The organism is Mesocryomonas lacus, assembly GCF_055730135.2.
The window spans coordinates 112,597-168,819 of the sequence record NZ_JBUZWE020000013.1; the positions used below are offsets into that span (position 1 = coordinate 112,597).

Consider the following 56,223-nt stretch of genomic DNA (forward strand, 5'->3'; position numbering starts at 1 on the left):
GCAGCATCCAGCACGTCGCGTCGGCGGCCGGTGATCACCAACGTCCAGCCGGCTTCCATCAGCGCCTTGGTCATCGCCTTGCCGACGCCGGTGCCACCGCCGGTGACGAGGCCAATTCGGGATGAGGAGGGGGCTTGGCTCATGCGGGTCTCGCTCATGGCATCAGCTCGAGGGCGTCGTGGAAGAAGTCCACGCCGCCGAAATTGCCGGATTTCAGGGCCAGCCGCATGTCGGGGCCGGCAATGCTCTTCAGCACCGGAACGCCCGGCGCGATCTCGGGGCCGAGCTCGAAGGCGGTGAGGCCGAGCCGGTCGACCACCGCGCCCGAGGTCTCGCCCCCCGCGACGACGAGCCGGTGCACGCCGGCGGCGACGAGGCCGGCGGCGATTTCGGCGAAGGCCTCTTCGATCGCCCGCCCGACTGCCATGCCGCCATGGCTCTTCTGCAGCGAGGTGACGGCCTCGGGCGCCGCCGTCGAGGCGATAAGCACCGGGCCGTCGGAAAGCCTCGCCTCGGCCCAGGCGAGCGCCTCGGCCACCGCTTCGGGGCCGGCCAGCACCGCCTCGGTGTCGAGCCGCAGCACCGGCATGATCGCGTCCGCCGCCGCCACCTGGCGCAGCGTCTGAGCCGAGCAGCTGCCGGAAAGGCAAGCGGAGAACCCACCGAGCGCGGCGAAGGGTTTTGCGCCGGCCCGCTCGCCTTCGGGCGCCAGCGCCCGGGCAAGGCCGAGGCCGAGGCCGGAGGCGCCGACGGAAAGTTTCTGGAAAAGAGCCGCCCGGCCGATGGTCTCGAGATCCGCCTCGAACACGGCATCGACGATCGCCGCGCCCTCGCCACGCGCCGACGCCGCCGCCAGCGCTGCCGCCACCGCCTCGGGGCCCTCGGCCACGGTTGCAAGACTGACGAGGCCGACAGCCTGGGTGGACTGACGCGCCAAGACCCGGCGCAGGTCGCTGTCGCGCATCGGGTTGAGCGGATGGTCCTTCATCGGGCTCTCGGCTAGCGGAACGCCCAGCACGAAGAGGTTGCCGGCATAGACGGTGCGGCCGGTCTCCGGAAAAGCGGGGGTAACCAGCACCGCCGCGTCCCCCGTCCGCTCGCGCAGCGCATCCATCACCTGGCCGATATTGCCGGCATCGGTGGAATCGAAGGTCGAGCAGACCTTGAAGAGAACATGCCCGGCCCCATGCGCCGTGATCCAGTCCTGCGCGGCCCGCGACAGCGCGACAGCCTCGGCGGCGGGGATCGAGCGGCTCTTCAGCGACACCACCACGGCGTCGACGTCCGGCAGCACGAGGCCGGCTGCCGGCACGCCGATCGTCTGGACCGTGCGCAGGCCGTTCTTCGCCAGCGTATTGGCAAGGTCGGAGGCGCCGGTATAGTCGTCGGCGATGGCGCCGAGGCGGAGCGTCATGCCGTCGCCCCGCTGGCTTGCCGGGCGATGTCCAGCCAGCCGAGGCCGTCGAGCGTTGCGCCCGCGGGGCGGTATTCGCAGCCGACGAAGCCGGTATAGCCGAGCCGGTCGATCTCGGCGAAGACAGCGAGATCGTTCAGCTCCCCGGTCATCGGCTCGTGCCGCGCCGGAACGCTCGCGACCTGCACATGGCCGATGATCGGCATCAGGTCCCGCAAGGCCACGGTGACGTCGCCGTGCAGGATCTGGCAGTGGTAGATGTCGAACTGCAGTTTGAGGTTCGGAAGGTCGAGGTCGTGGATCAGTGCCGCGGCGGCGCCGAAATCGTTGAGAAAATAGCCGGGCATGTCGCGGCCGTTGATCGGCTCGAGCACGAGGTCGATCCCGGCCTCGCCGAGCCGCGCGGCGGTCCAGGCGACGGCGTCGCGGTAGGCATCGACGGCCTGGGGATCCCGGGGATCGCCGAGCCCCGCCATCAGGTGCAGGCGCTTGACGCCGGTCGCCTCGGCATAGGCGAGTGCCGCCTCGACGCCCTCGCGCAGCTCGCCGGCCCGCTCCGGCAGGCAGGCGATCCCGCGTTCGCCAGAAGCCCAATGGCCAGGCGGCAGGTTGAACAGCGCCTGCGTCAGGCCGTTGTCGGCGAGCTGGCGCCCGATCTCCTCGGCCGGGTGGTCGTAGGGAAACAGGAACTCGACGGCGTCGAAGCCCGCATCCGCCGCCGCCGCGAAACGGTCGAGGAACGGCACCTCGTTGAACATCATGGTGAGATTGGCGGCAAAGCGCGGCATCAGGCGGGCTTTCCGGGTTCAGCGGAGGAAGCGGTCGCCTGTGCGGTACCGGGCACCTGCGAGGTACCGAGCCCCTCTGAAGCGCCGGGCAAATCGACGCCGGCGAGCGCGGCGTAGACGCGCGCGACCGACGCATCGTCCTCGCGGCCCATGCCGGAGCCGGAAGCGGCAAGAAACATCTGCAACGCTGCGGCCGAGATCGGCACCGGAAACCGCGCCGTCCGCGCCATGTCCTGGACGATGCCAAGATCCTTCACGAAGATGTCGACCGCGCTCTTCGGCCGGTAGTCGCCGTCGAGGACGTGCGGGATGCGGTCGGCAAACATCCAGGAATTGCCGGCCGAGGCAGTGATGACCTCGTAGACCCTGCCGAGATCGAGGCCTTGCTTGGCGGCAAACGCGATCGCCTCGCAGGCGGCGGCGATGTGGACGCCGGCGAGCAGCTGGTTGATTATCTTGAACGCGGCCCCGGCGCCCGCGGCATCACCAAGTTCGTAGACCTTGGCCGCCACGGCATCGAGGCCGGGCCGGGCCTTCTCGAAGGCAGCAGTGGAGCCCGAGGCCATCATCGTCAGCTCGCCCTTGGCCGCGCGCACCGGCCCGCCCGACATGGGGGCATCGAGGTAGAGCCGGCCGGCCGCCTCGAGCTTTGCGGCAAGACGGCGGGCGATGTCGGGATCCATGGTGGCGGAGGAGACGAAGACCGCGCCCGGTTCCATCGCGTCGGCGATCCCGCTTTCGCCAAACAGCAGCGCCTCGGTCTGGGCGGCGTTGACGACGACGCTGAACACCACGTCCGCGCCGCGCACGGCCTCCATGGCACTGGCGGCGGCGGTGCCGCCGGCATCGGCAAAGGCGTCGAGGGCAGCGGGGGTGACGTCGAAGCCGGCGACCTGGTGGCCGGCGCGCAGCAGCGAGCTGGCCATGCCAATGCCCATCGAGCCCAGCCCGATGACGGCAGAGCGTCTGCTGTGAACGGAAGGGTCCGTCGCCATGTTTCCTCCCCCGCGGGGGGAAAAATCCTCCCGCTCCCGATGGCCGTGACGGCTCTTGCGGGTGCTGCCTTTTGCAAGCTTGCCTGACGCTAGCCGACCTTGGCAGCGCTGCCAACCCAAAACTGGCAGCGCTGCCAAATATCCGAGACGCCGCCTCGAAACTGTGCAAGATCGGGCCGGGCATGCTCGCCCGGCGGGCGAACCTGCCGGCAAACCTGAACAGGCAGCACCGTGCAGTCAGAAGAGATGCGGAATCGCAAGGCACGCGGCGGGGCGTCGGTGACCATCAGCGAGGTGGCGCGGCTCGCCGGCGTCAGCGAGAGCACGGTGTCGCGGGTGCTGCGCGAGCAAGGCGCTTCCTCGCAAAAGGTGCGGGCGCGGGTGCGCGAGGCGGTGGAGACGCTCGGCTACGTCCCGAACCGGCTGGCCGGCACGCTCGCCTCGGCCGGCTCGACGCTCGTCGGCGTCGTCATCGCCTCGCTCGGCAATGTGGTGTTCCCCGATCTCCTGCGCGGCATCAGCCGGGTGCTCGACACCGCCGGCTACCAGCCGGTGATCGGCGTCACCGACTACGACATCGACCGTGAGGAAAAGCTTGTCGCCGCTATGCTCGCCTGGCGGCCGGCCGCGCTTGTCGTCACCGGCCTCGACCACACGCCGCGAACATCCGCCATGCTGCGCGGCGCGGGCGTCCGGATTGCCGAGGTGCTGGACGTCGACGGCGAGGGCATCGACATCGTGGTCGGCTATTCCAACCGGGCCGCCGGCGAGGCGAGCGCGGCGCTGCTGCTGCGCCGCGGCCACCGGCGCATCGGCTATGTCGGCCACGACCTGTCGCACGACCACCGCGCGGAGAAGCGCCGAGACAGTTTCCTGGCCACGTTGGCGAGGGAGGGCGTCCCGCTGGTCGCGGAGACGATCATGCGCACGCCCTCCTCGATCGAATCCGGCCGCGATGGCCTCGCGCTGCTGCTTGGCCAGACCCCGGATCTCGACGCGGTCTATTTCTCCAACGACGACATGGCGCTGGGCGGGCTGTTCCACTGCCTGTCGCACGGCATCGCCATTCCGGGCGACCTTGCCGTCATGGGCTACAACGGACTGGACATCACCCGCCTCGCACCACAGCCGCTGACGACGATCCTGACGCCGCGCACCCGCGTCGGCGAGGTCGCGGCCGAGCTGCTGTTTGCCGGCGGACCGGCCGAGACGGTCGATCTCGGCTTCGAACTGATCGAGGGCGCCACCGTATGAAAGGGATGAGATGACCGACGAAGCGCAGCTGCGGGACGAGATCGTGCGCACCGGGGCGCTGCTCTACGAACGCCGGCTGGCGCATGCCAGCGCCGGCAATCTCTCGGTGCGGCTGGCGGACGGATCGATCCTCGTCACCCCCACCAACTCCTCGCTCGGCCGGCTCGACGCGAGCCGCATCTCGAAGGTCTCGCCGGACGGCACGCTGTTGGCCGGCGACCCGCCGTCGAAGGAGGCCTTCTTCCACCTTGCGGTCTACGCCGTACGGCCGACGGCGCAGGCGATCGTGCATCTCCACTCCACTGCTTCGGTCGCCGTCTCCTGCCTCTGCCACGCCGATCCCTCGAACGTCCTGCCGCCGCTCACCGCCTATCACGTGATGAAGGTCGGCAAGCTGCCGCTGGTACCGTATTTCCGGCCGGGCGACCGGGCGCTGGCGTCAGCGGTCGAGACCGCCGCCCGCGACCACCACGCGATGCTGCTGGCCAATCATGGCCCGATCGTCGCGGGAAAATCGCTGGAAGACGCGGTGCTGATCATGGAGGAACTGGAGGAGACAGCGAAGATCTTCTTCCTCCTCGGCGACCGCAAGACTTCGCCGCTGACCTGCGAGGCCGTCGAGGACCTGGCAAGGGCCTTCCCGAGCTAGACAGCGGCCGCCGACGGGCCGCGGGGGTGGCGCCGGAACAGCTGTCCGTCAGCCGCGTGTGCCGCAGGCGCGCTCCGGCGCTTGCCCGGCGCTTTCGCCGCCCTTGACGCCGAAACCGTCGAGCATGACGGCGGTGAAGGTCGCGTTGGCGGGGCGGGCGAAGAAATAGCCCTGGCCGAGCGGGCAGCCGAGCCCGCGCAGATGCTCGGCCTCGGCCAGACCCTCGATGCCCTCCGCGATGACGTCGAGCCGCAGCTTGCGGGCGAGGTCGATCAGCGCCTCGACGATCGGTCCGCTTGCCCGGTCCGTCAGCATGCCGTGGACGAAGGACTTGTCGATCTTGATGACGTCGACCGGCAGGCTGCGCAGATGCGTCAGCGAGGCGTAGCCGGTGCCGAAATCGTCGAGCGCGACGCGCAGGCCGTCGCGGCGGAGATCGTCGACGGTCTGCACGACGGCGGCGTGCTTGTCGTCGAGGAAGATCGTCTCGGTCACCTCCAGTAGCACCTTGCCCAGCGGCACGTCGTGCTGGCCGAAGGCGTCCATCAGCCGGTTCCGCAGGTCACCGACCTGAAAATCGGTGGCGGCGATGTTGACGCCGACATGGTCGATGGTCAGCCCGGCATCGAACCAGCGCCGGATGTCGGCCGCCACCTGCGGCAGCATGGCGCTGGTGAGGTCGTGGCCGATGCGCGGGTCGGCCAGCGCTTCATGGAAGTCGACGGCCGATACCACCGTGCCATCCCGCCCGATCATCCTTGCGAGGGCCTCGACCCCGGTGAGCCGGCAGGTGTCGAGCCGCACGATCGGCTGGTAGAACGGCACGATCCGCCCCTCGGCCAGCGCCTCGTCCACCTTCCGCATGGTGGCGGTGCGGCGAACGATCGCCGCCCGCATGTCGTCGCGGAACTCGGCATAGCCGCCGCGGCCCCGCCGCTTGCTCTCGTAGAGCGCAAGGTCCGCCTTCTGACGCAGCGTTTCCGGCGTGTCGCTGACGCTGGCGCTGGCGCCGCCGATCGACACCTGAGGCGTGATCATCTGGTCCTCGAACCTCAGCTTCTCCTGCATCGCGGCGTGGATCGCCTGGCTGGTGGCCTCCAGCCGGCGCGGTGATACCGGTCGTTCGAACATCACCTTGAACTCGTCGCCGCCGATCCGTGCCACCAGGCAGTCCTCGCCGACCGCGCCGGTGATCCGGGTCGCCACGGTCCGCAACAGCACGTCGCCGGCATCATGGCCCAGCGTGTCGTTGACCTCCTTCAACCGGTCGACATCGATCATCAGCATGCCGATCGCCTCGCCGCTTTCGATCGCGGCGGCCGATACCGCATCGCGCCGGCTGAAGATCCGGGTCAGGTTGAGCGCCGCATAGGCACGGTTGGCAAGGCCGGTCAGGGCATCATGGTGCGCGGTGTGCCAGAGCGCCTGTTCGGAGGCGTGCTGTTGTGAAATATCCTGGAGAATGCCGAACAGGTGGACGGGCACGCCGTCGACGCCATCGACGTCGCCGGCAATCCGCACCCATTTATGCGCCCCTGCCGCGGTGGCGATCTCGATCTCCTGGTTGAAGCTGCCGCCTTGCCGGATCGCCCGTTCGACCAGCGCGCTGAACAGGGCCCGGCTCGTTTCAGGAAAGATCGACAGTGCCCGGGCCCGCGTCATCGGCGTGCCGACCGGGATTTCGCAGATCCGGTAGAGTTCATCCGACCAGGTCACAGCTTCGGACGCGAGGTCGAAGGCCCATCCGCCGACATGGGCAAGTTCCTCGCTGCGTTCGAACTGGCGGCTGCTCGCCAGAAGTTTTAGGCGCTCGGCTTCGGAGAAGCGGCGCTGGCTCTCGGCGTCGGAGGAGCCTCGCAGGATTTCGTGGGCAGCCCGGTCGTCCTCGATCAAAGCCAGCGCCACGACCGCCAGTTCGCGCAGCATGTCGACGTCTTCGGGCGACAGCTGCCGCGGTTCGGGGTCGAGCAGGCAGAGCGTGCCCAGCGCCAGGCCGGCTCCGGAGGTCAGCGGCACGCCGGCATAGAAGCGGATGCCGAGCGCGCCGGCGACGAGGCTCGACCGGTCGAAGCGAGGATCGTTTCGCGCATCCTCGACCAGCATCACCCCGTCCTGCCGGATCGCTTCGGTGCAGAAAGCCTGGCCCAGCGGGAAGCTTCCGGCGGAGATGCCACTGACGGCGGCGAAGCGAACCTCGTGCTTTTCGACCAGCGTCACCCCGCAGATGGCCACGCCGAAACGGAGGCGCGTCGTATCGACCAAGGCCTGAAGTGCCTGTGTCGGCGCCTTTGAAGGACCGGTGGCTCCGTGCGCCTCGGCCAGCGGGTCCATATCGTCTTGGAATTGGGATGACACGGACGTTGCCTCGCCGATCGGAGATCCGCCCATAATATAGCTGGCTACCGAATAAGAAAACGTGAAATGTGGGGGAGTTGCATCCTCAGCTTGAAATGTCTCGACCCAAAACCGCCGCAAGGGAAGGTGGGCTTTGGAGAGGTCCTCACTTGTCTGGAGCCTTCGGCGAGCGTCCGAACTGACGACGGTCGATATAAGCTTTAAATTATAAGTCAGGGTGACCTTGTGCGCCCATCGAGACGCACAAGGTTTTCCGCACATGGTCTAGAGACGCTGCTGGGCAACCAAGATGTTTTCCAGACAAGACTCCGCGGCAACTTGCAAAGCATGAGCGTCCATCAGGCGGGCCCAGGGTATTAAAACCCTCTAGTAGGTCGCCCGTCCGCCGGAAATGTCGAAGACAGCGCCGGTGGTGAAGGAGCACTCTCCGCTCGCAAGCCAGCAGACGAGGCTCGTGACCTCGTCGACCGTGCCGAAACGCCCGATCGGGATCTTCGACAGCATGAAGGCGATGTGCGCCTCGCTCATCTGGTCGAAGATCGCGGTCTTCACCGCCGCGGGTGTGACGGCGTTGACGGTGACGCCGGATGCGGCGAGCTCCTTGCCGAGCGACTTTGTGAGGCCGATCACCGCGGCCTTGGAGGCGGAATAGGCCGAGGCGTTGGGATTGCCCTCCTTGCCGGCGACCGAGGCGATGTTGACGATCCGCCCGTAGCCCGCGGCCTTCATCACCGCCGCCACCGCCTTGTTGCAGTGGAAGAGGCCGTGGACGTTGACGTCGAACACCTGGCGCCACGCGTCGACGGGATAGTCGATGAGCGTGGCGTTCGGGCCGGTGATGCCGGCCGAGGCGACGAGGATGTCGATGCCCCCGAGCTGCGCTACGGTATCGGCGGCGGCCCGCTCGACCGCCGGCCAGTCGGTGATGTCGAGGCCGATGGCGATGCCGCCGATATCGGCGGCGGCAGCGGTCGCACGCGCCGCATCGCGGTCCCAGATCGCCACCCGCGCGCCCTCGTTGGTCAGCCGCGCTGCGACGGCGCGGCCGATGCCGGAGGCCCCGCCGGTGACGACCGCCCGGCGGCCCTCGAAGCGGGCGCTCATTCGGCGGCCGGGGCGTAGACGCTCTCGAACGAGACGACGTCCTGGCGCTGCTCGCCGAGCCTGTCGATGCCGAGCGTTACGACGTCACCGGCCTTGAGGTAGCGCGGCGGCTTCTGGCCCATGCCGACGCCGGGCGGCGTGCCGGTGGTGATGACGTCGCCGGGCTCGAGCGTCAGGAAGCGACTGACATAGGCGACGATGTGGGCGACGGTGAAGATCATCGTGGCGGTGGTGCCGGTCTGCTGGCGCACGCCGTTGACGTCGAGCCACATCGACAGCGACTGCGGATTGCCGACCTCGTCGGAGGTCACCAGCCAGGGCCCGATCGGGCCGAACGTGTCGCAGCCCTTGCCCTTGTCCCAGGTGCCGCCGCGCTCGATTTGGAACTCCCGCTCGGAGACGTCGTGGATCAGGGCATAGCCGGCGACGTGCTTCAGCGCGTCGGCCTCGGCGACGTAGCGGGCGGTGGTGCCGATGACGACGCCGAGCTCGACCTCCCAGTCGGTCTTCACCGAGCCTTGCGGCAGCATGACGTCGTCGTTCGGACCGACGATGCAGCTTGTCGCCTTGGTGAACACCACCGGCTCGCTTGGTACCGGCAGCCCGGATTCGGCGGCATGGTCGGAGAAGTTGAGGCCGATGGCGATGAACTTGCGCACCCGCGCGACCGGGCAGCCGAGACGCGTGCCTGCGGCGACCTCGGGCAAGGTCGCGGGGTCGATCGCCGTCAGCCGGGCCAGGCCCTCGGGCGACAGCGCGGCATCGTCGATATCGGCGATCACCCCCGACAGATCCCGGAGGGTCCCGTCGGCAGCGAGTAGGCCCGGACGTTCAGAGCCGAAAGGCCCGTGGCGCAGCAGTTTCATGCAGTATCTCCCAAACCCCCAACGGCCCTTTGGGCGCACTCTCCCCGGACCCTAGCGTTTTGAGTGATCGAATTCGCCGGCACGGTCAATGCGTCGGCGGTCAACTTCTGGACTAGTAGCCCAGTTTTTTCGAGAAAGCGCTGGCGGCTTTGGAAACGCGGGTCCAACAGGGGGCGCACGGCCCATGGGCCGCGCCCCCATCGGGCTGATACGGGAGCCCTACATGTTTACCGGGACGGTCAGCGACAGCGTCTTGCCGCCGACGCCGTCGGGCGGCGCGGGGATCGGGCTCGCGCGTCGCACCAGAGCGACCGCTTCGTCATCGAACTCGGCATTGCCGGAGGACGAGGCGAGCCTTGCCGACAGCACCCTTCCGCCGCGGTCGATGGTGACGGCGACCCGCGCAACGCCGCGGGTGCGCACCGACACCTGGCGCCGGAATTTGCGGAAATGGCTGACCGCCTGGCGCTGCCAGGACGCCGGGGACACGCGCGGCGCCGCAGCGCTGTTGCTGGCCGCGGGGGCCCGCGAGGCCGGTGCAGCAGCGGCCGCCCGCGACACGGCGCGCTTTGGCGGCGGCGCGGCGGCCTTGCGCGGCCTTGGCTTTTCCGGTGCCTTCTCCGCCACCGCGGGTCGCGGCCGCGGCGGCGTCGGGCGCGCCATCGGGATGGGGGCGTTGAGGACCGCGTCCGCCGTCGTCTCCGCTGCCGGCAGCTCCGGCACGACCTCTTCCTCGACCGGCTCAGGCTCAGGCGGCGGCGCTGGCTCGGGTGGCGGCTCGACGACAGGCGGTTCCGGCGGCGGGGGCTCGGCAATCGGCGGCTCGACCGGAGGAGGCGGCTCCACGGGCGGCGACTCCACCACCGGGGGCTCCGGCTCCGGCGGGGCGGGTTCGGGCGGCGGCGGAGCCACCTTCGGCTCCGGCGGCGGCGGTTCGACGACGGGGGGCGGCGCGACGGGCTCGGGCGGGGCCTCGGCGATCTCGGCTTCAGGCTCCGGCTCGGGCGCCGGCGGCGGCGCCTCGACCTCGGCGACCAAGGGCTCGAGCTCGATCATCACGGCCTCGTTGACCGCGCCCTCGACGCCCTCCGGCTGCGGCATGGCGAGCGCCAGCCAGACGGCGCCGGCATAGGCGCCGGCGACGAAGGTGGCGGCAAGACCCCAGCGCCAGAAGCCGTTGCCGGACGCCTCGATGGCGCGCGGGTCTCTGCCTCGGTTCATGGTGCCGTTGGACCGCTGGCGGCGTCAGTCGGCACGGCCGGCGCGCTCTGCAGCGGCGCGCCCGTCGCAGTTGGCGTGGCAGCGGCGGCCTGGCCGGTGTCCTCGAGACCGACGAGGCCGATCTTCAGGTAGCCGGCGCCGCGAAGTCCGTTCATCACCTCCATCAGGTCGGCATAGGCGACCTTGCCGTCGGCCCGGAGGTAGATGCGCTGCTCGCGGTCGCCTTCGGTGCGCGCATCGAGCGTCGCCTGCAGCGCTTCGCGCGGCACCGTGTCGTTGCCGACCGACAGCGACAGGTCGTCCTTCACCGTCAGGAACAGCGGCTCCTCCGGCCGGGGCTGCGGCGCGGCGTTGGAGACCGGCAGGTCGACGGGAATGTCGACGGTCGAAAGCGGCGCGGCAACCATGAAGATGATCAGGAGCACCAGCACGACGTCGATGAAGGGGGTGACGTTGATGTCGGAGACTTCGCCGATGTCGTCGTCGCCGCTGTCCTTGAGGCTGATCCCCATGGCGCTACTCCGCCGCGTGCAGGCGGCCGGCGCCGGCCTTGACGTGGCTGTGCGCGCGCCGGTCGAGGTCGCGGCTGAGATGGCGCAACACCTCCGCCGAGGCATCGGCGAGGACGGCCCGGTAGCCGGCGATGGCGCGGGCGAAGACGTTGTAGATGATGACCGCCGGGATCGCCGCGACGAGGCCGATCGCGGTGGCGAGCAGCGCCTCGGCAATGCCCGGCGCCACGACGGCGAGGTTGGTGGTGTTGGCCTTCGAGATGCCGATGAAGGCGTTCATGATGCCCCAGACCGTGCCGAACAGGCCGACGAAGGGCGCGGTCGAGCCGATGGTGGCGAGAAGGCCGGTGCCGCGCTGCATGGCGCGGCCGGCGCGGGCCTCGATCCGGTGGAGGGCGATCTGCGTCCGCTCCTTGATGCCGTCGGCCGAAAGGTCGGGCGAGCGCTCCTCCTCGCGCAATGCGGCGTCGACGAGCGCGGCGACCGGGCCGCGTTTCGGCCATTTGCCGCCTTTGCCGCCGCGCTCGCCGGCGACGACCTCGCCAAGGCTTTCGGCCCGCTCGAGCCGGCGGACCGCGCGCTGCGCCCGGGTGCGGGCGCTGGCGAGTTCGATGCTTTTGGCCAGCCAGATCGTCCAGGTGACCAGCGAGGCGAAGGCGAGGCCGATCATCACCGCCTTCACGACGTAGTCGGCGGCCATGAACATGCCGTAGGGCGTCAGGTCGTGCGGCAACGCCGCCGCCGGCCGCGCCGCTGCCGCTGGGGCGGCCAAGAGCTCGGAAGCCACCGGGGTAGCGCCACCAGTCGGTGCGCCGTCATCGGCCGCGCTGCCGCCGGCCGTGCCAGCTGGTGCGGTCGGCGCCACGGGAGCTGCCGGGGCTTCGGCGGCAGGCGTCGCTGGCGTTGCCGGCGGCGTCGGTGCTGCGGTCGGAGTCTCCGCCTGCGGGGCCGTCGGTGGCTGGGCCGACGGTTCCTGGGCTGCGGCGACGGGGGCCAGCAGCAGAGCAAGGGCCAGGAGCCCGGTTCGCGTGAACAGCGGGGGAAGAGCGGTCATCTCAATCTTTCTCGGCAACGCCGAATGGGCTTTCTCGACAGGGCTGAACGGGCTGCCGGGGTGTTGACCGACGGGACGGCGCAAGGCGGCGCCGCGACCCCCGCGGCCGCATCGGCGAAGCCAGCCGGTGCGGGGTGCCACAGGGCCCGGACCTCTCGGGAGATTGCGTGCTGCACCGTCTGCCCACCTCGTGGTCAATGGGGCCGGGCCTGCCGTCTTTCGGGAGAAGCGGAGGACGCCGGGGATCAGAGCATCGATTCCTGACCCGATCACTCAAGTTTCCATACGCACAATTACAGAAGAATCCAAACCTCAATTCTTCCTTGGAATTATTCCAGTTCACGCCATGGAGGACGAGGATAGCTTGTCTGGAGGGATTCTAATCTGCGTGATGCTTTACCAACACTGTCGCCGCATCGGTCCCGCGCCGCCATGCCGCGACCGGTCGGCCAGCCGCGATACCGTTGCCGTCGCCCAAGACTGTCCGTCCGCTTGCGGTCCCGAAGCTGCTGGACGCTTCTCTGCGAAGGGAAAGCCACCGTCGGCCTCGGCCTCAGGCCGCGCCGACCGCCACATCCCGCGGCGCGGCGGAGGGGAAGGGGCCCATGCGCACTTGGTCTCGGCCGCCTGCCTTGGCGGCGTAGAGGTGATGGTCGGCGGCGACGAACAGGCGGTCATAGCTCGCCGGACCAAGAAACGTCACGCCGCCGACGCTGACCGTCAGCGGGCGCGCGACACCATCAGGCTGGAAGGTTTCGCTGCGGATCGCCAGGCGGATCCGCTCGGCCGCGGCCTCGGCCTGTCGCGCGTCGGTGCCTTGCAGCAGCACCGCGAACTCCTCGCCGCCGATCCGGCCGACGAGGTCGGCTTCGCGCAGTGTGGCGCGGATCGCCCGGGCGATGATCTGCAGCGCTACGTCGCCGCGCTCGTGGCCGAACTCGTCGTTGATCTGCTTGAAATTGTCAGCGTCGATGATCAACAGCGCCGCGGTCGCGTTCGCCCGGTCGGTGCGTGCGAGAAAGGTCTCGGCGAGCACGGTGAAGGCATGCCGGTTCAGCAGACGCGTCAGACTGTCGGTGCTGGCGACGACGAGGAGTTCGGCATAGGCGATCGCCAGTTGCCGCATCTTGTAGGTCAGGAAAAACAGCAGCGGCCCGGCAAGCGCCGTCGGCAGCGCCACATCGATGAACACGGACCACCGCATTTCTTCGGGCGTCATCCCGTCGAAATTGACTGAATCGACGGCCACGGCAGCGAGCACACAGAAGAGTGTCCCCAGCGTCGTCGCCGCGATGACCCGCGCCCACCCCGTGGCCGCCCAGAAAGCCCGCCGCTCGGGCGTTCCGCGCTTCACGCCACGCAGTCCGAGTACCCGGATCCGGGCATTTGAAAACGGGGGCAAAAGGTAAGCGACGACATGAAGGGCCTAGGATTTCGTACGATCCGCCGCAAGAAACAGCGCAGGTGCGATGTAACCATTTAGCCAGCCAAAGGTTCATGCACTGTTTATGTCGGCCGGCCTGCCGAAGCCCGCGGGATCGGTTCGAGCTGGGGAGGGCGTGATGCACAGGGCTGCGCCCGGCTGCGGACCACCCTCGCCACCACCCCCGCCCTGTGCTAAAGCCCGGGCTCGCATTGCACTGCAGCATCACGGCTTCCGCCCGCCTGCCGTCGCGCTCCGTTTTTCCGACGTCCGGGCCAAAACCATGCTGCAGATCAACAATCTCACCTTCAACGGCTGGGGCCGGAAGTTCTTCGACGATGCGAGCGTGCTTCTGCCGACCGGCGCGAAAGTCGGGCTCGTCGGGCGGAACGGGGTTGGCAAGTCGACGCTGTTCAAGCTGATCCTCGGATCGCTCGGGCCGGACGGCGGTGAGATCGCGCTGCCGAAGGCGGCGCGCATCGGCTCGGTCGACCAGGAACATCCGGCGACGCCGATCACTCTGATCGAGACCATCCTCGAGGCCGATCTCGAGCGCGCCCAGCTGACGGCGGCGCTCGAGACCGCCGAGCCCGAGGAGATCGGCGACATCTACATGCGCCTCATCGACATCGACGCCGACGGCGCGCCGGCGCGAGCGGCGGAAATCCTCGTCGGCCTCGGCTTCTCCACCGCCGATCTCGACCGACCGATGGCGGAGTTCTCCGGCGGCTGGCGCATGCGCGTGGCGCTCGCCTCGGCGCTGTTCTCGGCGCCCGACATGCTGCTCCTCGACGAGCCCACCAACTATCTCGATCTCGAGGGTGCGCTCTGGCTGGAGGCGCGGCTGAAGAAATATCCGAACACCGCTCTCATCATCAGCCATGACCGCGAGCTCCTCAACAATTCGGTCGACCACATCCTGCACCTCTCGGAAAAGAAGCTCGACCTCTATACCGGCGGCTACGACGACTTCGAGAAGCGCCGGGCGGAGAACCAGCGGCTGGCAAGCTCCGCCAAGGCCAAGCAGGACGCCGAGCGTGCGCATCTGCAAAGCTTCGTCGACCGCTTCAAGGCGACAGCGTCCAAGGCGACGCAGGCGCAGTCGCGCGTCAAGCGCCTCGCCAAGATGCAGCCGGTCGGCCTCACCATCGAGGCGCAAGTGGCGCCCTTCACGCTGCCCTCGCCGAAGCGCCCACTGGCGCCGCCGCTGATGCAGCTCGACGCCGTTGATGTCGGCTATGCCGGCGTGCCCGTGCTGCGCGACCTTAACCTCCGGCTCGACATCAACGACCGCATCGGCCTTCTCGGCGTCAACGGCGCGGGCAAGTCGACGTTCGCCAAGCTTGCCGCCGGGGCGCTGGCGCCGATGGCGGGGCGCATGCAGCGCGACCGACGCGTCGAGGTCGGCTGGTTCCACCAGCACCAGATCGAGGCGCTGGACCCGAACGACACGCCGATGGACATCATCCGCCGCTCGCTGCCGGACGCCTCCGAGGCGCAGCGCCGCTCGAAGCTCGCGCAGTTCGGCTTCCACTTCGACAAGCAGGAGACGATCGTCGACTCGCTCTCGGGCGGCGAGCGCGCGCGCCTGCTCCTGAACCAGGTGGCGATGTCGGCGCCGCATCTCCTCATCCTCGACGAGCCGACCAACCATCTCGACATCGATTCGCGCCGGGCGCTGCTCGACGCGCTGAACGAATACGAAGGCGCCGTGATCCTCGTCACGCACGATCGCTCGCTGATGGAGCTCGTCGCCGACCGTCTCTGGCTTGCCGCCGACGGCCACGTGAAGCCGTTCGACGGCGACATGGACGACTACGCGAAATTCGTCCTCGACCGCACCAACAAGGGCCAGCGCGCCCCGAGCCAGGTGCGCGAAGGCAAGAAGCAGAAGCGCGCGCGGGGGTAAGGCAGACCTTCTCCCCTCCGGGAAGAAGGTCGCGGCAGCGGGATGAGGGGTGGCGCAGCCTATCGAGGGTCGCCGCCTTCGGCAGCCCCCTCATCGGCCTGCCGGTCCCTTCTTCCCGATGCGCCGAAGAACGCAGCGTCGGTGCCGCATCTCTTCCGCCAGCCGCCGGCGCTACGCCGCGTCGGTGCGCACGACGTAGTCGGCGGGCAGACTTTCGCGGAGAACGAGGCGCATATTGGGGAGGTCGTTGCCCTCCATCTTGGCGATCATCTCGGCGCCCTCAAGCCCAAAGCCTTGCCAGCGCTCCGTCAACCGCGCCTCCAGCACGGCCGGGTCGGCCGCGAGCGACACGGTGACGTCGAAGAGGTCTCTGAGGTCCCGCCAACCCGGCGCGTTGAGGAGCAGGTAGTTGCCCTCGACGACGATGATGCGCGTGCTGCCGGCGATGATGCGCCCGCCGGCGCGAGCGATCTCGATCGAACGGTCGAAGACGGGCACCGCGATGTCGCTGCCGTCGTCGGCCTTTAGCCGGCTGATCATCGCCGCCAGTCCGCCGAGATCGAAGGTGTGCGGCGCGCCTTTGCGCGGCCGGTCGCCACGGGCGATCAGCACGGCGTCGTCGAAGTGATAGCCGTCCATCGGCAGCAGGCCGGCAAGGCCCGGCGTCTCACCGTTGAAATGATCGACCAGGTGCTCACAGGTCGTGCTCTTGCCGACGCCCGGCGGCCCGGCGACCGCGACGAGCAGGCGCTTCGTCCGGTCGGTCGCCAGGAGCAGCGCCACGAGCGCCTCGATCGTCAGGGGCCGGCTCATGCGCGGCCACTCGCGAGATAATTCCCGGCGCCGACGCTTTCGTCCATCGCCTCGCAGTCCGCAAACACCCGTCCGACGCCGATGAGGATCGGCCGGTCGACACCGATGCGGGCGACGATGGCGGCGAGTTCGGCGAGCGTGCCGGTGCCGCGCGTCTCGTCGTGTCGTGAGATGTTGGCGGCGACGGCGACGGGGGTTTCGGCGGCAAGGCCGTGCGCGATCAGCTCGGCGGCGATGCGGGGCGCCATCCGCCCACCCATGTAGAAGATCGTGGTGGCGTGGTCGTCGGCAAGCGCCCGCCAGTCGAGGCTGTCCGGCAGGTCGCCCTTCTGGGAATGGCCGGTGACGAAGCGCACCTGGCTGGCCCGGTCGCGGTGGGTCAGCGAGACGCCGAAGCCGGCTGCCAGCGCCGAGGCCGCGGTGATGCCCGGCACGATCCTGACCGGAATGCCCTCGGCCTTCAGCGCCGCGATCTCCTCGCCGGCCCGGCCGAACACCGAGACGTCACCCGACTTCAGCCGCACGACGTGCTTGCCGGCCTTGGCAAACTGGATCATCAGCGCGTTGATGTCCTCCTGCCGGCAGCTCTCGCGCGACGCCCGCTTGCCGACCAGCATGCGCTTGGCCTCGCGGCGGGCGAGCTCCAGGATCTCGTCGGAGACGAGGTCGTCGAAGAGGATCACATCGGCCGCCTGCAGCGCGCGCACCGCCTTCAGCGTCAGCAGCTCGGCCTCGCCGGGGCCGGCGCCGACCAGCGTCACGCGGCCGCCGACCTCGGGTGCGGCGGCGATCTCGGTGACGAGGCGGCGGATGTCGGCCGCGTCCGTCGCATCCGGCGCCTCGCGGGTGAAGGCCTTTACCGCAAAGCGCTCCCAGAACGCACGGCGGAGCGGGCCGGGCTCGAGCCGCGCCATCACCTCCGAGCGAACGGCGGCGGCAAGGCCCGCCCAGCCGGCGAGCGCGCGGGGCAGCAGCGTCTCGATGCGGCGGCGGATCGCCTGGCCGAGGATGGGCGCGGCGCCATCGGTCGAGATGCCGATGACGGCCGGCGAACGGTTGACGATGGTGCCGAAGCGGAAGCTGCAGAAGTCCGGCTTGTCGACGACGTTGCACGGCACGCCCGCCGCGCGCGCGGCGCAGGCGAAGGCCTGCGCCTCGGCCTCGGTCTCGCAGTCGCCGACCGCGAGCGCGGCGAGCGCAAAACTGTCGAGCGCCCAGGGCCGGTCGAGATGGGTAATCGAGCCCGCCGCAGGGCCGCCGGCGAGCAGAACCGCCATCTCCTCGCCGATCTCGGCTTTCGGGGCATAAAGCACAACGTTGGCCCCGGCGGCCGCCAGCAGCTCGGCCTTCCACGCCGCCCCGGCGCCGCCGCCGGCCATGGCGACGCGCTTGCCCGCGAGATCGTAGAACACCGGCAGCACCGCCAGCGGCTCGATCCGCTGGCTGCGGGTGCGGGCGCTTTCCTCGTCGCGGGCGACGGCGGCCAGCCGGGCGGGAATCATCTCGGACATCACGGTCTTTCCGGGCAGATCAGGCGAGCGGCAATGTCGTTCGTCGCCGGCGCGATGTCGAGGTCTGCTTTTGCCATTGCGCCGCCTGCCGGAGATTCTTCCTTCTCCGCCAAGCGCTTCCGCGTCAAACGACCGGCTTGCGCGGCTCAGCCGTGGTCGGCGGTGAAGCCGCAGGCCTTGATGCCGGCGACGGCGCAGATCTCGTCATTATCCGAGGTATCGCCGGTAATGCCGACGGCGCCGATCACCCGGCCCTCCTCGTCGCGCACCAGCACGCCGCCGGGCACGGGCACCAGCGAACCCTTGGCGAGCGCGTTCATCGCCTGGATGAAGAAAGGCTGGCTTTCGGCGCGGGTCTGCAGCGCGCGCGAGCCGATGCCCATCTGCACCGCGCCGTTCGCCTTGCCGATGGCGATCTCCGGCCGCATCGGGCTTGCGCCCGTCATCCGCTCCAGCGCCACCAGTGCGCCGCCGGCATCGAGCACGGCGACCGTCAGCGGCTTGAGGTTCAGCTCGGCGCCCTTGGCAAAGGCGGTCTGGATCATGGTGCGGGCGTGGTCGAGGGTGAGGGTCATCGTTGATCCTTGGCTGCGCCGGGGGACAAGCCCGCGGCAGGAGAAGGCCCGATCCCGCCGGGCGTCCTCTCCGCGATAGAGGGTTTGCCGGCCACACCGCAAGCGCTGTTGTCGGCAAGGCCCGAAGGTGCCGTTCGCTTGGCCGCAAGCGCCCGCCACCGGGTGTGCCTGAACCCGCCTGTCCGCGGGGGAGCGGCAAGACGCCGTTTGCGCGATCGAATTGCGGCGGGCAAGGTCGCCGCCGGGAAGGCGCCGCGCGGCGCGGAAAAGAGCGGAGGCTGCGGATGCTGAGATGGATCGGATGGGCAGCGGTGCTGGCGCTGGCGACAAGCCCTGCCGGGGCGCTCGAGCTGCCGCGGACCTGGCAGTCGCAGCATTTTGCCGGCAACCCGCTGGTCGGGACCCTCGCCGGCGCCGACGGCCGGCCGGTGGCGGTGGCAGCGCTCGAAGAGGCGATGGCCGCGGCCCGCTACGTCCTCGTCGGCGAGACGCACGACAACCCCGACCACCACGTGATCCAGGCCGCCATCGTCGCCGATCTCGCGCCCCGAAAACCCGCTTTGGTGTTCGAGATGATCACCGCCGACGAGGCCCCCGCGCTCGGCGCCTTCCTCGGCGATCCCCAGCGGAACGCAACAGGGCTCGGCCCGGCGGTGCGGTGGAACGAGCGGGGCTGGCCGGACTATGCGATGTACCAGCCGATCGCCGAAGCAGCGCTCGGCGCAGGCCTTGATATCCGGCCCGGCGACCTCGGCCGGGAGACCGCGCGCGCGATCGGGCGACAAGGTTTTGCGGCGCTCGGGCCCGGAGAGGCGGCACGTCTCGGGCTGGACCGGACGATGTCCGAGGATGCCGCGGCAGGGCTGACTACCGAGCTCAGGGACTCGCATTGCGGCATGCTGCCCGACGCGGCGCTGCCCGGCATGCTCAACGTGCAGCGAGCGCGCGATGCCGTACTCGCCGACGCGATGATCGCGGCGGCTGCGCCGACGGGGGCAGCCGTGCTGGTCGCCGGCTCGGGGCATGCGCGGGCCGACCGGGGCGTGCCGGCCGCGATCCGCGCCCGCGAACCAGGCGCTGCCGTGGTCGCGATCGGGCTCGTCGAGGTGACCAGTGCCAAGGCCGACCTTGCCACCCTCGGCATTTCGCCGGAGACGCCGGCACCCTACGATTTCGTCCTGTTCACCCCGAAAGCCGACATCGCCGATCCCTGCGAGGGCCTCGCGGAACAGCTGAAGGCGATGCCGAAAGCGCCGGCCGCCGGCGCCGAGTGACCGGCAAGGCGGCGAGCCCGGCCAGCTCAGACCGAGCGGGTGATGCCGCCGTCGACGCGGATGTTCTGGCCGGTGATGTAGCCGGCCCCCTCGGAGGCGAGGAAGGCGATGGTGGCGGCGACCTCCGCGCTGTGGCCATAGCGTTGCATCGGAATGCGCTGCCGCCGCTCCTCGGTCTCCGGAAGGCTGTCGATGAAGCCGGGCAGGACGTTGTTCATCCGGATGTTCTCGGCCGCATACTTGTCGGAAAAGAGCTTGGTGAAGGCGGCAAGTCCGGCTCGGAAGACGCCGGAGGTCGGAAACAGCGGGTCGGGCTCGAAGGCCGCAAAGGTCGAGATGTTGATGATCGCGCCGCCGCCGCCCGCCTGCAGATGCGGGGTGACCAGCCGGGTCGGGCGGATGACGTTCATCAGGTAGACGTCGAGCCCGGTGTGCCAGTCCTCGTCGGTGAGGTCGAGGATGGGCGCCCGCGGCCCGTGGCCGGCGCTGTTGACGAGCACGTCGATCCGTCCCCATCGGGCGAGGGTGGCGTCGACCAGCCGCTGCAGGTCCTCGTTCGAGCGGTTCGACCCGGTCACGCCGATGCCGCCGAGCTCGGCCGCCAGCGCCTCGCCCTTGCCGGAGGAGGAGAGGATCGCGACGCCGAAGCCATCGGCCGCCAACCGCCGCGCCGCCTCCGCGCCCATGCCGCTGCCGCCGGCGGTCACGATGGCGATTTTCTGCGGGGACATGATCTTCCTTCCCAATCCGAGCATTGATTCGACGTGCGAGTGTAGCGTGGTGCTTCGTCCCGTTGCATCGGATCTGCAGAACGGTGGCCTCGACGGCGTCGCAGCACTCTATCTGTCACAAGGGGTTCATCCGCGCTTCAAGCGGCTGTCACGCAAAACCGATGTCTACCGCCCATCGCATTCGGCCGGAGACATCCCCCATGACATCGATTCTCGCCCGCAGCATCGCGCTGCTGCTTCTTGGCGCCTGCGCCGCTTCCGCGCAGTCTCCGGACGGCAACTCTCTCGAGGGCAAGGCCTTCGACGCCGTGCTCGCCGGTCAGGCCGTGCTGCCGGCGGCGACGACGGTTGCAGCCCCTGCCGACGCCCCGGCCTTCCTGAAGCAGGCCGGCAAGTTCACGACGCCCGACCGCCAGCGCACCACCGCGCTCGGCACGGTGCCGGGCATGGACGGCAAGCGTCCGACCAATACCGGACTGCCGGTCGACGGCCAGTCCGTCCAGGGCTTCTCGGGCATCCGCAAGATGGCCGACGGCACGTTCTGGAGCCTGTCCGACAACGGCTTCGGCTCCAAGGCGACGTCGAGCGATGCCATGCTGATGCTGCACCACCTCGCCATCGACTGGAAGGCCGGGACCGTCGACCGCCAGGAGACGATCTTCCTCAGCGATCCCGGGATGAAGGCGCCGTTCCCGATCACGCTGGAAGGCACCGACACGCGCTATTTCACCGGCGCCGACTTCGACGTCGAATCCATCCAGCCGGTGGCGGACGGATTCTGGGTCGGCGAGGAGTTCGGCCCCTATCTCCTGAAGTTCGACACCGCGGGCCGGCTGCAGTCGGTGCACGCGACGAAGGTCGGCGAGACCAAGGTGATGTCGCCCGACAATGCGCTGGTGAAGCTGCCGGACAATCCGACCAAGTCGATGCCGGCGACGAACATCAAGCGCTCGGGCGGGTTCGAGGGACTGGCACTGTCGCCGGACGGCACGCGTCTCTACGGCCTGCTCGAGGGGCCGCTCTACACTGAGGGCAAGACGGCCACCACCGGGGACGGCCGCACCGGGCTCGAGATCATCGAGTTCGACGTCGCCAAGGGCGACTGGACCGGCCGGTCCTGGCTCTATCCGCTCGCCCCCGGCGGCGAGGCGATCGGCGACTTCAACATGATCAGCGCGACCGAGGGCCTCGTCATCGAGCGCGACAACGGCGCCGGCCGTCCGGCTGACGCCTGCAAGGGCGAGCCGGCGGCCGACTGCTTCGCGACGCCCGCCAAGCTGAAGCGGATCACCAAGATCGAGCTGACCGACGCGAATGCCGGCAAGGCGGCGCGCAAGATCGGCTATATCGACCTCCTCGCGATCAAGGATCCGAACGGTCTCGCCAAGCAAGGCGGCAAGGACGGCGTCTACGACATGCCGTTCGTCACCATCGAGAATGTCGACCGGGTGGACGACACCCACATCATCGTCGGCAACGACAACAACTTCCCGTTCTCGGCCGGCCGCAACCTCAACAAGGTCGACGACAACGAGTTCGTGCTGCTCGACGTCGGCGATTTTCTGAAAGCTGAATAACGGGCGTACCGATCGCGCTGTACCGAGAATGTGTCAGTTGGGCTCGCCATTTGTGGCGAGCCCAACGTCATTCCAGGCGCTGCCGCTTGACGATGGCGTATTTCGGTCCGAGTCGTCTTGGACTGCGGCCGGCTACGTTTACGCGTCTTGCCAAATCAAGCCGGATGCTTGTCTCGTATCCCCGTAAGAGGAAACTCGGCAAAAGAACGGAGGAGGGTATCGATGGCCGCCAGCACCTCAACCGTCTTGACCGCAGCAGGCCTGAATATCGCAGTGACCGGCGTGGTCGCGGCAATGGCCTATACCGTGATGACCAATCAATGGTCGACGGCGCAGGTTCTGGGCCAACATACCGCGGCGATCGGGACGCTGCTCGACGAGGTTCAGGACATCAAGCGCAGCGTCGTTGGCCTACGCGAAAAGGCAGCAACGATCGAGACTCAGTTGCGCGTCGCCCAAACAGATGTCGTGACACTGCTGGCCGATGCAGGCTTTCCTATCGACAGGAACGTCAAGATTGTTTGGGTGGGTGAACAGTTCGTCCTCTTCCCGCAGACACAGGCAGCCAGTGATTACCTGCGGGAGCAGAAGTTCACGCCGGTCCAGCTCACCCCGTCCATCGCCGGGTTCGCCCTCGACAGCCGGAGCGCCAACATCGTGAAGGCTGTGGTCGACAATGCCGCGTCCACGAAGCCTCTGGTTGTTCCTGACGTCAGCGACGGAGGAAACACAAAGGTCGAACCGCAGTAAGGACCGCTGTGCATGCCTTCGCTTGCACGGCTTTTTCGTCAGCCGAACTTGCGCCCGGCATCCACCGCCAGCCCGAGACCCACGCTGCCGAAGGCGTCGCTCTCGACGATGCGGGCGCCTGCGAACAGGCCGGTGACGGCGCGGCGGACGACCGGGATCTGCGTCGAGCCGCCGGTGAGGAGCACGGTCTCGATCTGGTCTGCTGTGACGCCGGCCTGGGTAAGGCACTCGGCGACGCTGCCGGCGATCCCGGCAACGAGGCCCTCGACTGCCGCGTCGAACTCCGCGCGGCTGACGGCGTGCTCGAGCTTCAGGCCGGGCTCGGACAAAGCGATGACGGCGTTCTCTGCATCGGTGAGATCGATCTTCGCCGCCTCGACCCTGCCGGCGAGGCGGTGGCCGGAGCGGTATTCCAGGAGCGTCATGAAGGCCTCGAGCCGTTCCGGATGCGCGGCCTCGCGCTTCAGCTCAAACAGGTCGCGGGTGATCTTCGGGGTGTAGAGCTGGTTGATCCGGTGCCAGGTGGCGAGGTCGTTCCAGTACCAGACCGGCAGGCGGCGCTTGCCGTCGGCGGTCGAGGTGCCCAGCCCCAGCGCCGGCATGATGGTGGCAAGGCTCAGCACCTTGTCGACGTCGGTGCCGCCGATGTGAACGCCGGAATTGGCGAGGATGTCGTCCTTGCGGTCGGTGCGGCGCGCGCCCTCGGGCGACAGGCGGATGACCGAGAAATCCGAGGTGCCGCCGCCGATGTCGACCACCAGCGCCAGCTGCTCGGCATTCACCTCGCGCTCGTAGTTGAGCGCCGCGGCCACCGGCTCGAACTGGAAGGCGATTTCCGAAAAGCCCTGCGCGCGGGCGGCCGTCTCCAGCTGGTCCTGCGCGGTGCGGTCGGCCGCTTCGTCGCCATCGACGAAATGAATGGGGCGACCGAGCACCACGCGCTCGATCGGCGCGCCGGCATCCGTTTCCGCCTTCTTCTTCAGCGAGGCGAGGAAGAGGCCGATGATCTCGCCGAAGCCGAGACGCTGGCGGCCGACCCGCGTCGTCTCCTCCATCAGCGAAGTGCCGAGCACGCTCTTCAGCGCGCGCATGAAGCGGCCTTCGGCGCCGTCGACATATTCGAACACCGCCTTGCGCCCGAAATAGGTACTGTGATCCTCGAGACTGAAGAACATCGCGCTCGGAATGGTGGCCTGGCCGTCTTCCAGCGCCACCAGCTGCGGGGCGCCGGCGGCGATGAGGCCGAGAGTCGAGTTCGTCGTGCCGAAATCGAGGCCGCAGGCAAGTCTGGTCATGGGATTGGCTTTTGTCACGGGCCCGGCACGGGCGGAAAAGGCGAGGGCGGGCAATAGCGGGGGAGGCGGGGCTTGGCAACCGCCTTGCTCGGCGTCTCCCGTCAGTGCGGCCGTTTCGCCGGACCTAAAATTTTCGCAACCTCGCGGTTTGCTGCATCGCGTGACGTTCGGCTGGCTTATGATCCAGGCGATGGTCGGCCGAAAGGTTTGCGCGTGAAAAAGTCGGGTCTCGTCTTCCTGGGCCTCCTCGCCGCGCTGGCCGTCGGCGACCACCTGTCGGGCGGCTGGGTTCAGCACCGGGTGCTGTCGACCGCCGGGCCGCTTTTCGGCCTCTCCGGTAGTAACGGCGGCGACGGCGCCGCCACCGCAGATGCTGCCCCAGCCGCCGGCAAGGGCGCCGGCGGGCATGGCGGAGGTCGCCCCGGCAGGGACAGCGGCCCCCGGCCTGTGACCACCGTCGCCGCGAGCCTGCAGGAGATCGCCGTGCGGCGCCGGACCATCGGCTCGGTGATGCCGCAGTCCGCGCTCTCGGTCACCAGCTATGCCCAGGGCATGCTGGTCGAGCGGGTGGCGCGCGAGGGCAGCGACATCCATGCCGGCGACGTCATCGCCCGGCTGGACGACCGCGCGGCCGCGGCCGCCGTCGCCCGCGACACCGCGACGATTTCGCGCGACGGCGCGACGCTGAAGGGCGCCGAGAACGACCTCGCCCGGCAGCAGAAGCTCGCGACGTCCAATGTCGCCACCGGCCAGGCGCTGCAGGATGCCGAGACGGCGGTGGCGACCGCCACGGCCACCATTGCGCTCGACCAGGCGACGCTCGCCGTCGACCGCGTGGCACTCGACTACATGACCATCCGCGCGCCGATCAGCGGCCGGCTCGGCGCCTATCTCGTAGCGGTCGGCAATGTCATCCAGCCGGGCGACGCCGTGGTGCAGCTGACCCAGATGGCGCCGGTCGACGTCGGCTTCAGCATGGCGGAGAGCGACATCGCGGGCTTGCGCGACGCACACGCCCGCGGCGACGTCGGCATCAGCGTCACGCCGACGACCACGACGTCGGTCAGCGACGGCGCCGATCCCGGCAGCGTCCCGACGCGAACGGGGGCGTTGAGCTTCATCGACAGCCGCATCGATACGCTCTCGGGCACCTTCGCCGCCAAGGCGGTGCTGGCCAACGAGGACCGCGCGCTGTGGCCGGGGCAGTCGGTCTCGGTCGACGTGGTGCTGGCCGAGCGGCGGCTCGTCGCAGTGCCCTCGCTCGCCGTGCAGCCGGCCCAGGAGGGGAGCATCGTCTACGTCGTGGCGGACGGGAAGATCGCGGTGCGGCCGGTCACCATCGGCCTCGTCGATGGCGACGTCACCGGCATCGCTGCTGGCCTTGCGGACGGCGAGAAGGTGGTCACCGAGGGCCAGATGAACCTCACCGACGGCATGGCGGTGACCGAGGTCGCGCCACCCGCCGCGCCGCCCCCGGGCAGCGATGCGGTGCCGGCTGCTTCCGTCGGGACGCCGGGCAAGGCGTCGACCGTGGCAGCGGTACGATGAGCTTCTCGCAGATCTTCATCCGCCGGCCGGTGGCGACGCTGCTCTTGGCCATCGGCCTGTCCGGCGCCGGGCTCGGGGCCTATTTCCAGCTGCCGGTCGCCGCCTTGCCGACAGTCGATTTTCCGACCGTCAACGTCTCGGCCCAGCTCTCCGGCGCCTCGCCCGAGACCATGGCGACCGCTGTCGCGACGCCGCTGATCAAGCAGTTCCAGACCATTGCCGGCATCGACAACATCTCGGCCCGCTCGACGCTCGGCTCCACCTCGATCACCATCCAGTTCTCGCTGTCGCGCGACATCGACAGCGCCGCCGCCGACGTGCAGGCGGCGATCGACAGCGCCCGCCGGCGGCTGCCGGACAACATGACCAATGATCCGAGCTACCGGAAGGCCAACCCCGCCGACGCGCCGATCATGCTCCTCTCGCTGCGCTCGAAGACCATGCCGCTGACGCAGCTGGATTCGCTCGCCGAGAACATCCTGTCGCCGGCGATCTCGACGATCGCCGGCGTCGCCCAGGCGCAGATCTACGGCGAGCAGAAATATGCCGTCCGCGTGCAGGTCGATCCCGACCGGCTCGCCGCGCGCGGCCTCGGCATCAACCAGATCGAGACGGCGCTCGCGCAGGCCAACGACCAGTCGCCGGTCGGTACCTTCGAAAACGCTGCCCAGGCCGTCACGCTCGACGTGCCGACGCAGCTCTCGAATGCCAAAGAATTCACCTCGCTGATCATCGCCACCCCGAACGGCAATCCGGTGCGGCTCGGCACGGTGGCGCGGGTGATCGACAGCGTCGAGAACGACAACCTCGCCAGCTGGCACGACGGCGAGCGGGCGATCACGCTGGCGGTCCAGCGCCAGCCCGGCGCCAATACGGTGCAGGTGGTCGACGCCATCAAGGCGGCGCTGCCGGGCATCACCGCGCAGCTGCCGGCCTCGGTCTCGGTCGACCTGATGAACGACAATTCGCTGCAGATCCGGGCGGCCGTCGACGATGTCGAGTTCACGCTGCTTCTCACCATCGCGCTGGTGGTGCTGGTGATCTACCTCTTCCTCGGCAAGCTGGTCTCGACCCTCATCCCGGCCGTCGCCGTGCCGCTGTCGATCCTCGCGACCTTCGGCATCATGTATCCGCTCGGCTACTCCATCGACAACATGTCGCTGCTCGCCTTGACGCTGTCGGTCGGTCTCGTCGTCGACGATGCGATCGTCATGCTGGAGAACATCATTCACCACATGGAAAAGGGCATGGCGCCCTTCGAGGCAGCGCTCGTCGGCAGCCGCGAGGTGACAGCGACGATCGTCTCGATGTCGCTCTCGCTGATCGCGGTGTTTTTGCCGATCCTGATGATGGGCGGGGTCGTCGGCCGGCTGTTCACCGAGTTCGGCATGGTCGTCTCGCTGGCGATCATGGCCTCGGCGCTGGTCTCCCTGACGGTGACGCCGATGCTCGCCGCTCGGCTGCCGGAGAGCGCCCGCCAGCCGCCGGCCCGCTGGAGCCCGGCCGGCCTGTTCGAGCGCGGTTTTTCTGCGATGACGCGGGGCTATGGCCGCGGCGTCGACTGGTGCCTGGCGCACGGCTTTGCGGTGTTTCTGGTCTTCCTCGCCAGCGTCGCCGGGTCGGTCTGGCTGGTCACCCTGCTTCCCTCCGGCTTTCTGCCGCGCGAGGACACCGGCCAGCTGCAGGTCTCCCTGCAGGGGCGCCAGGACATCTCGTTCGACGCCATGGCGGTGCTGGTCAAGCGGGCAGCCGATCTCGTCAAAGCCGAGCCGGACGTTGACCACGTCACCGCCACCATCGGCGGCGGATCGAGCGCGGCGACCAATGCTGGCACAATGTTCGTCCAGCTGAAGCCGAGGGAGACGCGCGGCAAGATCGACGGCACGATCGCCGACATCCGCAAAGAGCTTGGCACGGTGGTCGGCCTGCAGAGCTTCGTCACGGCCTCGCAGAGCCTGCGGCTTGGCGGGCGCTCGTCGCAGAGCCAGTACCAGCTGGTGGTGCAGTCGCTGGACACGGCGGGCCTGTCGCAATGGGCGGGTAAAATCCAGGCGGCGATGGCGGCGGACCGCTCGACCTTCGTCGGCGTCGCCACCGACGTGCAGGACAATGCCCTCCAGGCCGAGGTGAAGGTCGACCGCGACCGTGCCGAGCAGCTCGGCATCTCCGCCGAGACGCTGCGCACGGTGCTCGGCGCCGGCTTCGGCACGCAGTCGGCGGCGACCATCCAGGCGACCGGCGACAGCTATGAGGTGATCCTCGAATACGACCCGGACCTCGCCTGGAACGACACGCTCCTGTCCAACATCCACGTCCTCGCCAGCAATGGCCGGCTGGTGCCGATCTCTTCCTTCGCCGCGATCGTGCGGCAGACCGGGCCCGTGACGATCAACCAGACGGGACAGCTGACCTCGATCACGCTGTCCTTCGACCTGCCGCCGGGGGTGGCGCTCGGCCAGGCGACGGCGGAGATCGCCGCGATCAAGGCCCAGCTCGGCGTGCCCGCCTCGGTGTTCACCAGCTATGCCGGCACCGCCCAGGTCTTCGCCCAGTCGACCGCCAACACGCCCTGGCTGATCCTGGCCGCCGTGCTGACGATCTACGTCGTCCTCGGCGTGCTCTACGAGAGCTTCCTCCACCCACTGACCATCCTGTCGGGCCTGCCGGCGGCGGCGCTCGGCGCGCTTCTGGCGCTGCACTTTGCCGGAATGGAGCTGTCGATCATCGCCCTCATCGGCATCCTGATGCTGATCGGCATCGTCAAGAAGAACGCCATCATGATGATCGACGTGGCGCTGCAGCTGATGCGCGAGGAGGGGATGCCAGCCGTTCCCGCCATCCGCGAAGCTTGCGTTCGCCGCTTCCGCCCGATCATGATGACCACCTTCTGCGCCCTCCTCGGCACGGTGCCGATCGCCCTCGGCCACGGCGCGAGCTCGGAGCTGCGCCAGCCGCTCGGCGTCGCCGTCGTCGGCGGGCTGCTGGTCTCGCAGCTGCTGACGCTGTTCATCACCCCGGTGATCTTCGTCGGCATACAGAGGCTGAGAGACCGGCTCGCGGGGCGGGGGAGGCAGTCCGGCGAGATGCGGGCGGCGCCGGCGGAATAGCGCGCGTTGTGCTGTTTCGAGCCGTTCAGAAGCCTTGGAGGGCCATGTCGAGCGCCGCGATGATGGCATCGTGTTCGGCTGCCAGATTGCCGATCCTTGCGCCGAAGATCGCGATGGGCACGGCTGAGATGAACTGGGTGACCATGACCATTTCACTGCCGGAAAAGCTGAACACCGGGTTGAGCCGAGCGGCTGGACGCGGCGCACTGAGGATGGGCAGAAGAGGAACGACGATCCGCGTCGTCAGACTTTCCAAAAGGTCGGCCTGAACGTCGAGAAGATAGCCATCGCCCTCGCGACGCGCGAACACGTCATACCGCGCCATCAGAACAGGCGTTCGGAACCGAGCGGCAGACCGTTCGTCTCGACGTAGAGATTGGAGGAGCGCAAGGCTGCCGCGTTCTCGTCGCGCCAGCCGATAGCACGGGCGTTCTTGACGGCGTCGGCGATTCCCTGCGCTGCTGCCCGGGCAATATCGACGTTGAGCAACTTCGCCTCTTCGAGGAGGGACGGATCGATGGTGATATCGTTCATGCGAAGTCCGTCAGGTCGGAGTGGCATCCGGCGAAGATAGGGGCATCCCAGGATTGCCACAACAGCTGCACGTTTTGCCGAGCTATCAGCTCATCTGCGCGGGCACAAACGGTACCCGTGGATTGCCTGCGTTGTGAGAGAAGCCCACGCGACCATCCGTTTCGGCGTATTAGAAGGCGTTGTGGCGCCCTCCTCTCCGCATTTACGAAGCCGTTCCGGCCCTTTCTCCGCCTTTCTGCACGATCGCGTACCGGCAGCCGAACTTCCGTCGGCTTTCGGCATTGAATGCTGGATCATGCCGGCAGAGGCTGGTCCCGGCGAGGAGCACCCATGACGAACCCGCGGTTTCTCGGTGGAAGTGGCGAAATGGCGACGCGGCTGCGCGCCTTCGACTGGGCGTCCACCCCGCTCGGTATTCCCGATGGCTGGCCGCATGCGCTGCGCACGCTCGTCGACCTCATGCTCTCCTCGCGCCAGCCGATGTTCCTGGCCTGGGGACGCGAGCGGGCCCTTCTCTACAACGACGCCTATGTGGACCTTCTCCAGGACAAGCATCCGGCGGCGCTCGGCCAGCGGTTCGCCATAGTCTGGCGCGACATCTGGAGCGATCTGGAGCCGCTGTTCAGCCAGGTCTACTCCGGTGAGCCCGTCCACATGGACGACATCACGCTCTTCATCGAGCGCAACGGCGCGAGCGAGGAGGCGCATTTCGCCTTCTCCTACACGCCGGTCTTCGACGAGGCCGGATCGGTCGTCGGCCTGTTCTGTCCCTGCAACGAGACGACCGGCCAGGTGCTGGCCGAGCGGGCAGCCGAGGAATCCCGGCAGGCGGCCGAAGAGGCGAACATCGCCAAGAGCCAGTTTCTCGCCAATATGAGCCATGAGCTGCGCACGCCGCTGTCGGCGATCATCGGCTATGCCGAGATGCTGATCGAGGAGGCCGAGGACGGGACCGAGCCCGGCGAGCTCGCGCGCGACATCCGCAAGATCGAGAGCAATGCTCGCCATCTCCTCGGCCTCATCAACGACGTGCTCGACCTCTCCAAGGTCGAAAGCGGCAAGATGGATCTCTTCGTCGAGGAGTTCGACATCGCCGATATCGTCGGCGACGTCGTGTCGACAGCCAAGGGCCTGATCGACAAGAAGCACAACCGGCTGGAGATCGAGATGGCGGCCGACATCGGCACCATGCGATCGGACGTCACCAAGCTCCGGCAGATCCTCCTGAACCTCCTCGGCAACGCCGCCAAGTTCACCCAGGAGGGCGTCGTCACCATCGCCGTCTGGCGTTCCGAAGGTCAGGTGCATTTCCGGGTCAGCGATACCGGCATCGGCATGACGCCCGAGCAGCTGGAGCGGCTATTCCAGCGGTTCCAGCAAGCGGATGCCTCCACCACGCGCAAGTTCGGCGGCACCGGCCTCGGCCTGTCGCTGACGAAGGCGTTCAGTGCGATGCTGGGCGGCGACGTGACCGTCGAGAGCGCGCTCAACGCCGGTAGCGCCTTCACCTTGACATTGCCGGAGGTGGCGAGCGATCCGGCCGAGGTCGAGACGGATCTCGCGGCGCTCCAGGCCCAGCTGCCGGTCGCCGGCGACAAGGGCGAGGCGGAGGTCGTCCTGGTGATCGACGACGACACCGCGCAGCGCGAGCTGATGACGCGCTTCCTCGCCCGCGAGGGATTTGCCACCCTTACCGCGGCCGACGGTCCGACCGGCCTGTCGCTCGCGAAGGAGATGCGCCCGCGGGCAATCCTCCTCGACGTGATGATGCCGGGCATGGACGGCTGGACGGTTCTGAGCCGGCTGAAGGCCGATCCCGACCTCTCGTCGATCCCGGTCGTCATGGTGACCTTCGTCAGCGAACGCGGGCTTGCCTCCTCGCTCGGGGCAGCCGATTACGTCGCCAAGCCGGTGAACTGGGACAATTTCCGCGCGGTCATGGACCGTTTCCGGGGCGAGGTGGGCGATGTCCTCGTCGTCGACGACGATCCCGATGCCCGGTCGCGGGTGCGCAGCGCCCTCGAGCGCGACGGCTGGAGCGTCGCCGAAGCCGGCAATGGCCAGGAGGCGCTCGAAGCCGTGCAGGTGGCGCCGCCGAGGGTGATCCTCCTCGACCTCACCATGCCCGTCATGGACGGCTTCGCCTTCCTCCATGCGCTGCGCAAGAGCGCCGGCGGCAAGGATATCCCCGTCATTATCCTCTCCGCGCGCGACCTTACGGCCGACGAGCGATCACGGCTGGAATCGGCGGCCAAGGTCATGTCCAAGGGTGCGGCGAGTTTGAAGGAAGTCGCGGCGAACGTCAGAGCGCTGGCCGAGTAACGCTGGCGACTTCCGGCAGATGCGGCCGCTGGTTAGTGGCGATAGGCCGTCAGCCTACACTCTGAGCCTCAATTCGGGTCTCAATCGGGCTGTGTCGTCTACTCGGCAGCGTCGGCGTTTCCCGGCGCTGGAAGGCGTGCCTTCTGCCAGTCTCCCGGGGCAAGCGCGGTGCTGGCGGACAGGACTTCGATGCCGATAACGCAGCCCTTTTCGTCGACGTCATAGATGAAAGGACCTGCCTCGGCCGACTCGACAATCGTGCCGCTGCTGATGCGGAAATAGACGGCGTCGGCTTCAGGATCGTAGGTCACGTCGATCATGGGCGCTTTGCTCCCCGGTCGAATGTCGCGGTGATAATGCGCATTATCGTCGCTAACTGTCATCCAGTAACGCCGCTCCTCGAACTCTGTCCCGTCAGCTGTCCATCTTCAGCGCGGCGATGAACGCTTCCTGCGGAATATCTACCTTGCCGAACTGGCGCATGCGCTTCTTGCCCTCTTTCTGCTTGTCGAGGAGCTTGCGCTTGCGCGTGGCGTCGCCGCCGTAGCACTTCGCGGTCACGTCCTTGCGCAGCGCCGAAATGGTCTCGCGGGCGATCACCTTGCCGCCGATCGCGGCCTGGATCGGGATCTTGAAGAGGTGGTTGGGGATGAGGTCCTTCAGCTTCTCGCACATCGCCCGGCCGCGGCGCTCGGCCTGGGCGCGGTGGACGAGCATCGAGAGGGCGTCGACCGGCTCGGCATTGACCAGGACCGACAGCTTCACGAGGTCGCCCTCGCGGTACTCGATCAGCGAATAGTCGAAGGAGGCATAGCCCTTGGAGATCGATTTCAGCCGGTCGTAGAAGTCGAACACCACCTCGTTCAGCGGCAGCTCGTAGGTCACCATCGCGCGTTTGCCGACATAGGAAAGGTCGGTCTGCACGCCGCGCCGCTCCTGGCAAAGCGTCAGGATGTTGCCGAGATAGTCGTCCGGGGTGAGGATCGTCGCCTTGATCCAGGGCTCCTGGATCTCGACGATCTTCATCACGTCCGGCATGTCGGCGGGGTTGTGCAACTGGATGGTCGAGCCGTCGGTCAGCTTGATGTCGTAGACCACCGAGGGAGCGGTCGCGATCAGGTCGAGGTCGAACTCGCGGGAGAGGCGCTCCTGCACGATCTCGAGATGCAGCAAGCCGAGGAAGCCGCAGCGGAAGCCGAAGCCCAAGGCAGCACTGGATTCCATCTCGAAGGAGAAGCTCGCATCGTTGAGGCGGAGCTTGCCCATCGCGGCGCGGAGATCGTCGAACTGCGCGGCATCGACCGGGAAGAGGCCGCAGAACACCACCGGCTGCGCCGGCTTGAAGCCCGGCAGCATGGTCGTCGTCGGGCGCTTGTCCTCGGTGATGGTGTCGCCGACGCGGGTATCGGCGACTTCCTTGATCGAGGCGGTGATGAAGCCGAGCTCGCCGGGGCCGAGCACGTCGAGATTGACCATCTTCGGGGTGAAGACGCCGACCCGATCAACCGGATACTTGGCGTCCGTTCCCATCATGCGGATGATCTGGCCCTTCTTCAGCTCGCCGTCGATGATCCGCACGAGGACGACGACGCCGAGATAGGCGTCGTACCACGAGTCGACCAGCATCGCCTTCAGCGGCGCCGAACGGTCGCCGTGCTTCGGCGGCGGCAGGCGGTGGACGATGGCTTCGAGGACATCGCCGATGCCGATGCCGGATTTGGCCGAGATCATCACGGCGTCCGAGGCGTCGAGGCCGATCACCTCCTCGATCTGCTCCTTCACCCGGTCCGGCTCGGCGGCGGGGAGGTCGATCTTGTTCAGCACCGGCACGATCTCGTGGCCGTTGTCGAGCGCGAGATAGACGTTGGCAAGGGTCTGCGCCTCGACGCCCTGCGCCGCGTCGACGACCAGCAGCGAGCCCTCGCAGGCGGCGAGCGAGCGCGACACCTCGTAGGCGAAATCGACATGGCCGGGCGTGTCGATGAGGTTGAGGATGTAGGTCTCGCCATTTTTGGCGACGTAGTGCAGCCGCACCGTCTGCGCCTTGATGGTGATGCCGCGCTCGCGCTCGATGTCCATCGAGTCGAGCACCTGCTCGGTCATCTCGCGCGCCTCCAGCCCGCCGGTCGTCTGGATCAGACGGTCGGCCAGCGTCGATTTGCCGTGGTCGATATGCGCCACGATGGAGAAATTGCGGATGTGATCAAGGGGCGTAGGGGTGCTCATGGCCCGCATATAAGCAATTTGAGCGATATCGGATACCGGTTTTTCACCGCGGCGCGATGCGCGTGGCCGACGGCGGGAAGCTTGGGGTTCCCGCCGCCCCATGGATGCGTCAGACCAGCCCGTCCGCCCGTTGCGCCGAAAAGCTTGAGCCGTCCGTGATACGGTTCGGCCTAAATTGCACTTGTCTATTGCCCGCCTCAATTCGATCGCGCAAAAAGCAGCCTCCGACCCTTTAATAGGACTGCTGCATGCTGGACGTACGAAAGCTCGAGATCGCGGATGTCGTGGAACTGACGCCGCGGCGTTTCGGCGACGATCGCGGCTTCTTCGCCGAGACGTTCAACCGTCAGCGTCTTTCGGGCGCCGGAATCGAGATCGACTGGATGCAGGACAACCAGTCCTACTCCAAGGACGTCTTCACCTTGCGCGGCCTGCACTACCAGGAGCCGCCCTTCGCCCAGGACAAGCTGGTGCGCGTGCTGCGCGGCCGCATCCTCGACGTCGCCGTCGACATCCGGCGCGGCTCGCCCTCCTACGGCAAGTGGGTCGCGGTGGAGCTGTCGGCCGAGGCGTTCAACCAGCTCCTGGTGCCGGTCGGCTTCGCGCACGGCTTCCTGACGCTCGAGCCTGACACCGAGGTCTTCTACAAGGTGTCCGCGCCCTATTCCGGTAGCCATGATCGGTCGATCCGCTACGACGACCCGGCGCTCGCCATCGATTGGCCGCTCGGCGGCAAGACGCCGGTTCTCTCCGCCAAGGACGAGGCCGCGCCGACGCTGGCCGAGGCCAACGCCCCCTTCATCTACGAGGAAAGCCGCAAGTGAAGATCATCGTCACCGGCGGCGCCGGCTTCATCGGTTCGGCGGTCTGCCGCCACCTCATCAACGAGACCCCGCATTCGGTGGTCAATCTCGACAAGCTGACCTATGCCGCGAGCCTTGCCTCGCTGGCCTCGATCGAGAACGACCCTCGCTACGTCTTCGCCAAGGGCGACATCCTCGACCGCGCCTTCGTCACCGACCTGTTGAAGCGCGAGATGCCCGACGCGGTCATGCATCTGGCCGCCGAGAGCCATGTCGACCGTTCGATCGACGGTCCCGGCGACTTCATCAACACCAACATCGTCGGCACCTACGAGCTCCTGGAAGCCGTGCGGGCCTACTGGTCCGGTCTCGAGGGTGAGAAGAAGGAGGGTTTCCGCTTCCACCACATCTCGACCGACGAGGTTTTTGGCGACCTGCCGCTCGACGGCGGCCTGTTCACCGAGGAGACGCCTTACGCGCCGTCCTCGCCCTATTCGGCCTCCAAGGCCGCGTCCGACCACCTCGCCATGGCCTGGCACCACACCTATCACCTGCCGGTGGTGCTCTCGAACTGCTCGAACAATTACGGCCCGTATCACTTCCCGGAGAAGCTGATCCCGCTGATGATCCTCAACGGTCTCGAGGGCAAGCGCCTGCCGGTCTACGGCAAGGGCGAGAACGTCCGCGACTGGCTGTTCGTCGATGACCACGCCCGCGCGCTGGCGATGGTCGCGACAACCGGCGTCGCCGGTCGCTCCTACAATATCGGCGGGCGCAACGAGCGCTCCAACCTCGATGTCGTCCACGCCATCTGCGACACGCTCGACCGCCTGGCGCCGCCGCTCGCGAACGGCGAGAGCCGCCGCAGCCTGATCGATTTCGTCAGCGACCGCCCGGGCCACGACCTGCGCTATGCCATCGACGCCACGCGCATCGAGGGCGAGCTTGGCTGGAAGGCGCAGGAGACCTTCGAGACCGGTCTGGAGAAGACCATCGCCTGGTATCTCGCCAACGAAAGCTGGTGGGGACCGATCCGCGCGGGCAAGTATGCCGGCGAGCGCCTCGGGGCAGTCGGCGGGAAGGCCTGAAATGAAACTTCTCGTCACCGGGCGCAGCGGGCAGGTCGCGACCTCGCTGCTGGCGCTGGCCGCGCCTGATCTCGAGATCGTCGCGCTCGGCCGGCCCGAGCTCGACATCACCGACCGGGCGAGCCTCGACCGCGCGATCTCCGCGCATCGGCCGGACGTCGTCGTCTCCGCTGGCGCCTACACGGCGGTCGACCGCGCCGAGACTGAGGTAGACGCCGCCTTCGCCGCCAACCGCGACGGCGCCGGCCATGCCGCGGCGGCCGCGGCCGCGGCGGGTCTGCCGATCATCCACATCTCGACCGACTACGTGTTTCCCGGCGACAAGGCCGAGCCCTATGTCGAGACCGACGCGACCGGGCCGGTCAGCGTCTACGGCCGCTCCAAGCTGGAAGGCGAGGCCGCAGTGCTCGCCGCCAACCCGCAGGCTGCGGTCCTGCGCACCGCCTGGGTCTACAGTCCCTATGGCAACAACTTTCTGAAGACCATGCTGAAGCTTGCCGCGACGCGCGACGCGCTGCGCGTCGTCGGCGACCAGCAAGGGACGCCGACCTATGCGCCGGACATTGCCGAGGCGATCGTCGTCGTCGCCCGCCGCATGCTGGCATCGCCCGCGGCCGAGGACTGGCGCGGCGTCTTCCACCTCGTCGCGACGGGGACGACGAACTGGGCGGATTTCGCCGCCGAGATTTTTAACCAGTCGGCGGCCCGTGGCGGACCTTCGGCCAGCGTCGAGCCGATCGGCACGGCCGATTATCCGACGCCGGCCCACCGCCCGGCCAATTCCCGGCTCGACACCGCCCGTTTCAACGGCGTGTTCGGCCACCGCCTGCCGGCCTGGCAGGACGGCGTGGGCCGGTGTTTGGCGGCGCTCGACGCCTGATCAGCCGACATCAATTCTCGGCGCGATGAGCGAGCGGAAAGGGCGGGGTCGCAGCTGCTCCCCGCCTCTCGCAGCCAACCGCGGCGAAACGCGCAAGGTAGGCCCGCCGGGCTATAGGATTGGCTGCCAATGCTGTAGGATTGACCCTAGGGAACGTCGCCGCTGCTCTTTGCGATCGGCGACGGGCTGCGCCGCTGGGCGGGCGCCGACAGGGGAAGACCGACAGGGATGCGATCGCGCTTTCTGATCTTCGACGAGAACGCGCCGATCATCGACGTCTCGCGTCACGCCTTTCCCGATGCGCCGCCGGTGGTGACGGGACCGAGCTATCTCCTCTGCCCGCATTGCGGCCACGACGAGCGCAGCCATGCCGGCCCGCACGAGATGTTCAGCGTGCTTCCGCCGGTGGACGCCAAGCCGCCGATCGTCTCCAGCCTGCATTTCCGCTGCCGCGAGTGCGAAGAGGCATCGCCGGTCTGGGTGATCCGCCGCGACGGCGCCGTCACCAGCCACATGCGCGACCTCGAGACTGAGGAGGCCTGCATGCCGCTCGATTTTGACGACAGTATGCGCGCCAATCCGCTCGAGTAACCGGCCCGGCGGGGCCTGCGGCCGATGCCCCATGCGCCCCGATGCCAGCGACGCCTCTCGATCCGGAAAGCCACGCCATATGCGCCTGTCTCTCGGCCTCTCGGCCCTTGCCCTGATGCTCCTGCTGCCGGTCGCCTCAGCCGAAGAGCCGGCGCCGGCCTTCGGCGTACCGATCGCCTGCGATCCGCAGGCGGAGTGCCTTGTCCAGCAGTTTCCCGACATGCAGGCGGGCGCCGGGGCGAGCGACCCATTCTGCGGCGGGGCAACCTATGACGGCCATGACGGGACCGACATCCGCATCGCCTCGCTGAAGGACATCGCCCGCGACGTGCCCGTTGTCGCCATGGCCGCGGGCAGGATTCTGCGCGGCCGCGACGGCGAGCCCGACAGGCTGTCGGGCGGGGCCGAGGCGGCGGGCACTTTCGGCGGCAAGGAATGCGGCAACGGCCTGGTGATCGACCACGGCAACGGCTGGGAGACGCAGTACTGCCACCTGAAGCAAGGCTCGCTCGCCAAGACCGCCGGTCCGGTGGCCGCGGGCGAGACGCTCGGCTTCGTCGGCGCGTCCGGCTGGGCGCAGTTCCCGCACGTCCACGTCACGGTGCGGCACGCCGGCATCAAGGTGGACCCCTCGACCGGCCGCGAGGTCGGGGCCGGCTGCACGGCAGCCCTGGCGGACCGCCATCCGCTCTGGAGCCCGGCGGCAGCGGCGTGGCTTAGCACCGCCACTCACCACATCCTCGGTGTCGGCATGGCCGGCAGCCTCTTCGCCCATGACAGCCTGGTCACCGACGGCCCGCCGTCCGCCCCGACATCGGCATCAGCCGCGACGGTCGGCTGGGGTTGGTTCGCCAATCTGAAGGGCGGCGACCGGATCCGGCTGCTGATCACCGACCCGTCGGGCGCCGTCTTCACGGATGCCGTGGGCGAGCCGCTCGGCGGCAACAAGGCGAGCTATTCGCAGTTCGCCGGCCGCAAGCGCAGCCCCTTGCCGGGCCGCTACCGGATCGAGACGCAAGTGCTGCGGGGCGACGCCGTGGTCGAGGCGCGAACGGCGGATGTCGACGTCGCGCCGTAGCGCTCCGGCGCGCTGGCACCGTGAATCTTGGCCGTGCTGTCGCGGACCACGGTCTTAGGCGGGCAGGGGACCCGCCGTCCGGTAATGCGCGATCATCTCGTCGAACAGTGCGATATCCGACCGGCCGCGGGCGAAGAGCTGGGCGCCCGCCACGGCGGCGTAGATGGCGCGGGCGCGCGCGCCGCTCTGCTCGGCACTGACGATCAAAGCCGCTGTCAGCAGCTTCTCGAGCCAGGCGACGTTGACGTCCGCAAAGGCCTGCACTTCCGTCCTCACCGCGTCGGGAAGGTCGTCGTATTCGGCCGCCATGAAGCTCGACAGGCACATGCGGTTGTCGTTCGACAGCGAGGCGCGGAAGATGTCGGGGTAGTGGTGCAAGGCCTCCAGCGGGTCGGGAAACCGCGTGGAGATCGCATCGAGGTCTGCTGCGGTATCCTCCCAGTACCGCCGCGCCACCGCCGCGCCGAGATCGGCCTTGGTGGCGAAGTGGTGGTAGATGCTGGGCGCCTTGATGCCGACTTCGGCCGCGATATCCCGGTAGTTCAGGCCGTTATAGCCCCGCGCCATCGCGGCCCGCCTTGCGGCCGACAGCACCGCCTCCCGGGAAGTCATGCTCACGAATCTTTCCTCTTCACGCATTCCACCTACCAATTGGTAGATAGAGATTGACAGGGTGAAAGCAAAGCCTCTATTTCTTCCCTACCAATCAATTGGTAGATGGATTGACCATGACCCTTGCGACCCCTGAATCCCCCCTTCGCCTCTTCACCTCACCGTCGGCTTTCCCCAATCCCCAGCGCCTGCGCATTTTCCTGCACGAGAAGGGCATCGCCGATCATTTCCAGGAGCACGTCTACGACATGGCGCCCGCCGGCGAGCAGCGGCAGTGGCGCCACCTGAAGATGAACCCGTGGGGCGAGACGCCGACGCTGGAGCTGGCCGACGGGAGCTTCATCTCCGAGACCGCGGCGGTCGTCCGCTATCTCGACGAGGCGTTTCCAGGCCGCCGGGTGATGGGCGAGACGGCGGAGGAGAAAGGTCTCGACAGCATGTGGGACAACCGCATCTGGGTCCACATCCTCTACCGCATCACCACCGCCTTCCACGTGCTGCACCAGGGTCTCGGCCCGAAGCTCGAGCTGACCAGCAATCCTGCCTGGGGCGAGCATTGCCGCAAGGAGGCGCTGGCGCACACCGGCCTCGTCAACCAGCATCTCTCCGACGGACGCGAATGGCTGCTCGGCGGAAACGAGCCGACCTTCTCCGACATCACCTTGGCGACCGCGATCGCCTTCTCGAAATACCCGGTCAACGCCATGCCGCTCGACGAGCGCTTCGAGCACATCGACGCGTTCTGGCGGCGCTGGATGCGCCGCCCGACCTTCTTTGCCGCCTACGCCGACCGCAACAGCGGCGTGCTGGAGCTGGACAACCGGGACTGACAGCCTCGCCGCCGCGCTGCGGCAACCGGGAAAACAAGGGTCGGCCGCAGCGGGATTTGCGGCCGGACCTGCTGGGGGAGGGCGTGTCGATGCACGGCGGCGCGCATCCCCTCGGAATACCAAGGCTTGCCATTGAACTTCCCTATTGTCAGGATGCGGCACGTTCCCAGATGGGCGGCGAGACGGTCATCGGTGCCGGCAAGGCCGGGTTCGCCCGAGGCAAACGCCGCTTCTCCCCGCAGCAAGCAAGGTTTCTCAAGATGAAGTCATTCGCTCTTTCCGCCATTCTCCTCGGCTTGCTCGCGTTTCCCGCCGCGGCGCAGACGGCGGCGCCGGTGAGCGTTGCGGCCAAGGCCGGGCAGGAAGTGCGCGCCGGCTGGGTCGGGTCGGTCGGGGCCGACTGCAAGCCGAACCCCGCGCCGACGCTGACCCCGTCAAAGCTTGCGGCGCACGGCCAGATCAAGCTGCAGCAGGCGGACGTCAAGACCAACAGTTTTCCGGCTTGCCCCGGCATCACGGTGCCCGCGGTCGTCGTGTTCTACACGTCCTCGCCGGGCTTCAAGGGCACCGATGCCTTCACGCTGACGACGGCCGACGGCACCGCCCGCGCCTACAGCGTGACGGTCGACTGACCGCGCGCCGTCAGGGCTTGTCGAAGCGCCGGAGCGTGCGCGCGCCACGCCGCAGCCAGGTCGGCATGGCCTGGTAGGCGGCGCGCAGGCCTGGCACCCTCAAGAGGACGCGGATCTTGCGGCCGAGCGGCACCAGAAAGTCGTTGGGCTGGTCCGCCAGCCGGCGTGAGAGTTTCCGTAGTTCCACGAGCTCCATGGCGGGTGCCGAGAGCGCAACGCCCTCCACCGTGGTGACCACCCCGCCATCCGCCTCGGCCAGCAGTGAGAACAGCCGCTCCAGCGCGTGCGCCGCGGTCCCGTCGACTTGGCCCCGCTCCGGTTCGAACAGATCGTCGAGGGCAGCGCCCGGCAAGGCCGCGAAGGCGCTTTTGCGGAACCAGAACATCGATCCCGCGGCAAAAACCGGCGTGCGCCGGAGCGCCTCGCCATAGGCGAGCCCCAGCCGCTGCGAGATCCGCCGCATCGGCTTGGCATTCTTCTGCATCCAGGGCGCCATCGAGACCAGCATTCCGTCTGGCCCGACAAGCGCAAGCCGCGGATCGGCTTCCATCGCCCGGAGCAGCCGATCGACCGCCGCAGGGTCCGGCAACAGCCCCTCGACCAGCATCCTCCCCCAGTCGGCGCCGTCGAGCCGGTGGGTGGACCGCTTGGTGTGCAGCTTTAGGCCGATGGCATAGTCGAGGTCGGCGCCGAGCGCCTCAAGGAACGGGCGGACGTCGCGCCCCCGGTTCTCAGTGCGTAGGACCCGGTGCGACAGGAGGAAGGGCGTCTCTGGAAGGATGAAGCTTGCGGCATCGCCGGACGTCGTCAGCACCAAGTGGAAGGGCCGCTGCAGGTTGCGGGCGATCCACGGCGCCATCCAGTCCCAGACGTCAGTGAAATGGACGTGAACGAAGACGGCGATCGGCACCCCGGCACCTGTCCCCCCCTTGCCGGGGAATAAGCCGACGGACGCGGGTGCCGCTGGCAAATTCGGGTGCTCTGGCATGCTCATGTCCGATCGAAGCGGGCCGTAAGCCCATCCGCCAGCGCGCGCAGCAGCCGTCCGGCGAGCGGGGCCTTTCCGTGCGGCGTCCGTGCGACGAAAGCGGCCAACTGCAGCGGCACGTAGACAAGGGTGCGCAGCTTCCAGCGGGCGGGGATGTGGGCAAGGCGCAGCAAGTGAAACTGGTTGCGCGCATAGCTCTGCATGCGCGCGGCGGACTGGCGGGGAAACCGCATGCCGCCGACCTCGACGATGCCCTCGCCGACCCGGTGCCGCATGGTGACGCCTGGCACGCACCAGACCGAAAAGCCCTTCGACCAGGCGCGGAAGCACCATTCGACGTCGATCGCGTCCATCCGGTAGCGGGCCTCGAACCCGCCGATGGCGCGAAGCGCGGCGAGCGTTATCACGCTGCCGGAGGTGATGAGGAAATCTGTCGCGCGATAGGCGGCGGGGGCGCCGGGAACGGTGCGGTCGCGGTAGTGCGGCACCTTGGTCGGCGCCTGCGGATCGGCGGCAAGCGCCGGCCCGATCGCCGCCGGGCGGTATCCCCGGGCGTCGAGATCGTCGAAGGCCTTGCACAGGCGCCGGGCCATGTCGGGCGTCGGCGTGCTGTCTTGGTCGAAGAAGAGGATGGCCTGGCAGCCCCGCTGCTCTGCCGCTTCCACCAGACGGTTGAGCCCGGCGCCGATGCCGGCATTCGCCTCCGTCTGCAGCAAGGAGAGGCGGCTGTCGGCCCGCAATGCATCGAGGAGGGACGGCTCGATGGCCTCGCCGGTCGGCCCATCGACATGGACGAGGACGGGTCCGCCGAAACCGGTGGCCACCGCGATGAGGGCCTGCAGCAGAGTTTTGTCGGGGCGGTAGACCGTGATGGCGATGGCGATGTCTTGGTCGCGAAGCGGCATCCAGCAAATCCGTTCATCGGCGACGCGAAGCGTCGCCTTCCTTCCCCGTCTTACCTCATCATGCCCTCGATCAAGGCTTTCTGACGGGGCAAGCAGACGCCGTGCAGGTCGTAGCGGTCGATGACCGTCTGCCGACCGGCCTTGCGCATCGCGCGGTAGTTCTCGGGCTTCGAGATCGCGTCCACCACGGTATCGGCAATGCCCTCCGGATCGAAGAAGTCGACGAGCAGTCCGTTCTGCCCGTGCCGGATAACTTCCTCGACCGGCTGCGTCTGCGAGCCGATCACCAGACACTTCGTCGCCATCGCCTCCAGCATCGACCAGGACAGGACGAAGGGATAGGTCAGGTAGACGTGCGCGTCCGAGACCTGCAGCATCTGCTTGAACACCTCGTAGTCGATTCGGCCGACGAAGTGCACCCGCTTCTCGTCGATCGTCACCTCCTTCAGCGCCCGCGCCTTGTAGCTCTCGCCGGCAGGCAGCTTGGCGCCATAGCTCACCCCGTCGCCGCCGACGATGACGATCTGCGCCGTCGGGTGCTTCTTCAGGATCCGCTCGGCGGCCCGCATGAAGACGTGGAAGCCGCGATAGGGCTCGAGATTGCGCGCAACGAAAGTGACGAGCGGCACCGTGCCGTCGAAGGTGATGCCGTTGAGGGTGACCGAGGGCTTCTCGGCGGCTTTGAGCGCCGCGGTGTCGACCCCGTCGTGGATGACCGAGACCTTGGCGGAATAGGCCTCGGGAAACCGGCTCTGCTGCCACCAGGTGGGCGAGATGCCGCGGTCGGTCGCCTCGAGACAGCTGAGCAGCAGCTGGTTGCGGCTGCGCAGGTGGAATTTCAGCTCGTCGCTCGAGGGGAATTCCTTGTCGAAGCCGACATCGGCGCCGGTGGCGCTGTAGAAGAACTCGAAATAGCTGAGCAGCGGCACGTCGGGGAAGATGTCCTTGACGAACTGCGTCTCGCCCCAGCCGCAATGGCCGATGATGAGGTCCGGCTTGACCCCGTTGTTCTTCAGCTGCAGCAGGATCCGCGCGACTGCCTGGCCGTGCAGGATGCCGTCCTCGATCGTCGTGAGATAGGGGTGGATGTTCGGCGTCGTCGCCCGGTGCGGCTGGTAGGCGATCAGCTCGATGTTCGGCAGCCGGTTCGGCGTGTTCTTGGTGATGAAGGTGATCTTGTTGTGCGGCGCCAGCTCCCGGCAAAGGTGCAGGAACTGCCCGGGAAAGTTCTGGTGAATGAAGATCAGTCGCTTGTTCTTGATCATGGATCCTGTGGGGCGCGGACGTCCCCTTCCTGTCACGCCGGGCACGGCGTCGCGCACGGACCGGCGTCCTGCATCCTCTGCCGGGCGGGATAGACCCGTACCCGCGCAGAGGATGCCTGGCAGCTGGGGTGAGGTGGCCTAGCGCTCGCGGAAAGCCTGGCTCATCGAATGGGTGACCGGTTCGATCAGATATTGCAGGGCGGTACGCGCCGTGGTCGGGATGATGACCTCGGCCGGCATGCCCGGGTAGAGCTGCAGGTCCTGCGCGGCATGCGACAGCGACTCGGGGTCGACGCGCACCTCTGCGGTGTAGAAGGACGTGCCGTTTTCGAGGGTCACGCGGTCGGCCGAAACCTTGGTCACCTCGCCCCAGGCGGACGGGGTGATGCTCTGGTTGTAGGCGGTCAGCTTGATCTCCGCCCGCATTCCCGCCTTCACCTGGGCGATGTCGGTGGTCGGCAGGTTCGCCTCGATGATCATCGGGCTGTTGCTCGGCACGATCTCCATCAGCCGCTCGCCGGGCGAGACGATGCCGCCATTGGTGAACTGTGTGAGGCCGAACACGGTGCCGGCGGCGGGTGCCTTGACCTCGACGAGATCCAGCGTCGCCTTGGCCGACTGCAACCGCGGCAAGATGTTGGCGAGGTCGCCCTGAATGTCGCTGAGGCCCTGGCTGCCTTCGGTCAAATGATCCTCGAATAGACGGTTGATCTGCATCTGGGTCTCGCCCTTGGCTTGCTCGGCCTCGGCGATCTGCGCCTTCAGGCTGCCGATCTGGCCGTCGAGCCCGGCGGCGACGCGCTGCAGCTCCAGGACCTTGGTCTTGGTGCCGAAGCCGCGCTCGGCCAGCGACTTGGTGCCGACGAGTTCCTGCGCGATGAGCGAGCTCTGGCTGGAGATCGCGTCGATCTGCGCCTGGTAGCCGGAAATGCGGGTGTTCAGCTGGGCCAGCCGCTGCTCCAGGATGCTCGCCTGGTTGCGGATCGCCTGGCGGCGCTTTTCGAAAAGGCTGGTCTGGTCGCTGATCAGGCCGGCGATCGCCGTTTCGCTCTGGCGCTGGGTCAGGGCTGGCGGGAAGGAGACCTCCTCGACGCCGGCGCCTTCCGCCATGAAGCGCGAGCGCCGGGCCAGGAGGTTCATGTACTGGTTGTCGTAGACCTCGAAGGCCGAGCGCGCCTGCACGTCGTCCATCTTCACGAGCACGTCACCCTTCGCCACCGTCTGGCCGTTGCGGACCAGAACCTGCGAGATGATGCCGCCGTCGCGCTGCTTGATGACCTTGCGGTTGTCCTCGACCTTGACGACGCCGGCCGCCATGATCGCGGCGCCGAGCGGGGCGAAAGTCGCCCAGATGCCAAGGCCGACAACGAAGACCGCGACGATGACCGAGCCGATGATGATCGGCCGGCGCATGCCGGTATCGAAATCCTCCGGTGGCTCGTTGACGGCCAATGCCAGAGGCCTGGAAGTTGCGAGCGCGGTGGAAGCTTCCGGCTCTTCGGAGGGCTTTCTGAAAGCTACAACTGACATCGACGCTTCTTTCAACTCGGATGGCGACGAAAAACCCTCGTCGGGTCGGCCTTCAGGATGATGACGCCCCGGCCCCGATCGGGGTGGTGGCATCGGTGACGCGCGGCGCGGCTGCCTCGCCGGCCACCGGCGCGGCCTGCGGGACCGGCGTCGGCATCAGCTTGGCAAGGACCGCGTCGCGCGGACCGAAATTCTCGATTACGCCGTCGCGCAGCAGCAGGATCTTGTTCGCAAACTTCAGCGCCGACATCCGGTGCGAGATCACCACGACGGTCGAGCCCATCTTGCGCAGCTCGAGAATGGCCGCGAGGAGGGCGTTCTCGCCATCGGAATCGAGGCTGGCGTTCGGCTCGTCCAGCACCACGAAGGAGGGCTTGTCGTAGAGCGCGCGGGCCAGCGCGACGCGCTGGCGCTGGCCGACCGAGAGCATCGCGCCGCCGTCGCCGAGCTCGGTGTCGTAGCCGTCGGGCAGGCGCAGGATCATGTCGTGGATGCCGGCCATGCCGGCGGCTTCCAGCACCTTGCCGTCGTCCGGGTTGGCGACGAAGCGGCTGATGTTGTCGCGCACCGTGCCGGAGAACAGCTCGACGTCCTGCGGGAGATAGCCGACATGGCGGCCGATATGGTTGCGGCCCCAGGAGTGCATCTCGGCGCCGTCGAGACGCACCGCGCCGGCGGTCGGCTGCGAGACGCCGATCAGGAGACGGGCAAGCGACGACTTGCCGGCGCCGGACGGCCCGATCAGGCCGAGGCAGTCGCCCGGCTCGAGCGCGAAGTTGAGGCTCTTCAGCAAAGCTTTCTGCGTGCCTGGGAAGGCGTAGACAACCTGCTCGACCGAGAGCCGGCCGACCGGGCGCGGCAGTTCCATGCCGGTCTCGCGGGCCGGGAACTCGTTCAGCAGGCCGTTGAGGCGGCTGAAGGCCTGGCGTGTCTGGATGATCGCCTGCCAGGAGCCGACGGCGCGCTCGACCGGCGCCAGCGCCTTGCCCATCAGCATCATCGAGCCGAACATCACGCCCGGACCGGTGAGGCCGTCGATCACCAGCAGCGCGCCGCCGCCGAGGATGGCGATCTGCAGGAACATCCGGAGGAAGCGGATCGCGGCCGAGACCGTGCCGCCGCGCTCGGACGCGGTTTCCTGCGCCTGCAGCATGGCCAGCCGATCGCCGTTCCAGCGCTTGGCGAGGCCCGGCAGCATGCCCATGGCGTGGATGACTTCGGCGTTGCGCAGGCCGGAGTCGGTCGCGCTGTAGGAGCGCTGGCCGGCGACGTTGGCCTCGCGCATGGCCGGGCGGGTGACGTATTCGTTGAGCGCGGCAAGGCCGAGCAGCAGCAAGGCGCCGACGGTCGAGAGCAGGCCGAGGCGCCAGTCGACGATCCAGATGACGGCGAGGAAGATCGGCGCCCAGGGCGCATCGAGCACGGCGTTGGTGACGCTGCCGGCAAGGCCCTGGCGGAAGGTGTCGAGGTCGCGCAGCACGTGGCTGCGCACCGGGCGGCCAGCGCGCAGGCCCGCGGCAACCACCGCATCGAGCAGCCGCGGCGCGAGCCGGCGGTCGATCATCGTGCCGATCTTGATCAGGATGCGGCCCCGCAGCTCTTCCAGCGCGCTCATCACGATGAAGGCGCCCGTCGCGGCGATGGTTAGGTAGAGGAGGGTCGGCACCGAGCCGGAGACCACGACGCGGGAATAGACCTGCATCATGTAAAGCGGCATTGCCAAGAACAGAATGTTCGAGCCGAAGGAGAAGATGGCGGCAAAGGTCAGCGGTCGGGCCGATGCCTTGAGGGCAGACTTCAGTTCCGGTGCGAGCGGGGGTTTGGCCGACTGCGGTGCATGTGAGCTCATAGCCTGCCTTATACTGTCCGCCCGACGCGCGGCCGATCGCAAGCCGCAACTCTACGGCGATTTACACGGCGGTAAAGGAGTTTGTCGAGCCTCTTCATTTCCGGAATGGGCCGCTGAGCGCGTAATTTCCGTAGAGGAAGGTATCTGGGCCACACAGGGCGGCAGCCGGCGGCGAGCGCGTGGATGAATTGCGTCAACCGGCGCCGGCCAGCCCCGGCATCCCCCGCCGCAAGGCTGTGACAGCCAAGGCGACGAGGGCCGGACTGCCGTCATCTCAGCTGGCGTCGACGTATTTCCGCCAGTCGTGCTCCTCGCGGAAACCGAGGACCTCGCGGATTTTCCGGTTGGAGAGCGGTGCCTCGAAGCCGTCAAGTGGACGGCTCAGCTTGATGTTCGGCACGTGCTTGGCAAGGAAGTCGGCGGTCGGCTCGCGGGCGGTGATGGTGTCGTTGACGGCGTTGAACACCTGGAAGCCGAGCCCGTCCTTCTTGATGCAGAGATCGACGATCTGGCCGAGGTCGCGCGCGTCGATATAGCTCCAGGCATTGCGCTTGCGCGACATCGGGTCGGCGAGGAACTTCGGAAACATGTCGTATTCGTGCGGCTCGATGACGTTGCCGATCCTCAGCGCATAGATGTCGGCGCCAGATCGCATGGCGAAGGCACGCGCCGTCTTCTCGTTCAGGACCTTCGACAGACCGTAGCTGTCCATCGGGTCGCTGTCGTAGTCTTCATCCAGTGGCAGCGAGTGGAAATCCTTGTCACCGTCGGCGAAGCAGACGCCGTAGGTGGTCTCGCTGGAGGCAATGATGATCTTCTTGATGCCGAGCTTCACCGCGGCTTCGATGACGTTGTAGGTGCCGATCGTGTTGATCGCGAAGGTCTCGTTGTCCGGCCGGATCTGAACGCGCGGGACGGCGGCGAAATGCACCACGGCGTCGATCTCAGCCGGGCCCTTGCCGGTCTCGTAGTCGCCGAGGTCGAAATGGCTGGAGAGGGCGTTGAACATCTGCCCGCTGTCGGAGATGTCGGCGATCAGCGTGTTCACGCCGGGGCAGGCCAGCGGCAGGAGGTCGACGTTGAGGACGGTGTGGCCGCGCTGGGTGAGGTAGGGCACGACATGGCGTCCGGCCTTGCCGGTGCCGCCGGTGAAGACGATGCGCTTGCTCATGATGATCTCCAGAAATGCGAAGGCGGACGCCCCCGCGAGGCGTCCGCATATAAGGGGGTGCCGGCCGGGTGCTACTGGCTCTGGCGGAAATTGCGGATGCGGTCGAACAGCACCGCGAGGAGGATCGCGCCGCCGATGAAGACGCCTTGCCAGAAGGCGTTGATGCCGAGCAGCCCGAGGCTGTTGCGGATCACCTCGATCAGCGCCGCGCCAATGATGGCGCCGAGCGCCGTGCCGATGCCGCCGGCAAGGTTTGCCCCGCCGATGACCGCAGCGGCGATCACCTGCAGCTCCATGCCCGAGCCGATGTTCGTCGTCACCGCGCCGAGCCAGCCGGTCTGGATGATGCCGGCGATCCCCGCCATGACGGCCGAGATCATGTAGACCGCGACCTTGATCGGCTTCACCGGAATGCCGGTGAGGGTCGCCGCGTGCTCGTTGCCGCCGATCGCGAAGACATGCCGGCCAAAGCTCGTCCAGCGCAGGACGAAGCCCATGATCAGGCCGAGCACCACCATGTAGACGACGGGGTTGGCGATGCCGAACAGCCAGGCGCCGCCGCCGAGCGCCAGCAGCTGCTGGTGGTCCGGGCCGAACTCGAACACCACGGTGTTGTTCGACGCGACCATGGCCAGGCTCCGCGCGATCGACAGCATGCCGAGCGTCACCACGAAAGGCGGATAGTCGAGATAGGCGATGAGGATGCCGTTGAACGCGCCGACCACCAGCGCCGTGCCGATGGCCGCGGCGATGCCGACCTCGATAGAGTAGCCGGCATGCATGGTGACCGCGAGCACCATGCTGGTGAGGCAGAGCACCGAGCCGACCGACAGGTCGATGCCGCCGGAGATGATCACCAGCGTCATGCCGAGGGCGATGATCGCGACGAAGGTGACGTTGCGGGTGATGTTGTAGAGGTTCTTCGACGTCGCAAAGGAGTCGGTTGCGACCGACAGGAAGAGGCACGCGAGGATCACCGCGACGAAGACCCAGAAGGTCTGGCTCGCGAACTGCCGGGAGAGCCAGCTTTTCGGCTTCTGCTCGAGGGGTTGGTCCAGCGTCAATGCCATGGTCGACCTGTCGTATTGCCGGAAGAAAGGGGTCCGCAGGACGCCGCGGGACGAAAAGATCGCGGGGGCGGGAAGGGTTTCGGGGCCATGGTTCAGGCCGTCTCGATCGCGCCGGTGATGAGGCCGGTGACCTCCTCTGGCGAGCTGGCGGCGATCGTCTTGTCGGCGACCTTGCGGCCGCGGCGCATGACGATGACGCGGTCGGCGACATCGAAGACGTCGGGCATGCGGTGGCTGATGAGGACGACGGTGATGCCCTGGTCGCGCAGGCGGCGGATGAGGTTCAGCACCTCGGCGATCTGGCGGACGGAAATCGCCGCGGTCGGCTCGTCCATCAGCACGATCTTGGCGTCCGACAGCCGCGTGCGGCCGATCGCCACCGCTTGGCGCTGGCCGCCGGACATCTTGCGCACGAGGTCGCGCGGCCGGGTCTCGGACTTCAGTTCGGCGAAGATCTGCGCCGAGCGCTTGTACATCGCGGCATAGTCAAGGACCTTGAACGTGCCGATGCCGCGCTTCAGCTCGCGGCCGAGGAAGACGTTCGCCGCCGCCGTCAAATTGTTGCAAAGCGCGAGGTCCTGGTGGACGATCTCGATGCCGTGCTGGCGCGCCTCGACCGGCTTGTTCATCACGAGCTCGGTATCGTTCATCTTCAGGCTGCCATGCGTCGGCCGGAAGTTGCCGGCGATCATCTTGACCAGCGTCGACTTGCCGGCGCCATTGTCGCCCATCAGGCCAACCACCTCGCCGGGCTGCAGCGTGAACGATACGTCGTTCACCGCATGGATGGCGCCGAAATGCTTCGACACGTTGATGAGCTGTAGTACCGACACGTGCCGCTTTCCTCCCGTGCAGGATGCGCGGCGCCGGCTTCGATCTCCGCCGAAGGCTTTGGCCGCATCCCCGCAGGCGGGGGCATCGTGCGGATGCCATACCGCACAGTCTGCGTCCGGCCGTCAACCGTCAGCCAAGCAAATATAACCAAGTTTTCGCCGTGCAGATTGACGCTGCTTCGCGCTCTCGATTACATGATAGGCAAGGGATGGGGCGGCTCTATTGTTGCACTGCGCTGTTTTTGAGCGGTTGCAGCAATAGTGATCGTATATTCCATTGATAACGTTCGGGCCAGTGATGGGGCAGTCGATGTTCGGCCGCCGCGTCGCCGTGCCTGCGCTCATGCCGGGTCCTTCGGGAAAGCCGGTTTCATGGCGGATCGCCCGGCACAAGGGCGGCGGCCACTATCGCACAGCCAGGTCCAGAAGGACCGGCGGGGCATCTCGGGAGGAAACACCATGCGCAAACTCACTCTGCTGCTGGCCGCGGCCACCATGGCGCTGGCGGGCGCCGGGCCGGCTTTGGCCAAGAAGCAGCTGGTGATCGTCGTGAAGGGCCTCGACAACCCCTTCTTCGAGGCGATCAACCAGGGCTGCCAGAAGTGGAACAGCGAGAACGCCAGTTCCGAATATGAATGCTTCTACACCGGCCCGGCCTCGACCTCGGACGAAGTCGGCGAGGCGCAGATCATCCAGGACATGCTGGGCAAGGCCGACACCGTGGCCATGGCGATCTCGCCGTCCAATGCCAAGCTGATCGCCCAGACGCTGAAGACCGCCGCGCCGACGATCCCGATCATGACGCTCGACGCCGACCTCTCCGCCGACGATGCCGCATTGCGCAAGACCTATCTCGGCACCGACAACTACCTCCTCGGCTTCAAACTCGGCGAATACATCAAGAAGGCAAAGCCGAACGGCGGCAAGATCTGCTCGATCCAGGGCAATCCCGGCGCCGATAACATCCTGCGCCGGGCGCAAGGCACGCGCGACGCGCTGACCGGGCAGAAGGGCATCGCCGCGCTCGCCGGCGAGGGCGGCTGGACCGAAGTCTCCGGTTGCCCCGTCTTCACCAATGACGACGGCGCCCGCGGCGTCCAGGCGATGACCGACATCCTCGCCGCCAATCCCGATCTCGACGCCTTCGCCATCGAGGGCGGCTGGCCGCTGTTCGGGGCGCCGCAGCCCTACCGCGATCTCGTCAAGCCGTTGGCCGAGCGGATCGCCAGCGGCGACTTCGTGATCGCCGCCGCCGACACGATCGGCGACGAGGTGGCGATCGCGAGGGAAGGTCTCGTCACCGCGCTCGTCGGCCAGCGGCCGTTCGAGATGGGCTACAAGGCGCCGGGCGTCATGATCGACCTGATCGAGGGCAAGGCCGTCGCAGACCCGGTCTTCACCGGCCTCGACGAATGCACCAAGGACACCGTCGACACCTGCATCCAGAAATAAGATCGGCGACGGGGAGCCATTCCGCTTCTTCCCCGTTGTCGCGCGTCTCGTGCAATCGGGCCGGCCTGTTTCGACAGGCCGGCCCGATGTCATTCTCCCGTCGCTTTCGGAAGGCACAAGGCCGGCACTGTCACGGAACTCGATACCATGCGTCACGTCCTTCTTCTCGCCCCCCGGCATCGCCGCGGCTACACCGATTCGGCGATCCTCGACGCCAAGGCGCGCGGCGACATGCCGACCGCGGCGCGCGGCGCCACGGACGAGGCCTATCTCGCTTCGTCGATGGGATGGCTGGGCCGGGTCGAGGCGATCGCCGTCTATGACGACCTGCCGCTGACCGCGACGATGCGCGCGATCATCGAGAAGGCCGAAACCCTCGGCCTGGCAGTTGAGCACCGGCATCTGCCGCTGGAGCGGCTGAGCGTCATCGACCGCATGGCGATCGCCGCCTGAGCAGGTCGCGACGGCATCGCGGGCATCTTCTCGCGGCGCCGCTTTCGGCCTCCTGAGCCCTCACGTCACAACGAAAAACGGCGCCACTTTCAGCGGCGCCGTCCGTTTTCGTGAGGTCAGTCGTCTTACGGCGATCGTCAGGCCGCGTCGGCCCGTCGCGGCAGGCGCCAGTTCGGCCGGATGAAGTGGCAGGTATAGCCGTTCGGGATGCGCTCGAGGTAATCCTGGTGCTCCGGCTCAGCGAGCCAGAAATCACCCACCGGCGAAAGCTCGGTCACGACCTTGCCGGGCCACAGGCCGGACGCGTTGACATCGGCAATGGTGTCCTCGGCCACCGCCTTCTGCTCGGGGCTCGCGTAGAAGATCGCCGAACGGTAACCGGGACCGCGGTCGTTGCCCTGGCGGTTCGGCGTCGATGGATCATGGATCTGGAAGAAGAATTCCAGGAGCTGGCGATAGCTCATCACCTCCGGCTCGAAATTGATCTCGATCGCCTCGGCATGGGTACCGTGGTTGCGGTAGGTGGCGTTCTTCACGTCGCCGCCGGAATAGCCGACGCGGGTCGAGACGACGCCTGGCATCTTGCGGATCAGATCCTGCATTCCCCAGAAGCAGCCCCCTGCCAGAACGGCGCGTTCGGTGGTCATCGGATGTCTCCTATCGGATTGGTTCGCTGGACCCTTGAGATAGGAAGTTTCCGCTTCGTTTCCAGCCGCTTCGCCCGCCGTCCTCCGCCTTCAATGTGTGGCGATGATGAGAGCTGTGCCGCGCTGCATCCGCAGGCAAAACGTTGCTGCGGCCGGCCCGGTGCAACCCAAGACTTGCCAGCGGCACCCAGCAAAATTGGGCCGAGCAGCTACGCCCCCCGCTGATCATTGCGCCGGCGCCACCTATATCCGCAGCATGAGAGCGACGATCCAATTTGTGGGAGAGGCTGAATGACGGCCCTGATACCGTTCGACAACAGCTATGCCCGCCTGCCCGAGAACTTCTATGCCCGGGTGCTGCCGACGCCGCCGACAACGCCGCGGCTGATCAAGCTGAACCGGGACCTCGCCGTCCAGCTCGGTCTCGACCCGGATGCGCTGGAAACGGCGGAGGGTGCCGAGATTCTGGCGGGGAAGCGGGTTCCGCTCGGTGCCGAGCCGATCGCGCTCGCCTATGCCGGCCACCAGTTCGGCAGTTTCACGCCGCAGCTCGGCGATGGGCGGGCCATCCTTCTCGGCGAGGTCGTCGACCGCGATGGTGGTCGCCGCGACATCCAACTGAAGGGGTCCGGTCCGACGCCCTTCTCCCGCCGCGGCGACGGGCGGGCGGCGCTCGGGCCGGTACTGCGCGAATATGCCGTCAGCGAGGCGATGGCGGCGCTCGGCATCGCGACGACGCGTGCGCTGGCGGTGACGACGACCGGCGACAGCGTCGTCCGCGAGACCGATCTTCCAGGCGCCGTGCTGGCGCGGGTGGCGGCGAGTCACATCCGCATCGGCACCTTCCAGTTCTTCGCCGCGCAAGGCGACGGGGCGGCGCTGAAGCACCTCGCCGACCACGCCATCGCCCGGCACTATCCCGATGCGGCGCTGGCCGAGTCGCCCTATCGGGCGCTTCTCGACGGCGTGATCGGGCGCCAGGCGGATCTGGTGGCACGCTGGATGTTGGTCGGCTTCATTCACGGGGTGATGAACACCGACAACATGTCGATCTCCGGCGAGACCATCGATTACGGCCCTTGCGCCTTCATGGACGCTTATGATCCGGCGGCGGTCTTTTCCTCGATCGACCAATATGGCCGCTACGCCTTCTCCAACCAGCCGGGCATTGCGCAGTGGAACCTGACGCGGCTTGCCGAGTGCCTGCTGCCGCTGCTGGCCGAGGAGGAAGCAGCGGCGATCGAGATCGCGCAGGAGTCGCTGGCCGGCTTCGCTGACCTCTTCCATGCCGCCTATCTCGGCGGCCTTCGTCAGAAGCTCGGGCTGACCATGGTGCGGGAAGGGGACGACGCGCTGGCGCAGGATCTGCTCGGCCGGATGGCGACGGGCAAGGCGGATCACACCTTGACCTTCCGGCGCCTTGCCGATGCGGCAGCCGATCCCGCGGCCGACGGGGCCGTTCGCGCGCTGTTCGATGCGCCCGAAGCCTTCGACGAATGGGCGGTCCGCTGGCGCGCACGGCTGGCCGAAGAAGCCGGCGATCCGCAAGGACGCCGGACCGCGATGCGCGCGGTCAGCCCGGCGATCATTCCGCGCAATGCCGAGGTCGAGAAGATGATCGCGGCCGCCGTCGGCGCCGGGGATTTCGCGCCGTTCGAGCGCCTCGTCGCGGCACTGGCTGAACCCTACGCCGATCGGCCGGAATACGCGGAGTATGCAAGTGTCCCGGCGACGGCCGAGCGCCCGTACCAGACTTTCTGCGGCACCTGAGCTCTCGCGCCGATGGATCGCGCGGGAGCAATACGTGCGCTTTCTCCCGCCAGACACTGGATCATGACAGCCGGCTGCCCCATGCTTCGGGCATGGGAATTGAAATTGAGCGTAAGTTTCTCGTCCGCGACGACAGCTGGAAGACCGTTTCCGGTAGCGACAGCGTTTCGATCCGGCAGTTCTATCTCGGCCGCCGCGACGCCTTCTCCGTCCGCGTCCGCATCGTCGACGAACGCGACGCCTTTCTCACCATCAAGACCGGCAGCGGTTTTACGCGCGGCGAGTTCGAGTATCCCATCCCCTTGGCCGACGCGCTCGACCTCGAGCCCGCGCGCGTCGGCATCACCATCGCCAAGCGCCGGTACCGGCTGCCGCACGGCGATCATCTCATCGAGATCGACGTTTTCGGAGGAGAGCTTGCACCGCTAATCGTGGCCGAGATCGAGCTCGAGACGGAAACCGATATCGTCGTGCTCCCGGCATTTCTCGGCCGCGAGGTGACCGGCGATCCCGCCTTCTCCAATGTCCGCCTGGCGACGGCCGGCATCCCGGACGCCGCCACGACCCTCTAGCGTCGAGCGTGCCGCAGCGCGATGCTCGGCTTGCCCCACCCGTTCATTTCACCCGCATGATGTTGCCCGCACGGATTTGACATGAGTTTTCGGATCGACCCCGCCGCCCCGCTCGACGCTGACGTCCGGCGCATTGCCGGAGAGCAGATCGACAAGGCCATCGCCCAGCTCGGCGCGACGTCGTCCGGCGGAGACCGCGATACGGCCATCCACGACGTGCGCAAGCGCATGAAGAAGCTGCGCGCGCTGTTCCGCCTGGTTCGGCACGGCGACGCGGCTTTCTACAGACAAGAGAACGCCCGCCTGCGCGACGGCGCGCGCCTCCTGTCGTCCGCGCGCGACCGCACCGCGCTGATCGAGGCGCTGGATTCGCTGGGGCAGGACGTGCCAGCGAGCCTTTCCACCGAAGCGGTCGACGCAGCTTTTGCACCGCTCCGGTTGGAACTGCTCGCCCGGCGCCGCGATGCCGAAGATGGCGAGGGCGGCACCGATGCCCTTATCGCGGGCACGATCGACACCTTGCAGGCCTGCCGGACGGCGCTCGACGGTCTCCGCTTCCCCCGCTCAAAATCGCGCGCCGTCGCCAGTTCGGGCTTTGCCGCTACGCACGCGGCGGCGCGATCGGCCTTGAAGGTCGCCGAGAAGACCGGCGAGGCGGAGGACCTCCATCTCCTGCGCAAGCACGTCAAATATCTCGGCTTCCATCTGACGCTCCTCGCGCCGCTCTGGCCCGAAGCCTTCGCCCCCTTGCGCCAAGCCGCGGGCGACATTGCCGACGATCTCGGCCGTGACCACGACTTCGCCGTGCTGCGCGAAGAGATCGAGGCGGGGCAGCATCCGCTGGTGCTCGCCTTGATGGACAGGCGGCAGGCCGAGCTTCAGGACAAGGGGCTTGTCTTGGCCCGGCGTCTCCTGGCGGAGAAGCCGGCGGCCGTCGAAACGCGCATTGCCCGCCTCTACCGGGACGCTCGGAAGGGTTCTGTCACGCAGATGTGAACGCCGCTGGGTTGCGATGGCGAGGCCTCGAATGGGCCAACGCCGAGGCCTTCCCCGTGGCTCGCAAGTGTTGTGGTTTTGCAGCACCGTGAAAGACGATTCGCATTGCATGCCAAGCTTTTGCGCCGCCATCAAAATTCCGGTGGAACCGGCTGAATCCTTCGTGCATGCTCTGATTCGTGAGGCTGCTATGAAGCACACGGCGGCAGCTGGCGCACGTCAGGCCCTCTAGAGAAGGGCTGTTAAGGGGAGGTTGTAATGCTGAGACTTGCATCGCAGAACCTCAAAAGCCGCACCATACTTCTGATCGAACGGGACGAAGTCTGTGCAGGCGAGATGATGGCCGCGGTGAAAGCGGCCGGTGGACAGTTGGCGGGTTGTGTCAGCTCGGGCATGGGGGC

The 56,223-nt window shown here is 67.7% G+C and carries 52 protein-coding genes (2 of these 52 cut by a window edge); 22 read left to right on the top strand and 30 right to left on the bottom strand.

Annotated elements, in window-relative coordinates; genetic code table 11:
- The 4 genes in view from ACZLZY_RS19505 to ltnD are tightly spaced (at most 11 nt apart) and all read right to left on the bottom strand, a layout consistent with a single transcriptional unit that may run on beyond the window.
- Positions 1–143, bottom strand: partial view of an SDR family oxidoreductase gene (locus tag ACZLZY_RS19505; RefSeq protein ID WP_472935711.1) — the start only. The gene continues 625 nt to the left of window position 1, outside the view; the window shows 143 of its 768 coding nt (coding positions 1–143); the start codon lies at positions 141–143; its stop codon lies off the left edge, out of view.
- A gap of 11 nt (positions 144–154) precedes the next feature.
- On the bottom strand, positions 155–1,414 hold the full coding sequence (otnK, locus tag ACZLZY_RS19510) for a 3-oxo-tetronate kinase (protein ID WP_472935712.1): 1,260 nt from the start codon (positions 1,412–1,414) through the stop codon (positions 155–157).
- Entirely contained in the window at positions 1,411–2,202 is a 792-nt protein-coding gene (otnI, locus tag ACZLZY_RS19515; protein ID WP_472935713.1) for a 2-oxo-tetronate isomerase, read from the bottom strand. Before otnI ends, otnK begins: the two co-directional genes overlap by 4 nt.
- On the bottom strand, positions 2,202–3,197 hold the full coding sequence (ltnD, locus tag ACZLZY_RS19520; RefSeq protein ID WP_472935714.1) for an L-threonate dehydrogenase: 996 nt from the start codon (positions 3,195–3,197) through the stop codon (positions 2,202–2,204). Before ltnD ends, otnI begins: the two co-directional genes overlap by 1 nt.
- 246 nt (positions 3,198–3,443) lie before the next feature.
- On the opposite strand from ltnD, the gene ACZLZY_RS19525 reads away from it, so the two are divergent.
- Both ACZLZY_RS19525 and otnC read left to right on the top strand, forming a co-directional pair.
- Positions 3,444–4,451, top strand: coding sequence for a LacI family DNA-binding transcriptional regulator (locus ACZLZY_RS19525; protein ID WP_472935715.1), 1,008 nt, complete (start codon positions 3,444–3,446; stop codon positions 4,449–4,451).
- Between the two features lie 10 nt (positions 4,452–4,461).
- Positions 4,462–5,100 (top strand): 3-oxo-tetronate 4-phosphate decarboxylase, encoded by a 639-nt coding sequence (gene otnC / locus ACZLZY_RS19530; RefSeq protein WP_472935716.1) that lies wholly within the window; start codon positions 4,462–4,464, stop codon positions 5,098–5,100.
- 48 nt (positions 5,101–5,148) lie between these two features.
- Here the strand turns inward: otnC and ACZLZY_RS19535 are convergent, their stop codons facing one another.
- The 7 genes from ACZLZY_RS19535 to ACZLZY_RS19565 all read right to left on the bottom strand — a co-directional run bounded on the left by ACZLZY_RS19535 (position 5,149) and on the right by ACZLZY_RS19565 (position 13,566).
- Positions 5,149–7,455 carry a putative bifunctional diguanylate cyclase/phosphodiesterase gene (locus tag ACZLZY_RS19535; protein WP_472935717.1) on the bottom strand — a complete coding sequence of 769 codons (2,307 nt, stop codon included), beginning with the start codon at positions 7,453–7,455 and terminating at the stop codon, positions 5,149–5,151.
- 366 nt (positions 7,456–7,821) lie between these two features.
- Entirely contained in the window at positions 7,822–8,559 is a 738-nt protein-coding gene (locus ACZLZY_RS19540) for an SDR family NAD(P)-dependent oxidoreductase (RefSeq protein WP_472935718.1), read from the bottom strand.
- Positions 8,556–9,425: a fumarylacetoacetate hydrolase family protein gene (locus ACZLZY_RS19545; protein WP_472935719.1), complete on the bottom strand. Its 870-nt coding sequence runs from the start codon at positions 9,423–9,425 to the stop codon at positions 8,556–8,558. The genes ACZLZY_RS19540 and ACZLZY_RS19545 overlap by 4 nt, the downstream gene beginning before the upstream one ends.
- A gap of 219 nt (positions 9,426–9,644) precedes the next feature.
- The gene (locus tag ACZLZY_RS19550; protein ID WP_472935720.1) at positions 9,645–10,646 is read right to left on the bottom strand and encodes an energy transducer TonB family protein; all 1,002 of its coding nucleotides are present in this window, start codon (positions 10,644–10,646) and stop codon (positions 9,645–9,647) included.
- Positions 10,643–11,158, bottom strand: coding sequence for a TonB system transport protein ExbD (gene exbD / locus ACZLZY_RS19555; protein ID WP_472935721.1), 516 nt, complete (start codon positions 11,156–11,158; stop codon positions 10,643–10,645). The genes ACZLZY_RS19550 and exbD overlap by 4 nt, the downstream gene beginning before the upstream one ends.
- 4 nt (positions 11,159–11,162) lie before the next feature.
- Positions 11,163–12,212, bottom strand: a complete 1,050-nt coding sequence (gene exbB / locus ACZLZY_RS19560; protein WP_472935722.1) for a tonB-system energizer ExbB — start codon at positions 12,210–12,212, stop codon at positions 11,163–11,165.
- A gap of 553 nt (positions 12,213–12,765) precedes the next feature.
- Positions 12,766–13,566, bottom strand: coding sequence for a GGDEF domain-containing protein (locus tag ACZLZY_RS19565; RefSeq protein WP_472935723.1), 801 nt, complete (start codon positions 13,564–13,566; stop codon positions 12,766–12,768).
- A gap of 352 nt (positions 13,567–13,918) precedes the next feature.
- On the opposite strand from ACZLZY_RS19565, the gene ACZLZY_RS19570 reads away from it, so the two are divergent.
- Positions 13,919–15,544: an ABC-F family ATP-binding cassette domain-containing protein gene (locus tag ACZLZY_RS19570; protein WP_472935724.1), complete on the top strand. Its 1,626-nt coding sequence runs from the start codon at positions 13,919–13,921 to the stop codon at positions 15,542–15,544.
- 171 nt (positions 15,545–15,715) lie between these two features.
- Here ACZLZY_RS19570 and ACZLZY_RS19575 read toward each other — a convergent pair whose 3' ends face one another.
- The 3 genes from ACZLZY_RS19575 to ACZLZY_RS19585 all read right to left on the bottom strand — a co-directional run bounded on the left by ACZLZY_RS19575 (position 15,716) and on the right by ACZLZY_RS19585 (position 18,443).
- Positions 15,716–16,357 carry a nucleoside/nucleotide kinase family protein gene (locus ACZLZY_RS19575; RefSeq protein WP_472935725.1) on the bottom strand — a complete coding sequence of 214 codons (642 nt, stop codon included), beginning with the start codon at positions 16,355–16,357 and terminating at the stop codon, positions 15,716–15,718.
- Complete coding sequence (cysG, locus tag ACZLZY_RS19580) at positions 16,354–17,868, bottom strand: siroheme synthase CysG (protein WP_472935726.1); 1,515 nt, start codon at positions 17,866–17,868, stop codon at positions 16,354–16,356. Before cysG ends, ACZLZY_RS19575 begins: the two co-directional genes overlap by 4 nt.
- A 146-nt stretch (positions 17,869–18,014) precedes the next feature.
- Positions 18,015–18,443, bottom strand: coding sequence for a GlcG/HbpS family heme-binding protein (locus ACZLZY_RS19585; protein ID WP_472935727.1), 429 nt, complete (start codon positions 18,441–18,443; stop codon positions 18,015–18,017).
- A gap of 284 nt (positions 18,444–18,727) precedes the next feature.
- On the opposite strand from ACZLZY_RS19585, the gene ACZLZY_RS19590 reads away from it, so the two are divergent.
- Positions 18,728–19,717, top strand: coding sequence for a ChaN family lipoprotein (locus ACZLZY_RS19590; protein WP_472935728.1), 990 nt, complete (start codon positions 18,728–18,730; stop codon positions 19,715–19,717).
- Between the two features lie 26 nt (positions 19,718–19,743).
- Here the strand turns inward: ACZLZY_RS19590 and ACZLZY_RS19595 are convergent, their stop codons facing one another.
- Positions 19,744–20,448: an SDR family oxidoreductase gene (locus ACZLZY_RS19595; RefSeq protein ID WP_472935729.1), complete on the bottom strand. Its 705-nt coding sequence runs from the start codon at positions 20,446–20,448 to the stop codon at positions 19,744–19,746.
- 200 nt (positions 20,449–20,648) lie between these two features.
- On the opposite strand from ACZLZY_RS19595, the gene ACZLZY_RS19600 reads away from it, so the two are divergent.
- Positions 20,649–22,025 carry an esterase-like activity of phytase family protein gene (locus ACZLZY_RS19600; RefSeq protein ID WP_472935730.1) on the top strand — a complete coding sequence of 459 codons (1,377 nt, stop codon included), beginning with the start codon at positions 20,649–20,651 and terminating at the stop codon, positions 22,023–22,025.
- Between the two features lie 222 nt (positions 22,026–22,247).
- Complete coding sequence (locus ACZLZY_RS19605; protein WP_472935731.1) at positions 22,248–22,775, top strand: hypothetical protein; 528 nt, start codon at positions 22,248–22,250, stop codon at positions 22,773–22,775.
- 38 nt (positions 22,776–22,813) lie between these two features.
- Here the strand turns inward: ACZLZY_RS19605 and ACZLZY_RS19610 are convergent, their stop codons facing one another.
- Positions 22,814–24,070, bottom strand: coding sequence for an Hsp70 family protein (locus tag ACZLZY_RS19610; protein WP_472935732.1), 1,257 nt, complete (start codon positions 24,068–24,070; stop codon positions 22,814–22,816).
- A 213-nt stretch (positions 24,071–24,283) separates the two neighbouring features.
- On the opposite strand from ACZLZY_RS19610, the gene ACZLZY_RS19615 reads away from it, so the two are divergent.
- Complete coding sequence (locus ACZLZY_RS19615; RefSeq protein WP_472935733.1) at positions 24,284–25,618, top strand: efflux RND transporter periplasmic adaptor subunit; 1,335 nt, start codon at positions 24,284–24,286, stop codon at positions 25,616–25,618.
- Positions 25,615–28,725, top strand: coding sequence for an efflux RND transporter permease subunit (locus ACZLZY_RS19620; protein ID WP_472935734.1), 3,111 nt, complete (start codon positions 25,615–25,617; stop codon positions 28,723–28,725). Before ACZLZY_RS19615 ends, ACZLZY_RS19620 begins: the two co-directional genes overlap by 4 nt.
- Positions 28,726–28,750: 25 nt before the next feature.
- On the opposite strand, the gene ACZLZY_RS19625 is transcribed toward ACZLZY_RS19620, so the two are convergent.
- Entirely contained in the window at positions 28,751–29,050 is a 300-nt protein-coding gene (locus ACZLZY_RS19625; protein WP_472935735.1) for a CcdB family protein, read from the bottom strand.
- Positions 29,050–29,259, bottom strand: a complete 210-nt coding sequence (locus ACZLZY_RS19630) for a type II toxin-antitoxin system CcdA family antitoxin (protein WP_472935736.1) — start codon at positions 29,257–29,259, stop codon at positions 29,050–29,052. Before ACZLZY_RS19630 ends, ACZLZY_RS19625 begins: the two co-directional genes overlap by 1 nt.
- A 330-nt stretch (positions 29,260–29,589) precedes the next feature.
- Here ACZLZY_RS19630 and ACZLZY_RS19635 point away from each other — a divergent pair, with 330 nt between their 5' ends.
- Positions 29,590–31,581: a response regulator gene (locus tag ACZLZY_RS19635; RefSeq protein ID WP_472935737.1), complete on the top strand. Its 1,992-nt coding sequence runs from the start codon at positions 29,590–29,592 to the stop codon at positions 31,579–31,581.
- Positions 31,582–31,679: 98 nt separating this feature from the next.
- Here the strand turns inward: ACZLZY_RS19635 and ACZLZY_RS19640 are convergent, their stop codons facing one another.
- Complete coding sequence (locus ACZLZY_RS19640; protein ID WP_472935738.1) at positions 31,680–31,901, bottom strand: DUF2283 domain-containing protein; 222 nt, start codon at positions 31,899–31,901, stop codon at positions 31,680–31,682.
- Between the two features lie 94 nt (positions 31,902–31,995).
- The gene (lepA, locus tag ACZLZY_RS19645) at positions 31,996–33,816 is read right to left on the bottom strand and encodes a translation elongation factor 4 (protein WP_472935739.1); all 1,821 of its coding nucleotides are present in this window, start codon (positions 33,814–33,816) and stop codon (positions 31,996–31,998) included.
- A gap of 239 nt (positions 33,817–34,055) precedes the next feature.
- Here lepA and rfbC point away from each other — a divergent pair, with 239 nt between their 5' ends.
- The 5 genes from rfbC to ACZLZY_RS19670 all read left to right on the top strand — a co-directional run bounded on the left by rfbC (position 34,056) and on the right by ACZLZY_RS19670 (position 38,247).
- A complete protein-coding gene (gene rfbC / locus ACZLZY_RS19650) occupies positions 34,056–34,631 on the top strand; it encodes a dTDP-4-dehydrorhamnose 3,5-epimerase (protein ID WP_472935740.1) in 576 nt (191 codons plus the stop codon).
- The gene (gene rfbB, locus ACZLZY_RS19655; RefSeq protein ID WP_472935741.1) at positions 34,628–35,698 is read left to right on the top strand and encodes a dTDP-glucose 4,6-dehydratase; all 1,071 of its coding nucleotides are present in this window, start codon (positions 34,628–34,630) and stop codon (positions 35,696–35,698) included. Before rfbC ends, rfbB begins: the two co-directional genes overlap by 4 nt.
- 1 nt (position 35,699) lies before the next feature.
- Positions 35,700–36,578 carry a dTDP-4-dehydrorhamnose reductase gene (gene rfbD, locus ACZLZY_RS19660; protein ID WP_472935742.1) on the top strand — a complete coding sequence of 293 codons (879 nt, stop codon included), beginning with the start codon at positions 35,700–35,702 and terminating at the stop codon, positions 36,576–36,578.
- Between the two features lie 228 nt (positions 36,579–36,806).
- On the top strand, positions 36,807–37,169 hold the full coding sequence (locus ACZLZY_RS19665; RefSeq protein WP_472935743.1) for a hypothetical protein: 363 nt from the start codon (positions 36,807–36,809) through the stop codon (positions 37,167–37,169).
- 79 nt (positions 37,170–37,248) lie between these two features.
- Entirely contained in the window at positions 37,249–38,247 is a 999-nt protein-coding gene (locus ACZLZY_RS19670; RefSeq protein ID WP_472935744.1) for a M23 family metallopeptidase, read from the top strand.
- 54 nt (positions 38,248–38,301) lie between these two features.
- On the opposite strand, the gene ACZLZY_RS19675 is transcribed toward ACZLZY_RS19670, so the two are convergent.
- Positions 38,302–38,865, bottom strand: a complete 564-nt coding sequence (locus tag ACZLZY_RS19675; RefSeq protein ID WP_472935745.1) for a TetR/AcrR family transcriptional regulator — start codon at positions 38,863–38,865, stop codon at positions 38,302–38,304.
- A gap of 110 nt (positions 38,866–38,975) precedes the next feature.
- Between ACZLZY_RS19675 and ACZLZY_RS19680 the strand changes: the two genes are divergently transcribed.
- Positions 38,976–39,689, top strand: a complete 714-nt coding sequence (locus ACZLZY_RS19680; protein WP_472935746.1) for a glutathione S-transferase family protein — start codon at positions 38,976–38,978, stop codon at positions 39,687–39,689.
- A gap of 260 nt (positions 39,690–39,949) precedes the next feature.
- Positions 39,950–40,321 carry a hypothetical protein gene (locus tag ACZLZY_RS19685; RefSeq protein WP_472935747.1) on the top strand — a complete coding sequence of 124 codons (372 nt, stop codon included), beginning with the start codon at positions 39,950–39,952 and terminating at the stop codon, positions 40,319–40,321.
- Between the two features lie 10 nt (positions 40,322–40,331).
- On the opposite strand, the gene ACZLZY_RS19690 is transcribed toward ACZLZY_RS19685, so the two are convergent.
- From ACZLZY_RS19690 to ACZLZY_RS19725, 8 genes are all read right to left on the bottom strand, one after another.
- Complete coding sequence (locus ACZLZY_RS19690) at positions 40,332–41,309, bottom strand: rhamnan synthesis F family protein (protein WP_472935748.1); 978 nt, start codon at positions 41,307–41,309, stop codon at positions 40,332–40,334.
- A 2-nt stretch (positions 41,310–41,311) separates the two neighbouring features.
- Positions 41,312–42,214, bottom strand: a complete 903-nt coding sequence (locus tag ACZLZY_RS19695; protein WP_472935749.1) for a glycosyltransferase family protein — start codon at positions 42,212–42,214, stop codon at positions 41,312–41,314.
- Between the two features lie 50 nt (positions 42,215–42,264).
- Positions 42,265–43,479, bottom strand: a complete 1,215-nt coding sequence (locus ACZLZY_RS19700; protein ID WP_472935750.1) for a glycosyltransferase family 4 protein — start codon at positions 43,477–43,479, stop codon at positions 42,265–42,267.
- Positions 43,480–43,617: 138 nt separating this feature from the next.
- Positions 43,618–44,931: an HlyD family type I secretion periplasmic adaptor subunit gene (locus ACZLZY_RS19705; protein ID WP_472935751.1), complete on the bottom strand. Its 1,314-nt coding sequence runs from the start codon at positions 44,929–44,931 to the stop codon at positions 43,618–43,620.
- A gap of 130 nt (positions 44,932–45,061) precedes the next feature.
- On the bottom strand, positions 45,062–46,858 hold the full coding sequence (locus tag ACZLZY_RS19710; protein ID WP_472935752.1) for a type I secretion system permease/ATPase: 1,797 nt from the start codon (positions 46,856–46,858) through the stop codon (positions 45,062–45,064).
- 274 nt (positions 46,859–47,132) lie between these two features.
- Positions 47,133–48,029, bottom strand: a complete 897-nt coding sequence (locus ACZLZY_RS19715) for an NAD-dependent epimerase/dehydratase family protein (RefSeq protein ID WP_472935753.1) — start codon at positions 48,027–48,029, stop codon at positions 47,133–47,135.
- 71 nt (positions 48,030–48,100) lie between these two features.
- On the bottom strand, positions 48,101–49,099 hold the full coding sequence (locus tag ACZLZY_RS19720; protein WP_472935754.1) for an ABC transporter permease: 999 nt from the start codon (positions 49,097–49,099) through the stop codon (positions 48,101–48,103).
- A 92-nt stretch (positions 49,100–49,191) separates the two neighbouring features.
- Positions 49,192–49,932: an ATP-binding cassette domain-containing protein gene (locus ACZLZY_RS19725; protein WP_472935755.1), complete on the bottom strand. Its 741-nt coding sequence runs from the start codon at positions 49,930–49,932 to the stop codon at positions 49,192–49,194.
- A gap of 459 nt (positions 49,933–50,391) precedes the next feature.
- On the opposite strand from ACZLZY_RS19725, the gene ACZLZY_RS19730 reads away from it, so the two are divergent.
- Both ACZLZY_RS19730 and ACZLZY_RS19735 read left to right on the top strand, forming a co-directional pair.
- Complete coding sequence (locus ACZLZY_RS19730; RefSeq protein WP_472935756.1) at positions 50,392–51,384, top strand: substrate-binding domain-containing protein; 993 nt, start codon at positions 50,392–50,394, stop codon at positions 51,382–51,384.
- A 147-nt stretch (positions 51,385–51,531) separates the two neighbouring features.
- On the top strand, positions 51,532–51,837 hold the full coding sequence (locus ACZLZY_RS19735; protein ID WP_472935757.1) for a hypothetical protein: 306 nt from the start codon (positions 51,532–51,534) through the stop codon (positions 51,835–51,837).
- Between the two features lie 137 nt (positions 51,838–51,974).
- On the opposite strand, the gene msrA is transcribed toward ACZLZY_RS19735, so the two are convergent.
- Positions 51,975–52,484 (bottom strand): peptide-methionine (S)-S-oxide reductase MsrA, encoded by a 510-nt coding sequence (msrA, locus tag ACZLZY_RS19740; RefSeq protein WP_472935758.1) that lies wholly within the window; start codon positions 52,482–52,484, stop codon positions 51,975–51,977.
- A 291-nt stretch (positions 52,485–52,775) separates the two neighbouring features.
- Here msrA and ACZLZY_RS19745 point away from each other — a divergent pair, with 291 nt between their 5' ends.
- The 4 genes from ACZLZY_RS19745 to ACZLZY_RS19760 form a co-directional block, all read left to right on the top strand.
- Complete coding sequence (locus ACZLZY_RS19745; protein ID WP_472935759.1) at positions 52,776–54,254, top strand: protein adenylyltransferase SelO; 1,479 nt, start codon at positions 52,776–52,778, stop codon at positions 54,252–54,254.
- Positions 54,255–54,346: 92 nt separating this feature from the next.
- Entirely contained in the window at positions 54,347–54,826 is a 480-nt protein-coding gene (locus ACZLZY_RS19750) for a CYTH domain-containing protein (RefSeq protein ID WP_472935760.1), read from the top strand.
- Positions 54,827–54,907: 81 nt separating this feature from the next.
- A complete protein-coding gene (locus ACZLZY_RS19755) occupies positions 54,908–55,822 on the top strand; it encodes a CHAD domain-containing protein (RefSeq protein WP_472935761.1) in 915 nt (304 codons plus the stop codon).
- A gap of 258 nt (positions 55,823–56,080) precedes the next feature.
- On the top strand, positions 56,081–56,223 hold the start of the coding sequence (locus tag ACZLZY_RS19760; protein ID WP_472935762.1) for a hypothetical protein. The gene runs 205 nt beyond the window's last position; only the first 143 of its 348 coding nucleotides appear in the window; the start codon lies at positions 56,081–56,083; its stop codon lies beyond the right edge, outside the window.

Excerpts from the sequence above, each read along its gene's own strand:
- ACZLZY_RS19670 (WP_472935744.1), top strand. The coding sequence starts at position 37,249 with ATGCGCCTGTCTCTCGGCCTCTCGGCCCTTGCCCTGATGCTCCTGCTG.
- ACZLZY_RS19620 (WP_472935734.1), top strand. The coding sequence starts at position 25,615 with ATGAGCTTCTCGCAGATCTTCATCCGCCGGCCGGTGGCGACGCTGCTC.
- ACZLZY_RS19690 (WP_472935748.1), bottom strand. The coding sequence starts at position 41,309 with ATGCCAGAGCACCCGAATTTGCCAGCGGCACCCGCGTCCGTCGGCTTA.
- ACZLZY_RS19600 (WP_472935730.1), top strand. The coding sequence starts at position 20,649 with ATGACATCGATTCTCGCCCGCAGCATCGCGCTGCTGCTTCTTGGCGCC.
- ACZLZY_RS19745 (WP_472935759.1), top strand. The coding sequence starts at position 52,776 with ATGACGGCCCTGATACCGTTCGACAACAGCTATGCCCGCCTGCCCGAG.
- ACZLZY_RS19755 (WP_472935761.1), top strand. The coding sequence starts at position 54,908 with ATGAGTTTTCGGATCGACCCCGCCGCCCCGCTCGACGCTGACGTCCGG.
- exbB (WP_472935722.1), bottom strand. The coding sequence starts at position 12,212 with ATGACCGCTCTTCCCCCGCTGTTCACGCGAACCGGGCTCCTGGCCCTT.
- ACZLZY_RS19750 (WP_472935760.1), top strand. The coding sequence starts at position 54,347 with ATGGGAATTGAAATTGAGCGTAAGTTTCTCGTCCGCGACGACAGCTGG.
- msrA (WP_472935758.1), bottom strand. The coding sequence starts at position 52,484 with ATGACCACCGAACGCGCCGTTCTGGCAGGGGGCTGCTTCTGGGGAATG.
- ACZLZY_RS19715 (WP_472935753.1), bottom strand. The coding sequence starts at position 48,029 with ATGAGCAAGCGCATCGTCTTCACCGGCGGCACCGGCAAGGCCGGACGC.
- ACZLZY_RS19550 (WP_472935720.1), bottom strand. The coding sequence starts at position 10,646 with ATGAACCGAGGCAGAGACCCGCGCGCCATCGAGGCGTCCGGCAACGGC.
- ltnD (WP_472935714.1), bottom strand. The coding sequence starts at position 3,197 with ATGGCGACGGACCCTTCCGTTCACAGCAGACGCTCTGCCGTCATCGGG.
- ACZLZY_RS19720 (WP_472935754.1), bottom strand. The coding sequence starts at position 49,099 with ATGGCATTGACGCTGGACCAACCCCTCGAGCAGAAGCCGAAAAGCTGG.
- ACZLZY_RS19595 (WP_472935729.1), bottom strand. The coding sequence starts at position 20,448 with ATGTCCCCGCAGAAAATCGCCATCGTGACCGCCGGCGGCAGCGGCATG.
- exbD (WP_472935721.1), bottom strand. The coding sequence starts at position 11,158 with ATGGGGATCAGCCTCAAGGACAGCGGCGACGACGACATCGGCGAAGTC.
- ACZLZY_RS19685 (WP_472935747.1), top strand. The coding sequence starts at position 39,950 with ATGAAGTCATTCGCTCTTTCCGCCATTCTCCTCGGCTTGCTCGCGTTT.
- ACZLZY_RS19665 (WP_472935743.1), top strand. The coding sequence starts at position 36,807 with ATGCGATCGCGCTTTCTGATCTTCGACGAGAACGCGCCGATCATCGAC.
- ACZLZY_RS19540 (WP_472935718.1), bottom strand. The coding sequence starts at position 8,559 with ATGAGCGCCCGCTTCGAGGGCCGCCGGGCGGTCGTCACCGGCGGGGCC.
- ACZLZY_RS19585 (WP_472935727.1), bottom strand. The coding sequence starts at position 18,443 with ATGACCCTCACCCTCGACCACGCCCGCACCATGATCCAGACCGCCTTT.
- ACZLZY_RS19735 (WP_472935757.1), top strand. The coding sequence starts at position 51,532 with ATGCGTCACGTCCTTCTTCTCGCCCCCCGGCATCGCCGCGGCTACACC.
- ACZLZY_RS19635 (WP_472935737.1), top strand. The coding sequence starts at position 29,590 with ATGACGAACCCGCGGTTTCTCGGTGGAAGTGGCGAAATGGCGACGCGG.
- otnI (WP_472935713.1), bottom strand. The coding sequence starts at position 2,202 with ATGCCGCGCTTTGCCGCCAATCTCACCATGATGTTCAACGAGGTGCCG.
- otnC (WP_472935716.1), top strand. The coding sequence starts at position 4,462 with ATGACCGACGAAGCGCAGCTGCGGGACGAGATCGTGCGCACCGGGGCG.
- cysG (WP_472935726.1), bottom strand. The coding sequence starts at position 17,868 with ATGTCCGAGATGATTCCCGCCCGGCTGGCCGCCGTCGCCCGCGACGAG.
- ACZLZY_RS19710 (WP_472935752.1), bottom strand. The coding sequence starts at position 46,858 with ATGAGCTCACATGCACCGCAGTCGGCCAAACCCCCGCTCGCACCGGAA.
- rfbD (WP_472935742.1), top strand. The coding sequence starts at position 35,700 with ATGAAACTTCTCGTCACCGGGCGCAGCGGGCAGGTCGCGACCTCGCTG.
- rfbC (WP_472935740.1), top strand. The coding sequence starts at position 34,056 with ATGCTGGACGTACGAAAGCTCGAGATCGCGGATGTCGTGGAACTGACG.
- ACZLZY_RS19625 (WP_472935735.1), bottom strand. The coding sequence starts at position 29,050 with ATGGCGCGGTATGACGTGTTCGCGCGTCGCGAGGGCGATGGCTATCTT.
- ACZLZY_RS19680 (WP_472935746.1), top strand. The coding sequence starts at position 38,976 with ATGACCCTTGCGACCCCTGAATCCCCCCTTCGCCTCTTCACCTCACCG.
- ACZLZY_RS19605 (WP_472935731.1), top strand. The coding sequence starts at position 22,248 with ATGGCCGCCAGCACCTCAACCGTCTTGACCGCAGCAGGCCTGAATATC.
- ACZLZY_RS19610 (WP_472935732.1), bottom strand. The coding sequence starts at position 24,070 with ATGACCAGACTTGCCTGCGGCCTCGATTTCGGCACGACGAACTCGACT.
- ACZLZY_RS19590 (WP_472935728.1), top strand. The coding sequence starts at position 18,728 with ATGCTGAGATGGATCGGATGGGCAGCGGTGCTGGCGCTGGCGACAAGC.
- otnK (WP_472935712.1), bottom strand. The coding sequence starts at position 1,414 with ATGACGCTCCGCCTCGGCGCCATCGCCGACGACTATACCGGCGCCTCC.
- ACZLZY_RS19630 (WP_472935736.1), bottom strand. The coding sequence starts at position 29,259 with ATGAACGATATCACCATCGATCCGTCCCTCCTCGAAGAGGCGAAGTTG.
- ACZLZY_RS19575 (WP_472935725.1), bottom strand. The coding sequence starts at position 16,357 with ATGAGCCGGCCCCTGACGATCGAGGCGCTCGTGGCGCTGCTCCTGGCG.
- ACZLZY_RS19545 (WP_472935719.1), bottom strand. The coding sequence starts at position 9,425 with ATGAAACTGCTGCGCCACGGGCCTTTCGGCTCTGAACGTCCGGGCCTA.
- ACZLZY_RS19730 (WP_472935756.1), top strand. The coding sequence starts at position 50,392 with ATGCGCAAACTCACTCTGCTGCTGGCCGCGGCCACCATGGCGCTGGCG.
- ACZLZY_RS19700 (WP_472935750.1), bottom strand. The coding sequence starts at position 43,479 with ATGATCAAGAACAAGCGACTGATCTTCATTCACCAGAACTTTCCCGGG.
- lepA (WP_472935739.1), bottom strand. The coding sequence starts at position 33,816 with ATGCGGGCCATGAGCACCCCTACGCCCCTTGATCACATCCGCAATTTC.
- ACZLZY_RS19570 (WP_472935724.1), top strand. The coding sequence starts at position 13,919 with ATGCTGCAGATCAACAATCTCACCTTCAACGGCTGGGGCCGGAAGTTC.
- ACZLZY_RS19695 (WP_472935749.1), bottom strand. The coding sequence starts at position 42,214 with ATGCCGCTTCGCGACCAAGACATCGCCATCGCCATCACGGTCTACCGC.
- ACZLZY_RS19640 (WP_472935738.1), bottom strand. The coding sequence starts at position 31,901 with ATGATCGACGTGACCTACGATCCTGAAGCCGACGCCGTCTATTTCCGC.
- ACZLZY_RS19525 (WP_472935715.1), top strand. The coding sequence starts at position 3,444 with ATGCGGAATCGCAAGGCACGCGGCGGGGCGTCGGTGACCATCAGCGAG.